At 68.4% G+C, this 57,671-nt stretch carries 16 protein-coding genes (1 of these 16 running past the window's edge); 11 read left to right on the top strand and 5 right to left on the bottom strand.

The genetic code is table 11. The annotated features are described in order from the left end of the window. The 10 genes from ACFWX1_RS13595 to ACFWX1_RS13550 form a co-directional block, all read left to right on the top strand. A protein-coding gene (locus ACFWX1_RS13595) for a toxin glutamine deamidase domain-containing protein (RefSeq protein ID WP_378387024.1) crosses the window boundary here: on the top strand, window positions 1–45,231 show its 3' portion. It extends 28,410 nt beyond the left edge of the window; only the last 45,231 of its 73,641 coding nucleotides appear in the window; its start codon lies off the left edge, out of view; it ends in the stop codon at window positions 45,229–45,231. 8 nt (window positions 45,232–45,239) lie between these two features. Then, window positions 45,240–45,878 (top strand): type VII secretion system-associated protein, encoded by a 639-nt coding sequence (locus ACFWX1_RS13590; RefSeq protein ID WP_378387022.1) that lies wholly within the window; start codon window positions 45,240–45,242, stop codon window positions 45,876–45,878. After that, window positions 45,878–46,360 (top strand): hypothetical protein, encoded by a 483-nt coding sequence (locus tag ACFWX1_RS13585; protein ID WP_378387020.1) that lies wholly within the window; start codon window positions 45,878–45,880, stop codon window positions 46,358–46,360. The genes ACFWX1_RS13590 and ACFWX1_RS13585 overlap by 1 nt, the downstream gene beginning before the upstream one ends. Window positions 46,361–46,434: 74 nt before the next feature. Then, entirely contained in the window at window positions 46,435–47,076 is a 642-nt protein-coding gene (locus ACFWX1_RS13580) for a type VII secretion system-associated protein (protein ID WP_378387018.1), read from the top strand. Beyond that, window positions 47,073–48,458, top strand: coding sequence for a YrhB domain-containing protein (locus ACFWX1_RS13575; protein ID WP_378387016.1), 1,386 nt, complete (start codon window positions 47,073–47,075; stop codon window positions 48,456–48,458). Before ACFWX1_RS13580 ends, ACFWX1_RS13575 begins: the two co-directional genes overlap by 4 nt. Before the next feature lie 132 nt (window positions 48,459–48,590). Further along, the gene (locus tag ACFWX1_RS13570) at window positions 48,591–50,378 is read left to right on the top strand and encodes a hypothetical protein (RefSeq protein ID WP_378387014.1); all 1,788 of its coding nucleotides are present in this window, start codon (window positions 48,591–48,593) and stop codon (window positions 50,376–50,378) included. Further along, window positions 50,362–50,883 (top strand): type VII secretion system-associated protein, encoded by a 522-nt coding sequence (locus ACFWX1_RS13565; protein WP_378387013.1) that lies wholly within the window; start codon window positions 50,362–50,364, stop codon window positions 50,881–50,883. The genes ACFWX1_RS13570 and ACFWX1_RS13565 overlap by 17 nt, the downstream gene beginning before the upstream one ends. A gap of 91 nt (window positions 50,884–50,974) precedes the next feature. Continuing rightward, window positions 50,975–51,430: a hypothetical protein gene (locus tag ACFWX1_RS13560; protein ID WP_378387011.1), complete on the top strand. Its 456-nt coding sequence runs from the start codon at window positions 50,975–50,977 to the stop codon at window positions 51,428–51,430. Window positions 51,431–51,455: 25 nt separating this feature from the next. After that, window positions 51,456–52,538: a hypothetical protein gene (locus tag ACFWX1_RS13555; protein WP_378387009.1), complete on the top strand. Its 1,083-nt coding sequence runs from the start codon at window positions 51,456–51,458 to the stop codon at window positions 52,536–52,538. A gap of 9 nt (window positions 52,539–52,547) precedes the next feature. Next, complete coding sequence (locus ACFWX1_RS13550) at window positions 52,548–53,432, top strand: NAD-dependent protein deacetylase (protein WP_378387007.1); 885 nt, start codon at window positions 52,548–52,550, stop codon at window positions 53,430–53,432. Between the two features lie 31 nt (window positions 53,433–53,463). Here ACFWX1_RS13550 and ACFWX1_RS13545 read toward each other — a convergent pair whose 3' ends face one another. The 5 genes from ACFWX1_RS13545 to ACFWX1_RS13525 form a co-directional block, all read right to left on the bottom strand. Then, the gene (locus ACFWX1_RS13545; protein WP_378387005.1) at window positions 53,464–53,883 is read right to left on the bottom strand and encodes a cold-shock protein; all 420 of its coding nucleotides are present in this window, start codon (window positions 53,881–53,883) and stop codon (window positions 53,464–53,466) included. A gap of 147 nt (window positions 53,884–54,030) precedes the next feature. Next, the gene (locus tag ACFWX1_RS13540) at window positions 54,031–54,177 is read right to left on the bottom strand and encodes a hypothetical protein (RefSeq protein ID WP_378387003.1); all 147 of its coding nucleotides are present in this window, start codon (window positions 54,175–54,177) and stop codon (window positions 54,031–54,033) included. 222 nt (window positions 54,178–54,399) lie between these two features. Then, window positions 54,400–55,518 carry a sensor histidine kinase gene (locus ACFWX1_RS13535; RefSeq protein ID WP_378387001.1) on the bottom strand — a complete coding sequence of 373 codons (1,119 nt, stop codon included), beginning with the start codon at window positions 55,516–55,518 and terminating at the stop codon, window positions 54,400–54,402. Next, window positions 55,515–56,171 carry a response regulator transcription factor gene (locus ACFWX1_RS13530; RefSeq protein WP_378386999.1) on the bottom strand — a complete coding sequence of 219 codons (657 nt, stop codon included), beginning with the start codon at window positions 56,169–56,171 and terminating at the stop codon, window positions 55,515–55,517. Before ACFWX1_RS13530 ends, ACFWX1_RS13535 begins: the two co-directional genes overlap by 4 nt. A 122-nt stretch (window positions 56,172–56,293) precedes the next feature. Further along, the gene (locus tag ACFWX1_RS13525; protein ID WP_378386997.1) at window positions 56,294–56,704 is read right to left on the bottom strand and encodes a hypothetical protein; all 411 of its coding nucleotides are present in this window, start codon (window positions 56,702–56,704) and stop codon (window positions 56,294–56,296) included. Window positions 56,705–56,979: 275 nt separating this feature from the next. On the opposite strand from ACFWX1_RS13525, the gene ACFWX1_RS13520 reads away from it, so the two are divergent. Continuing rightward, the gene (locus ACFWX1_RS13520; RefSeq protein WP_378386995.1) at window positions 56,980–57,342 is read left to right on the top strand and encodes a hypothetical protein; all 363 of its coding nucleotides are present in this window, start codon (window positions 56,980–56,982) and stop codon (window positions 57,340–57,342) included. Window positions 57,343–57,671 lie beyond the last annotated feature (329 nt).

The raw sequence follows: 57,671 nt of genomic DNA, 5'->3' as shown, positions 1-57,671 counted from the left end.
CTGAGCCGCTGGAAGCTGTCCGGGGAGGGCGAACTGTCGCTGCGCCTCAAGAACGCGAAGATCGTCGGGGTCGTGGAGGAGCGTGAGGTCACGCGGGAGCAGTCCGCGGCGGTCGACATCAAGAACGCCGACGACAAGGGCTACGGCGCCGACGTGGAGATCCTCGGCGCGCCCCTCATGGCCATCCCGCCGGTGACCAACGTCGGCCCCGGCGGGGTGGTCTCCGGCGACGTCCGGCGGACGAACGGGAGTGGCACCGGGGACAAGGTCAAGGAATCGAACCGGCGCAGCCACCGCGAACGTCAGTACCAGGTCAGGTACGACGGGGTCTACCGGGTGCGGACCACGAAACGCCGATCGCTGCTGGACATCTGGAACATGTGGCACGACCGGCCCGCCTACGAGGCGTCCCGCTGGGTCGACGTGCCGGACGTGGTGACGGTCTGGGTGCCCGCCAGTGAGATCCACCAGGTGGGCAGGCTGACGGGCGACGACGTGGACCGGCTCGCCCCCGAGGACCGGAAACGGTACACCGCGGTGCATCCGGAGCGGACACCGAAACAGCCGGAGCGCACGACCGGCGCGCAGGGCTCGCACGATGTGCCTCAGGACTGGACGGCTCGCGTCGAGCGTGCCCGCTCCCACCTGGCGGGCCTCGGCCCGGACGCCAGGGACGGGCTGCGAAGCACGGCCGACGGCCTGCTGGCCGACAACGGCGTGCCCGCCGGTCTACCCAGGGCACAGGTGCGCGAGGTCGTGGCGCACGCGTTCGCCACCGGCGGGATCGACGAGGCGAGCCGGGTGCTGACGGATCCGCTCGGCCCCGGCGGCTCGCGGGAATCCGAAGTGGAGGACGAACCGCGGACCGAGGACCGCGGTGACGACTTCGCCGGCTTGACCGAATCGCCGGAACCGGTTCGGCTCGCGCCCAAGGAAGTGGGCCGCGGCGTCGGGACGATGGAGCTCTACGACCCGGCGAGGACGATCCCCCTGCTGCTCGCCGGTCTCCGGGAGGCCCTGGACGCCTCGGCCGGCGAATGGTCCGCGTACGTCCGGCGGGAATGGGCGGAGCGGAACCCGATCTCCCAGCTGGCGGCGCAGCTGTTCTCCCGTGCGTCCGCGGACGCCGAGCCGAAGCCGGACTGGCTCGGCAAGACGCTCGGCGAGTTCACCCAGCGGATGATCGACCGGGTGAGTTCGCAGCTCGGCCTGGCCGGCACCGAGGCGATGGTCTCGGCGGCGATGCACGGGGGATACCCGCTGCTGACCTACGGCGTTACCCGAGGGCACCGGTTCGAGCAGCTTGTCCTGTTGCGCTTGATCGCGGGCCAGGGCGAGCACCACGACACGATCACCGCGGTGTCCGAGGTCAGGACCAGTGAGACGGTGCGGGGACGGTCGAACACCGTGGCCACCACCTCCGGGCTCGCCGGCAGCGGCGGCGCGCTCTTCTACAACGCCAACGGGCCGTCCGGGCCGGGCAACCTGACCAACATCCTGGTGACCGCGAAGGTCAAGAGGAACTCCGAAAACGGTGAGTCGGTCGAAGAAACCGTCACCGTCGAACTGAGCACCCACGACGACGAGGCCGAGCGGTTCCTGCACGACCTGCGGGCGATCGTGGAGGTCTATCCGAAGGCGGAGCCCGGTATCTACCTGAAGGCGCTCAAGGCTGTCGGGCTGCCGGTGTCCGTTGCCGAGTTCGGTGCGCCGAGGACGCACCGGTTCCCGTTGCCGGGTGCGGGCCGCTCGACCGTTTCGAAGAACGAACTGGCGCTCAGGACCCTGGAACCGCTGAGCGTGCGGCGCGGTTCATGGCGGCTGTGGCGGCGGAGTCAGGGCCTCCCGCCGGGATTCGGCGAGGACACGGGCGTCTACGTCTACCGTGAGTTCAGGAAGCCCAAACTCGACGACCGCGTCATGGAACTGCTCACCGGCCAGGTCACGGGAATGGTCAACCGGCCCCGGCTGGATCCGGAAGCAGCCAAGGCCCTGATCATCGGCACGATGGTCGCGCAGCTGAGCGCGAACCTCGCCGCGCTCGCCGGCGCGCGGGGATACCGGATCCGGACGCCGGGCGACGTGCTGCGGCACGTCGACATCCAGGCCGACTTCTACCGCGTCGAAGTCCTCGGGATCGTCGACGACCCGGTCACGGCCGGCGGGTCGGAGCGGGAGAAGATCGAGCGCAGGTCCGGAGTCACGATCGACACGGTCCAGTCGTTCGGCGCCGACGTGCGGGCGATGTCCATCGACGGGAGCAACGTCCGGACCGCGGCCGGCGGGCCGCTCGAGTTCGCCAACCCGCTGGGCAGCGTGCCCGTGTACGAGGCCAACGGCGAGCACACGAGCAAGCGCGATCGTCCGGCCGGTGACGGCCGGTGGTACCTGGTCAAGCTCGCCGCCCCGCACTACCGGCTCATCCCGGAGTACTGGATCGAGGGACCGGCGGCCTGGAACGAGCCGATCAGGACCGGCGCGGACGAGTCGTTCTTCGTCGTCACCGATGCCCGTGGCCTGGCCGACTTCGGCCTGAAGCCGCCCACGGGACCCGTGACCGAGGGCACCGAGCCGAGCGGCGCCGGGACCCGGCTGGCGCCGATCACGGAGGAGGAGACCGCTCCCCACGACGAAGAGCGCGAGCCGCTGAAGGAGACCGAGCCGGAGCCCGCTCCGGTGGCACGTGACCTGGAGTCCGAACGCGACACGACCTCGCCCGATACGGTGGCGGACAAGGCTCCCGCGTCGCCGAAGACCGAGCCGAAGAAGGCGACGGGACCGCCCGCTGTCGATCTGAACGAGGCGCGGGACGGCCGCCTGCGTGAGCTGGGCCTGCGGTTGTCGCAGATCCCGCGGGATGGCGATTGCCTTCCCCACGCGCTGGAACAGTCCGTGTGGGCGCGCGGGTTGGACTGGACGGGGATGCTGGCCGCACGCGGGGTCACGCCGGACGTGGCGGGCGCGCGTGAGCTCTTCGCCAGGGAATTCGTCCGGCAGTATCTGCACAATCCGGATCTGTTCGGCGGCGACGTCGACGCCGATCACGAGATCGGGTACGCCCGGCTGGCCGAGGCCATCGAACGGGCGCAGGCCGCCAACCGCGGCGGGAAGCCCTATGCCGGGGCCGAGGAGCTGGCACAGTTCGGCTCGGACCACACGCCGGAGTCGGTCGCGTACCAGATCGCCCGCCTGGGCAGCTGGGACAACCCCGGCGGCTTCGTGACACCGGGCATCGCCGCCACCGCGCTGGGCGTGGACATCCACGGCATCGGCGCGGCCCCGGGCAGTGGCCAGACCTTCCGTAGCAATTTGTCCACGCAGATGCGGACGCTGGGGGAACAGGTCAGGGATGTGCCCGTCATCGACCTGGTCTGGGAGGGGATCCACTTCCAGGGCACGGCCCCGGACAGCAAGACGGCGGTGCTGTCGAGCCGCGCGGAGGCGCCCGGCCTGCGAAGCGAGCTGGAGGAGCTGCTCGTCGACGAGGTGCGCCGTGAGGTGCTGTCGTTGCTGCACAACGACATCGACGACATTCGCGAGGCCCGGCGGCGGGTCGGCGAACTAGTGGACCCCGCGGACGTTCTGGCTCGCTTCGGCGGAACCGGCGCGCCGATCGGACCGGACGCGCTGGACGTCGCCAGGCGCGTCGCGGGGGATCTGGTCGAGGGCGCGCGGATCGCGGACGAGGTCCGGCCCGGCACGCCGCTACGCGGGGACTACGCCGGGCTGCGTGGGCTCAACCGGGACGAACTGCCGGATCCGATCCGGCTCGACGCTCGCGACGAGTACGCGGCGCGGTCGAAGGAGTTCGAGCGCAGGCTGGGCGACTATCTCGTCGAACATCGGGACGTGACCGCGGAAATGGGCAAGTTCGCCGCCGCGGTGTGGGACATGGTGACACCCGAACAGGCGCTGGAGGCGCACTCGGAGGACAACCATCCGGACGGTCCCAGCAACATGGGTTATACCGGCGGAGGCGTGCACGACGAGGAAGTCGTCCGCTCGGGGAACCTGCGCGAGCGGCTGAACTTCATCGATACCCTGTCGTTCTTCGATTTTTTCAAGAAGAAGTTCCCCGGATTACCCAAGCGATTCCCGGAAATAGCGGATCAGAAGGGAAAGTTCCGCAAGGGCACGGATCTTTACAAGTGGGTCAGCGAACCCATGACGACGGATGATCCTCGGTGGGCTCACCTTTCCTACGATGAGAAGTGGGGTATCCGCGCCGAGCGTGCGAAGAAGCTGCGCACCGACCTCGACCCGGCGTCGCTGCGCCCTCCGCTCTCCGCCAGGGAAGCCGAATACGTGCTGGACGATGGTCAGCTGACATGGCGGACCGCGGCCAACACGGAAACCGTCCAGATGGCGGGGAACGAGCAGCGCAAGGCCGAGGCCACCGGCGGGCTGATCACCACGGGCCTGGCCGCGACCGCGTACAAGCTGATCCGCTTCGCCGGGTTCCTGAAGGGGAACGGCGCGGACCTCGATCTGCCGTTGGTGCGGCTGGGCATTCTCGGGTACATGCTCCAGGGCAGGCACCACACCTTCCACGAAGCCATGCAGGCGATGGAATACGCGTACCCGAGCCTGTCCTACACCAACGACTGGGGCCGCCACCGCCAGCTGGCGCCGCTGACCGAGGACGAACTCCGGGAGCACGTCGCCGTGGACGGGAAGTTCCCGGACGAGCACGCGGTCGAGCTGGAATTCCGTGATCTCGACGGGGCGGAGTCTTCGAGCGGAGCGGACCACAGCGGCGATGACGGCTACGACAGCGACGATTCGGGTTCCAGCGGTTCGAGTGGTCCGGAGGTCATCAGCGGATCGAATCCGGTGCGGCAGAAGTACTCCCTGGACCCGGCGAGGGCGGAGGCGCGTGATGAGATCGCTCGGCACCGCGAAGGAAGCGAGTTCCAGCGTCAGGCCTACGCGCTGGCTGTCGATTGGCGTTCCCAGGTCATGGGGGCCGACTCGTCCCTGGCGCGGCAGGACCGTACGGCGCAGTCGCCGAACTGGCTGGTGCGGCACGCTCCGGAGATCGCGCGCACCATGCTCGGACAGCGGCCGGACGTCGCGGAAACGCTCGACAGGCGGATTCTGGCCGAACTCCACCGGCAGCTCGCCGATGTGCTCACGGCTTCTCTGTTGCGGATGGCCGAAGCGGGAACGACCGGGCAGACCGAATGGTCGATGATCCGCTCGGCCTGGCAGCAGACGGAGGCCATGCGGGCCGGTTATGCCCGGCTCTACGAGACCCACTATGCCGGGCATCTTTCGGACGATCAGCTCACTCGGCTTCGCGGCCAGTACTGGGGAAAGTTCACCGGCTACCAGCGATCCCTGAAGACCGCGGCCGGAGTCGTGAAACAGGATGCGGACGAAGCCGCGGTACGGAAGGAACGGGAAACCCAGCGCGCGTCCGGAAGGTCCCTCCTGAACGAAGTCCGGGACGCGGATCTCGACGATCGGGAACGGGCGACGGTGGACGAGCTGGCCATGGCGCTCGGGCACTTGGCGGCGGCGAAAAGTCCCGACGAGCAGCGCGAGGCCGGCGACGTCGACGAACTGGCCAAGGCGATCGGCAAGTCCTTCCGCGAGCTCCGTGAGGAACGCTTCTTCGATGTCGAGTGGGACGAAGCCCGTGGCCGCATTCTCCGGGATTTCGGCGAGCCCGCTCTCCTGCTCGCCCGTATCGACCACCTGGACCCCGGGAACGACAGCGCGGTAGGGGAAAACGAGCACGACACCCGGGCGTGGAGCATGGCGGTACTGGGACCGTTGCGCGAGCCGTGGACCGGGGACGCGGACCAGAGGTTCGTGCACGGCCGTCTGGTGGAACTGCTCGCGCGACTGCGGCTGAACTGGGTGAAGGCCGCCGATGACGAGGCGCGGCAAGCCGCCGAGGAGGAGATCGACCGGCTGCTCGACGGCTCGCTGTTGCCCGACCTGCAGAAGTGGTTCAACCGGGACGGTGTGTCCCGAGTCGATTTCGCTCCGGAGAACCGGGACGAACTCCGGTACCGGGCCGGGGAGAACGGGATCCGGTTCGCTGCGGCGAAGTTCGAGGCGGATCTTCACGAGGAGATCCGCGAAGGCCAGCGAGCGCTGGCGATGGACAGTGACCCCGGGCGGCGGTGGGATTCCGCCGTGGCCGCGCTGGGGAAGTCTCTGGAGATCAGGCGGGGAATCGAGCTGGGCTCTGCGGACCAGCAACGACTGTGGCTGGCCATGGCGGCGGCGGTCGCGGGGAAGCCGCGGGAGGAGCAGACCGGATACGGGGCCACGCTGCGTGCCGAGTACGACCGGCTGCTGGAGGACGATCCCGGGACGCGGCTGCTCACCGAGCTCGACGCGGCCCTGGCCGGCAGGCCGGTGGAAAGCGCGCAGCGGCGGCGGAGCCGCACCATGCTGGGCTCGCTGCGTCAGCCGGGCAGCGGCCAGGTGGGGACGAGCCGCGTCCGGGTGTACCGGCGGCTGGCCGACCTCCTGGCCGCGGACCTCGCCGAAGCCGATCCGGAGGAGACCTGGGAGCGTCGCGCTCCGGTGGCGTGGCGCGTCGAGCACTGGCTCAACTCCGACGGTCTGGCCAGGGTGTGGTTCGGTCATTCGTTCGAGGACTTGGCCGAGAGCCGGCTCGAGTCGGATCCCTTCGCGGCGGAACTGGCCGCGCTGGAAGCGGAACTGGACGAGCGGATACCGCCGGAAACCGAAACCGCCGAGCTCACCGAGGAGGAGTCGCGGCGCGCGGCCGAGCTGTTCGGCGACCAGCCGTTCCCGCGTCAGGGACGCGGCCCGAGCCTCAGCGAACAACAGCGTCTCTGGCAGCGGATCGGCCAGGCCGGGGTACGCGGGAACCTCGACGCCGAGACCGCCCGCGCGCTGCGGCGGAGGTTCGAACACCTGGTCCGGTACGACGTGCGCACGGGGCTGCTCCGGAGGTTCCGGCAGCGACGGAACGACGAATTCGCACAGGCCAGGGAGACACTGGAGGACCAGCCCGCGCGGCGCGAACAGCTGTTCCGGGACTACGCGCGCGCCATGCTGGGCCCGGTGCGGGAACCCGGCTTCGCAGACGAAAGCCAGGACCTGACGGAGCTGCACGAGGACCTGACCACGCTGCTGGCCGCGCGGCTGGCCGAGCTCTACCTCGGCGTCCGGGGCTTCGGTGAATGGACGGCGGAGGCGTGGGAGCAGACCCGGTTCGTCCGCCAGGAGGCGGAGCGGGTGCGCTCCTGGCAGCGGGACGAAATCCCGTTCGCCGGCGCGCGAACCGGCTACGCGGTGGACGAGTCGGCCGCCGACCAGCGGTTGCTGCAGGCCGGCACCCACGAGCTGGCCTACCTGGTGGCCGACTTCGAGGACATGCTGGACGAACTCGAGCGGGAGGCGCGCGACCTTTCGGCCGGGGCCGGTTCGCTCAACGTGGACCCGGCGGACCGGCGGCGCAGGGCCGCGTCGCTGGTCGGCTCCCTGATCGGCGGGGACCGGGCGGCGGGGCTCGGCGCGGAAGAGGTGGCACGGCTTCGCGAGCGGATGGTGGATCTCGTCGGGCGGTACCTGGATCTCGGTCCCGACCCGATGGCACGCGTGGCGGGTGTCCTCACCCGGCTGCGGGAAGGCGCCGGCTACACCGGGCTGCGGGAACTGTTCACCACGAGGAATCCGACGCCGCGGTACGAGGACGACGGCGTACGACTGCCGGGCTACGAGGAAAACGAGATCATCGGCCCTGGCCTCGACCAGCTCGCCGAGCGGTTCGAGCGGCACTGGGCAGGCAAGGCGGCCGCGGGACGGGCTCACCTGGACGGCCTCGACCCGGGGCACCTGCGCTGGGGCGCGCTGAGCCGGGCCGAGAAGGTGCTCGGCCCGCTGGACGAGCGGCGGTTCACCCGGGGCGGCCTGTCCCTCGACCGCGCCAGGCAGCTGTACCAGCACATGCTGCACGCGGTGGCCGGCGAACTCGCGCGGGGAGATTCCGGCACCGGGCTCGCCAGGGAACTGTGGGCGGGGACGCCGGAGGCACCGGGATTCGACCACCTGCGGGAACTGAGCGAACGTGGTGTCACCTCCGGCGCGGACGGGAACGACTGGCAGGCGGAGGCCGAACAGCTGATCGGCCCGCGCACGGAGGTCTCACGTCCGGAGACGGCGGACGAGGCGTCGTGGACCACGCTCCACAGAGGACTGGTGGACGCGGTCGCGGACGCGGGACGGCGTGGTGGCCACCGCGCGGCCGAGTACCGGGCGCGGCGATTGCTGGCGGAGGTCATGCCGATCGGGACCTCGACGGGACCGATGCGGGTGGACCAGCTGGTGGCGACCGCCCGGTGGGGGCTGGACCGGCTGCCCCACGCGGAGACGTTGCGGCTGGCGGCGCTGGAATGGCTGCCGCGCCCGGCGGGTTCCGAGGCGGCGCGGTACCAGACAGTGCTGAATGTGCTTGCCTTCCTGACTCATCTGCACGGCGCCGACGCGATGAACCCGGCGGCGGTGGCGGGCACGGTCGCGCGGCTGCTGGCCGACCCGGACGCGCTCCGCGCGGCCCAGCCGGAGAACGACCGGTTCGCCGATGACACCGCCGCTCGCGCGTTGCGTCGGCGCCTCGGCGCCTCGGAGAAGCGGGAAGTCGTCTACAGCTATGACGACGGGTCGGTGAAGATGGTCGTCTTCCCCAGCAAGCAGGGGGATGTGGCCGCCGCGGGCACGATGGCCGAGCGGTTCGGCGAGGCGGGGCCGCGGAAGTACGCGCGGGTCGATCCGGAGACCGGTGAACCGGAGCTGCTGCCCGGGGAGTGGCCGGAAAGGACGGTGCTGGTGGACTTCCACGCCGGTGGTGATCGGGCTCGCCCCGGGAGCGATCCGGTGCGGATGGCGAAGCGGGTGTGGACGAGCCTGCGGGCCGGCGGCTGGAACCCGTCGGGCGACCTGATCTCGTTCGCCTGCGCGCCGCTCGGCTCCGACTACGAGCGCGCGTTCACCGGAACGCTGAAGTCGTTGGGGCACAAGGGTTTGGTCTTCGTGCCCACGAAACTGCCCGCCACCACCGAGCGCGGCGATCTCGTCGTCACCGACGGCGGTACCTTCGTCCGCTCCGACACTGTTCTCCGTGCTGGGGCCCCGGTGTTCGACACCAGCCACGACCAGTTCGTCCACGACCCGGTCCTCGGCCGCCTCCGCCTCCGCGGCCCGCCTCGGGGCGATGGTGACACCGGACGGGATTCGGTGGAACCGGAGCGTGGCCGCAGGAGGAGGTCGCGCGATGCCGACGCGCGGCTGCTCGGGGTGAACCCGGGCTATTCCGGGCATGTCGAACAGCCGGTTCCCGGTGGCCTGGCGGTGCCGTTCTTGCAGGTGGACACCAGTGAGTTCGGTGGGTTCGTGCCCGACCTGTTGGACAGTATCGACCGCTCTGTTCGTCCGGTCTCCCGTTCGCCTTCGCCGCGCCCGGCGTCCCGGGCGTCGTTCCGTGCCACCGACGGCCGGCCGTTGACGTCGGAGCGGCTGACGAACGAGTTCGGTATCCCACTTCGTTTCCAGGAGCGGATCCGCGATTTCGTGGACCGCTTCGGGGTTGTGCTGGACGTCCGGCCCTCCAACCCGGCCTCGGTGCGGTGGCTGGAGCGGGGCGCGCTGCCCAAACCGCTGGAGATGAAGGCGAAGACGATCAACCCGCTCGACGTGTACCTGGGCGCGCGGGAGGAGCACATCGGCCTGGTCGGCTATTTCCGGCCGGAAATGCCGCCGGCGTCGATCCTCGACGGTCTCGAGCCGGATCGCCGTGCGGCCGTCGTACGCCGATACGATATGCGGAGGGTCGAATTCACCGCGCTGGCCAGGAGTATGGCTTCCTACGAGCGATCCGGACAGTTCCGGGTGGTCGACGGCGTTGTGGAGCAGGATGGCGGCTACCAGAACTTCAAGTTCGTCGCGGGCGATCTGGACATCTTCGACGCCTGGTATCCGGATGACGGGACGCGCCTGTCGGAACAGGCCTATGACGACGTCATCTGGCTGCTGACCCATCGCGACGTCGGTGTGCAGCACGGCGCACACATGTACTGGCAGCCGAAAGACGCGTTCCAGCGGAAGATCTACCAGGATATCGTCGAAAAGCACCAGTTGGACGCGGTCGGCTCCGAGCCGTTGATCCGTTTCGTGCCTTGGGAGTCCGCTGAACTGGTGTATGTGGGCAGGGCGGTCAGGATCCCGGGTTCCGGCGAATTGCGGAATGTGGACGATGCTGCGGCTGTTCGGGAGCCGGGGAAGGACACTGATTCGTTGGGCGTTGATCCGATGCGGGCCGACCAGGTTGTCGGTGAGAACGGCCTGGGTGAGTCGAGCGCCGAGGATCGGCTGGACCCGGCTCCGTCGGGTGAGAACGGGCAGGACGCGGATTTGCGTGGGTTCGGGGCGCCGGGTCGGTTTGGTCGGCCGTTGCTGGAGTTGGATGATTTGTTGCGGGCGGATGTGGCGAGTGAGTTGCGGGGGCAGGATGGTTCGTGGGCTTCAGGTGATGAGGTCAAGCGGGCGTACGACCAGTGGGTGTTGTGGCGTAGCGATCAGGAGACTGCGGATCCGGAGTTTCGGGCGAGGCCGGAGAATCTTCGGAAGACGGCGCAGGAGATTGCTGCGGTTGCGAGGGCGAAAGCCAGGGGTATCGATCCGCTTGTTCTTCTGGGGCGTCAGCCAGGTGGGATGCCCCGTCGTGCGCGGCCGCGCACCGGGGAATCGGCGGCGGGACCGGCGCCCCAGGAGACCACTGCAGACAGTCCGGCGCCCGACTCCGCTCTCGCCCGCGGTATCCGGCCCGCTGCCGGGCAGACCCCGGTCATCACCGTCCCAGACCAGAGCCAGCGGGTGGCGGTCAAGGAGGAGTACAGCTGGGAGTCGAGGCTCGCGGTTAATACCGTGTCGGGGATGGTGCAGGTGTTCGAGCGTGCGGGGCAGGGGGATGTGCTGGGGCAGTTGTTGTCGGCTGAGGATCAGGGCATGCTGGCCAGTCTGCGGGACGCGATCCGGGTGCATGTGCTGGAGTTGCTGGAGCAGGGCCGGGAGTTGCCGGATATGCATCTGGAGTTCCGGGCCGATATGCGGGTGAAGGATCGGTTTGGTGTGCGGTTGCAGGGGATGGTGCGGGATCGGTTGCTGGATGGTTTGCTGGGGGAGGTGCAGGCGCGTATCGGTCTTGCCGAGGGTTCGCCGGGCAGGATCGTGAAGAATGATGAGTGGTATGACGGAGATCGGTTGGACGCGGGCAGGCTGGGCCTGGAAATCCACTTCGAAAAGCCCAAACATTCAAAATACGCTGGTTTGGTGTTCAGGGTGTATCGGTCCGCGTATGGGAGGGTGGCTGACTATCGCAGTGGTGGTAGGGCGGCGTGGATGTTTTTCACTGGTGATGGGGTGTTGACGTCGGGGTCGAGGCGGCGGTTGGGGTATCTGCTGGACGGGTGGGGTGAACGCAACGCCGAAGCCTGGAGGGCAAACGCGTCCTCGACGGAGCTCGGTTTTCAGATCAACACCGGGGCGGTCGCGGAGAAGCGGGATGTGGTGGTCGACGATGTCATCACGATCGCAGAAAGGATGCTGAAGCACCACGGGTTGTCCGATCGGGATGCGCGTGATGCCGCGATCACCACCGCACTCGGCATCCACACAAACACAGACCCCAACCTTCGCCCGCTGATCTACGGTCGGTCCGCCGGTGCGGTGGTGAGTGCTACGCAAGGACCCGCGCATCAAGACCGGAGTCTGGTCTGGCCTGGTCAGTCCGAGCGCAGGAGGGCTGTCCCACGCGTCAGCGAACACCCCTTGATGAAACTCGACACCCATCAACAACGTAGTCGGGTCAAGGAGGAGTACAGCTGGGAGTCGAGGCTCGCGGTTAATACCGTGTCGGGGATGGTGCAGGTGTTCGAGCGTGCGGGGCAGGGGGATGTGCTGGGGCAGTTGTTGTCGGCTGAGGATCAGGGCATGCTGGCCAGTCTGCGGGACGCGATCCGGGTGCATGTGCTGGAGTTGCTGGAGCAGGGCCGGGAGTTGCCGGATATGCATCTGGAGTTCCGGGCCGATATGCGGGTGAAGGATCGGTTTGGTGTGCGGTTGCAGGGGATGGTGCGGGATCGGTTGCTGGATGGTTTGCTGGGGGAGGTGCAGGCGCGTATCGGTCTTGCCGAGGGTTCGCCGGGCAGGATCGTGAAGAATGATGAGTGGTATGACGGGGATCGGTTGGACGCGGGCAGGCTGGGCCTGGAAATTCACCTGGACGATCCCAAGAAAACCGCAAAAGACGCTGGTTTGGTGTTCAGGGTGTATCGGTCCGCGTATGGGAAGGTGGCTGACTATCGTAATGGAGGGGTGGCGTGGATGTTTTTCACTGGTGATGGGGTGTTGACGTCAGGGTCGAGGCGGCGGTTGGGGTATCTGCTGGATGAGTGGGCACGCGGCAACGTGGAAGCGCGGAGGCGCGTCGAGGATTGGACTGAGCTGGGTTTCCACCTCAACACCGGGAAAGTCACCGCGAGGCGGGAGGTGGTGGTCGATGAGATCACCACGCTCGCCGAAGAGATGCTGAAGCAGCACGGGGTGTCCGATCAGGAGACGCGGGAAGCCGTGATCACGGCCTCGCTTACCCTCTACCTGAACATAGCCCGCCAGTCCGCTCCGTTGCTCTATGGCAAGTCGTCGAGCTCCGCGAATACTGTTGAGCGGGGTCCGGAGTACCGAGATCGGGCGCTGGCCTGGCCTGGCCAGGGCGAGCGGAAGCGGATCACTCCGCGTGTCAGCGACCGTCCGCTGCTCAACCTCACCAATCAGCAGCAGCGGCACTGGTTCGGGGCAGCGGAGCACGTGTGGGAGTCGAAGCTCACCGAGAATCGCTCGCAGAAGATCAAGGAAATGCTCGAGGAGGCAGATCGCGAGGGGCGGGATGTGCTGACGGACCTGCTCTCGCCTGCTGATCGGCGTGTGCTGCGAGGATTACGGCTGGAGATCCAGACTCATGTTCTGGATTTGTTGCGGCAGGGCCGGGAGTTGCCGGATATGCACTTGGAATTGCGGGCCAGAGAGTTTGTGACCGATCAGCTCGGTGTGCGGTTGCAGGGGATGGTGCGGGATCGGTTGCTGGATGGTTTGCTGGAAGAAGTACAGGGCAACATCGATCTCGCCGTAGGGACTCCGGGCAGGATCGTGAAGAATGATGAGTGGTATGACGGGGATCGGTTGGACGCGGGCAGGCTGGGCCTGGAAATTCACCTGGACGATCCCAAGAAAACCGCAAAAGACGCTGGTTTGGTGTTCAGGGTGTATCGGTCCGCGTATGGGAAGGTGGCTGACTATCGTAATGGAGGGGCGGCGTGGATGCTCGTCACTGGTGATGGAGCGTTGACGTCGGGGTCGAGGCGGCGGTTGGGGTATCTGCTGGATGAGTGGGCACGCGGCAACGTGGAAGCGCGGAGGCGCGTCGAGGATTGGACTGAGCTGGGTTTCCACCTCAACACCGGGAAAGTCACCGCGAGGCGGGAGGTGGTGGTCGATGAGATCACCACGCTCGCCGAAGAGATGCTGAAGCAGCACGGGGTGTCCGATCAGGAGACGCGGGAAGCCGCGATTACCACCACCCTCACGCTCTACACGGGCGCTTCCTACCAGGTCCCACCGTTGTTGTATGGCCGGCCGGCAGGTTCCGACGACGTGCGAGGTCCGGAGCATCGGGGCTGGATGATCGGTGACGATGCGGGTGCCGCCGGTGCGGGCCGGCGGCGTGGGAGGGGTGCTGCGCTGGGCGTGGTACCGGTCGCGGGTGGGATGCGGGTCGATGACGCGGTGGTGTCGGTGCTGGGCGAGGACGCGCTGGCTGGGTTCGGGGTGTCGCTGGGCGAGCGGATTGTGCAGTCTTTGCGGAGTCCTGGCAATGGTGGACGGGTGTGGCCGGATGTCCGTGCTCAGGTGACGTTGACGTCCGAGTTCTATCTGCAGCTGGATGACCGGTTCGTGGGGACCGGGAGCGGCGGGGGTGTGTATCAGACGCTGCGGGGGAATGCTCGCCGGGTTTTGGGTGATCTGGTGCTGGAGGCTGTGCGGTCGGTTCCGGTGCCCGGGGAGCATCGGAGGGCGTTTGACGAGCTGGTCGGGAATCTTGAGTTCGATTGGGCGTTCCGGCGGGGGAAGCCGGAGGGGCTCGACGATGGTAAGTTCCGGTTCGAGTTGCGTGAGATGTTCACCGCGGAGCCGCAGTCGGCTGTGCGTGATCTGGATTTCCTTCCTTCTGAAGTTGTCCTGCCTTCCGGCGTGATTGCTGAGCGGTTGTCGTGGGCGTCTCGGCAGTATCTGTCGTGGCGGATGAAGGATTTCCATCAGGAATTCCAGAGCAAGTCGCCCGGCGAACGATCACAGTTGTTCTTCGGGATGACGAACAAGTTCTTGGTGCCGGACTTCAAGTCGATTCCGCTGGGGCAGCGGCGGTGGAAGGATCGCGAGCTGAAGCTGGGCCGGGTGTGGCTGCTGGAGCAGCTCGCGCAGCGGGCGGTGGGCAAGACGCCGGTGCACGGCGCGGGTGAGTCGTGGATCCGTATCGGGTACGTCAACGGGGTGGCCCGTGGGGTGCGGGTCTCCTCCGCCGAGACGCCGTCGCCCACGCGGGTGACCGGTGTGCCGGTGTCGTCGCGTTCTCCCGGGCGGCCGGGCCAGTCGGGTGAGGCGGATGAGGTGCTCGACACTTATGAGGTGCCCCCTGTGGCGTCCGAGCCGGTGCGGGAGCAGGACTCGCGGGGGGTCAAACGTAAGCACGACGCCCCTGAGCAGGATCCTGAGCCACAGGCGGTGCCGGAGCCGGTTGTTGGTGATTCCGTTGGTGGGGAGCAATTGTCTGAGGTTGGTTCTGATGTGGGGCGGTTGTCGCCGGAGCCGGATGTTTTGGGGGGTTTGCTGGGGTTTGAGGGTGAGGGTGGTCTTCCGTCGTGGATCAGTTTTGATGGCGATTTCGCGCAGGATCTGACTGATCCGTTTGGTGTGGATCCGAGGCAGGTTGACCCGGTTATCGGCGAGCACACCGGTGAGCTGAGCGCCCTGGATCTGCTGGATCCGGCTCTGTTGGATGAGGAGATGCTGGATCCGGAGTTGTGGGGCGTGGAGTCGGGTGGTGTTGGTGGGTCGTTGCGGGTGTTGGACGATTTGTTGCGGGAGGGTGTGGCGAGTGCGTTGAAGAGGCCGGATGGTTCGCGGGCTTCGAGTGGTGAGGTTGAGCAGGCGTATGGGCGGTGGGTGTTGTGGCGTGAGGGGCGGGAGGCGGTGGATCCCGATTTTCGGGTGAGGCCGGATACGACTGAGCGGGTTGTGGAGGAGATTGTCGCGGTCGCGGTGACTGAGAACAGTGGTACTGATCCTCATGAGCTGCTGCGTCTGCGGGGTGGGGCGTCTCGTCGTGGGCCTCCGCACATCACGGAGTCCGAGGCAGGACCCGCGCCCCGGGAAACCTCCACCCCGGCTACCCAGCAGAACACAACGCGATCCACCGGCGAGAACGAGAATTCCGCACCGGTGACACCGGCCGTCGATACCGGCGAAACGGAACTGAAGACGGAAGACGTCCTCGCACGGTTGCCCGCGGAACTGCGCGAAAGCCGCTCGCTCGCCGGGGGCGAGATCATCGGCACGAACCACCGGCCGCACCACAGCGAGGACGGATCGGCGGTCGGGCAGGTCTCGGTCGGACGCGTGCTGGCACGGATCCTGCCCGGGGTGGAATGGAAGAAGCTGCCCGTGTTCGAGCAGCAGGTCATCACCAACCCCGGACCGCTGGTCGGCGAATGGAAGGAGCGGCTCCTCACGACCACGAGCGGCGTCCAGTACCTGTTGCGGGCCCGGATGTTCTTCGACTTCGAGCATCCGGACATGAAGCTGCTCGGGCCTGGCTCGCGAGAAGCCATGACAGCGGTCGCCAAGGGCAAGCGGAAGTTCGAGACGGACCACACCACCTGGCACGACAACACTTTCGCGCCGACGCTCACCTCCTCGTCCCTGCCCGGTGCCGTGTTCACGGTCCAGCCCAAGGCCGGGTTCGAGCCGGATCGGGAGCTGGTCACGAAGTCCGTCGACGAGCACGGCGACAGCCGCGTCGGCAAGGGGAACAAGGGACATCTCCTCCAGGTGCCGACCCGGTACGTGTTCTTCCTGACCGACGCCAAGGGCCGGGTGATCGTCTCGCCGGAGACCGACGACCGCGGCCGCGTCACCGAACTCGGCGAAGTGAACCTCAAGACCTCGCTGGACCCGATCGAGCCCGACCCGGCCCCGCTGGTGCTCGAACACGCGCCCGGCGGCCGGATCGAGGAGGTGGACGAGCGAGGCCGCGCCGCGCTGGCGGAGGCGGGTGTCCACCGGCTGGAGCCCGGGATGTCCCTGCCCGGCAAGCCGGTCGTCCGCGACGTGATCCTCCATCCCCTGGAACACGGCCCGGACTTCTTCGAGCAGATCGTCACGCTGATTTCCCAGGAGTTCGGCGGAAAGCTGGACAAGACGCTGGGGAGGCTGTCGCACGGCAGGCAGTTCCTCCGCCAGTTCCTCAGCCGGGACGACGTCCGCGCGCATTTCTCCGAGATGGCGGTGACGACCTCGGATCCTGCGCCGCAGCAGGGCGGCAGGCGCACTCCGGAGCTCTACCGGGGGACCAACCGCGGCGGGGTCGAGATCTTCACGCACGTGACCCAGCTGGAAATGCGTCTCGTGCCGGTGTACTACGTGGTCGCGCCCGAATCGTCGATGCAGGTCACCGAGGCGGCCAGGGCCCACGCCGAGACGGTCGACGAGTCGGGTGTCGAATACCGGAAGGGGCTCAAGATCGCCGCGGGCGCCGGTGGCGACGCCGGGGTGATCACGGTGGTCGGCGGAACCGTGGTCGGCCTGGAGCACGCGAGCCAGCACTCGGGCACGCTGTCCCGTTCGGTCGCGGTGAAGGACAAGCTGGAGGCCACCGGGCCTGCCCGCCCCTACTCGGTCGTCTACCAGCCGCAGGTGCGGCTGATGGGCCGGGGCTGGCGGACCCTGCGGGGCGCGGTCACCGGTCGCCTGCGGCAGCCGGCGCATCGGCGCGACGGCGCGGGCACCGAGCTCGCCCCACCGGTATTCGAGTTCAAGCGGGGAAACCAGCGGGAGTTCTTCGCGCACTCGGAGCGGTGGTCGGGTCCCGTCGCCGGCCGGGCGGATTACTTCCCCGAGGCGGGCGTCGGCGAATGGTTCTACGACACGGCGATGCCGTTGATGCGTCAGCTGCCGTTGCGGCGGCCGTGGTATCTGGGCCGGAAGCGATTCCTCCGCCCGTTCGACGATCCGTCGTTCAAGGGTGGTCTGTCCCCGCGCGCGAAGCTCCTGACCGGCAACAACGACGAGCTGGCGCAGCGGCTGGACCCGGACGAGCTGGTGCGTGAGCTCTTCACGTCCCGCGACGGCGAGTACCGGTTCCCGATGACGCACCGGGGCTTCCTGCACGTCTACCAGTACCAGGTGGTGGTCAACCGCGTATCCGGTGAAGTGCGCGACGGCCCGCTGGTCACCGCCGAGGAGCTCAACCGCGTGCTGCGGGTCAAGGACCGAGAAGGGTCGCTCCAGCGGAGAGGCACGGAGACCACCCTTTTGTTCGGTGTCCAGGCCAGGATCTATTCGAGCTGGGGAATCCCCGTGTACCTGCTCTTCGCTGCCACCCGGGAGAGCAAGATCGCCAGGGGGCTGGAGTTCTCCCGCGAGTCCGGCAGCCACGTCGATCGACGGCTGGCCGCGTTCCTGAAGAAGGACGGCAAGTTCGGCAAGCACGACATGCGCGTTTTCGAGCAGGACAACACCTTCTCGATCCGCGTGTACGCCTCGCGGAAGCAGAACGCCGGGCTCCGCAAGTTCGTCTTCGGCCTGCCGGGCCGGGGGCTGCCCGTGTGGCGGGAGATCACCGGGGACCTGGACCGGAGCCTGCTGACCAAGACGATCCCGGCGTGGTTCCTCGTGCCCGAGCACCTCACCGGCCGCGAGCGGCCGGAGCGCGAAGAACCCGTTGTGACAGGGCACGAGATACTCGACGTCGTCCCGGCCGCGCTGAAGCCGGGCGCCGGGCACGATCTCGACCAGGTGCGGATCACCGAGTTCCTCGGCGACGAGCAACTGCGGGACATGGTGCTGGACCTGTTCGAGCGGTTGAGCGAGAACGATCCGATCGTGCGTTTCCAGCTGGGACGGATCCGGCAGATCGTGACCGACCAGCTTTCCCTGAGCGGGCTGAAGAACGATCCGCACCTGTTCCCCAAGGTCAGGACGATCACCGGCGCGGCGCACAAGCGCCGTCAGGGCATCCAGGAGTTCTCGGCCGACCTGTCGTTCAAGCCGGCGAAGGTGCTGAGCTGGAGCGCCCTGCCGACGGAGGCGCAGCAGCTCACCGTGGAGCGGGAGCACGGCAGGGGCGTCAAGACGGAACGGAAGTGGGGCAACGTCTACCGTCCGCTGCAGACCGCGGTCGTGTTCGCACCGAGCGGGAAGGGCGCTTCCCTGCTCGGTGGCGCCGAGGGGGAGCCGGCGGGCACGCGGGCGGGGTTCTTCGGCTCGGTGGTAGCCACGATCTCCCCGTTCACGTTCGGCAGCGGCAGGTCGGTGGCCCACGGTTCGCGGGCCGGCGAGCTGGTGTCGGTCGCGCAGCAGTCCGAGCCGGTGTTCACCGCCCGCGTCGAGGTCGAGGTGCTCGGTACGGCGCAGCGTGAGCACACCAGGCCCTGGACCTTCGGCTTCACCCGGCCCAAGCTGACCAGGGCCGGGGGCCGCCTCGTCACCCAGGCGGAGGTGCAGCTGACCCGGCGGCAGCTGTACGCCTTGCTGACCGAGGAGCAGCGGGAAGGCTTCCGGGCGGGGCAGCGGAGGTGGAGCCTGGCCTTCGGTCCCGACTTCGAGGAACTGCTCGGAGCGGCCGGGCACCGGAAAGCCACGCCACCGCGGCTGATCCTGCCGCCGCCCGCTTCACTGGCGGACGGCGGCGCGACCCGGAAGTCGCTCGGGTACGGCTGGATCGCCGACCGCATCGACGCGAACGTCGTCACCCTGCTGCGCAGGCAGCTGGAGGCCACGCTCGGCAAGGAAAAGGCACACCGGCTGCTCCCGCCGCACTCCGTGGTGAAGGGCAACCAGAACCAGCGGAAGATCACCCGCCTGCTGTCCACCCTGAACCAGTCGAGCGCGAACATCCTCAACGGCGGTGACCACGAGCCGATCCGGCTCACGGACTGGTTGAGCGGGGAGACCTACGACGTCGTCGTGACCGGTGATCTGTCCGGGGTCGCCTTCGAGCGTATCGAGCACCACGGGCCAACCAAGATCGAGCGGCAGGCGCCGCTGGAACGCAAGGCCGCGCGGGTGGTGCACCGGACGTTGCTGAACCTGTTCCTGGCCACGCGGTGGGGTTCGCGGTTCAACCAGCAGGAGACACACGAACCGGGCCGGCCGCTGCCTACGACCGGCCAGGGCCCCGGTATCGGGGCGTTCGGTTTCGGGGGTGCCTGGTTGGCGCAGCTGGGCAACCGGGCCCGCAAGAAGGCCTATCCCCAGGCCGAGGAACACATCGAGACCGCGAAGGCGGCCGGCGCGATGGCGTCCTACACCGGGAAGTTCGACCAGCGGATCCGGATTCTCCGGCACGGCAAGGAATACGCCTCGGTCCGGGACGTGCGCCGGGTTTCGGTCAAGCAACATCCCGCGGAGTCCGACCCGGCGCCAAGACAGCACCGTCTCGGACAGGTCGACAAGCGTGGCAAGACCGTCGTGCATCGCGGCTGGAGCCGCGAGCAGCTGGACGAATGGCGCCGGGCGAGCGAGGACGGTGACCCGGTGCTGTCCCTGCCGGACAACGGCAGTTCGTGGACCGAGCGCCTGTTCGCCGACGTGAACGAGCTGAAGCGGTCGGCGATCGAGATGCTGACGTCCCTCTGGGGCGAGGCGGCGATCACCCCGGACGTGCGGCGGGCGATCGACTGGGGCTTCAGCCCGCTGCGGCTCGCGCCGTTGCTGAAGGCGAGTTCGGACGCCGGGATCCCGATCGAGATCCCCGGGATGCACCTTGAACTGCACGCGCGGGCGCTGCGCAGCAGGTTCGCGAACCTGGCGCAGATCGATGTCACCAGGACCACGAAGATCAAGGACAAGGCCGAATCCGAGGTAACGACCGGGAACAGCCATGAGCTGAACCGGCCCGGGATGAACGTCTACGGCGGTTCGCTGCACCCGGAGGGCGCCGACAGCCGCGCCGAAGGCCGGAACTACTTCGGCAGCAATATCGGCAACACCGTCAACGACAACAAGGCGATCCGCGCGCCGGAGGCGTCGACGCTGACCCAGTCCGGCGTGCGGCGGGACGACCGGTCGAAGGCGCCGATGTCGAAGGAAACGGTGGGCAAGAAGGACAAGCTTTCCCAGGGCAGGCTGGTGGACATCGGCTGGGCGCTGGCCGCGGCGAAAACGGACGGCGGCAGGAAGCCCCGGCCGGACAAGGTCGACGTGTGGCGGCTGCCGGCCGTCACGGACGCCGCGCGCGTCCGGATCCGCAACGACGTCGCCGAGGAGCTGACCGGGCAGAAACTGCCGGATTCCCTCAAAGACGCCGCGAAGGATCTGCACGAGAAGAACGAGAAGTGGGCCGACGCGATCGAAGCGCGCAACGGCGCCGAAGAGGCGCTTCGCGACGCGGGACGGGCGATGGACACCGCGCAGGAAACAGTGCGCGAGGCCAACGCGAAGGTGCTGGCGACGCGGAAATCCGGGCTGAACGCCGGCATGGCGCGAAAGGCGAAGGTCACCGGGACCCGGGAGGCCAAGTCGGCGGCGGCGAGGCGGGAGCGCGAGGCCAAGGTGCGGGCTCGCCGGGCCCGGAACGTCCGGGCGGAGGCCGAGGCGGACCACCAGCGCAAGGTCGAGGCCTTCGAGGAGGCGCTCGAAACCTGGTCGACGGCCCAGCGGACGGAAAACGAGGCGATCCAGGCCTACCACGATTCGCTGCGGAAGCACGCTTTGGAGACCGTCAAGCAGTACGAGCGGGACCGCGAAGACGGCGTCTACGCCGCGATTGATCGGACGACCGCCGAGATCGGGAAGCTGAACGAGGAAGCCGGACGGATCGAGCGGCGGATGGAGGCCGCTGGGCGTGCGGCGGAGCGGCTGTTCGAGCGTGGTGGCGTGACCAGGGTCGAAGCGCTCGAGCAGGTCGGCGAACCGCGGCTGCGCGCCGAGCGTCGCGCCGTCACCGCCCGGCTCCGTCGGGCCCAGCGGCAGCTGACCAAGCTCGGGGCCGAGCGGGATCTCGTCGAGCAGACGCCGCTGGAGGGACATGCTCCGGCGCGTCGTGCGCAACTGGACGAAGTGCGGCGGCTGCGTACCCAGTTCGACGTGAGCTCGCGACGGCTCGCGGCCAGGGAACGTGCCGAGTCCGAGGCGAGGAAGCGCCTGCTCGACGTCGTCTCCCGGCGGGTGCGGTCGGGCACGACCACCGAGGCACGCGAAGTCGAATGGCGCCGCGCCGAAGAACTCGCGAACGGCTATCGCGCCGAGCACGATCGCCTCCACACGCGACTCGCCGAGGCCGAGCGCCGGGTGGACGAGCTTCGCGGTCGGATGGCCGCCGAGCCGTCCCTCTCGGCGGAGGCCATCACGAGTGTCCGGGAGCGCGTGGGTACCGAGCGCTGGGACCGCGCTGTCCGTGCCGCCGAGGCGAAGGCCACCGACCCCGATCAATGGCGGGACCGGGCGCGGCAGTTGCTGAACCTGGCCGTCCTGCGCCCACGCGATGGGGTCCGGCCGGTTACCGGCAGGTCGGCCGTGCAGCGGGCCCGGCTGCTGACCGAAACGATGATCGACGTGCTCGCCCACCAGCTGGCGCGGGATGCGATGGCCGCGAAGTACACCGAGAACGAGAGTCCGGCCGCCCAGCTCGCGGCGATTCTGCGCGAGCGGTACCAGGATCGGCTCGACACCGGGGCTTTCCACGATGCCTGGTCGATGAAGATGTTCTACGAGCGTCACGACGGCCGCGATCACCTGTTCACCGAGGCACGGCCGCGGCTGGAACGACTGGGCGCGGACAGCTGGCACGAGTTCCGGAAAGCACGGACGGCGGCGCGGGGACTGCTCGGTGAGGAGTTCCTCGGCCAGGCACGTGGCGAGGCCGAAGAGCGCTTGCTGCAGGACATGGTGAACGTCGTGGCGCACCAGAACGCGGACGAGGCCGGTGACCTCGCCCGCCGGCTGAAGGAGGAGTTCGACCGGCTGCGCGGCGAGGCCGCTGCGGCGGTCGAAAGCCGCCGTGCTGCGCAGAACGACGAGTTGTCGGAGGCGATCAAGCACCAGGCGGAGCAGCGTCGGCGGGTCGAGCTGCGGCAGCCGAACCTGTTGCGTGCGGAGAAACGGGAAGCCGACGCGCGGGAGGCTGTTCTCGCCGGGGTGCGTGACGGTTCGCTCGTACCGGGTGTCGAGCTGCCCGGTGAGCTGCGCTGGATTCTTGCCGAGACCGGGCTGGCCGAGTTCCGCGCGCGGCACGAAGCGACCTACGGCGAACTGATTGCCGCCCAAGCGAAACTGCGCGGTCCGCCCGAGACGATCACGGAGGACGACGAAGGCCGGGGCGAGGAGCGGCCGTCGTCCCGTCGGGTGCGGATCGCGGACGAGGTCCAGCCCGGCATGAAGCTGCGCGGCAACTACGCCTCGCTGAGCGGGGTCAACCCGACCTACGCCGCGCGCGCCGCCAAGGGGGAAACCCCGCGAGGATTCCGGAAGCTGGTCGCGAAGCTGACCCGGTTCGGTCGGCGGATCTTCCCGCGCGCGGCTACAGCCGGGCGGCCGATGGACAACTGCGTGGCGGCGGTGATCTCGACGTACCGCAGTTTTGTGGATGGTGTGACCCGTCTCGCCGAGGTGAGTGGTGTTCAGGACGCGACGGTGCTGGAACGGTGGTTCGGGTCGCGGTTCGAGTCCGTGGAGGGCTACGAGCCGATTCGTACGGCGATGGAGGAGTCGGGCCCGAACGCGCATGGTGTGGTTCTTGTTCGAGAGGGTGACGGGGTCGCGCACGCGTTCAACGTGCATGTGGATCCGGAGAACGGTCGCGCGTACTTCATCGACGGCCAGGCCGGTCGGTACGCGGACTTGCCCACCGGCGAGGACGTGCGCGTCTGGTTCATGCGAACGGCCGACGCGGTCGTGGATGGCGGACTTCCCGAACGCGCTGAGGATGGACCTTCGCTGGTCGCGGGAATCGACGTGGGGACCGGGCGCGGTGCGGGGCAGCGCAAGCGGCGGGCTTCGTCCGGTGATACGGGTGGTGACGTGGCTCGGCGCACGCGGCCGACGACGGCCGACGGTTCGCGTGCGCCCCGGAGCCGCACCAGTGCAGCTGGTCCGGCCCCGGCCGAGACCGAGCAGGCCCAGCACCGCGTGGTTCATCCTCTTCCTGCGATCGACGTGGCGGTTGATGGGCCGATGATGCCGAAGTCGGCCAAGACTCCGGTTTCGGTGGCGGATGAGTGGTCGGCCGAGGTTTCGGTTTCGGGTGGCCGGGTGGTGTGGTCGGATGCGGACGAGGAGAAGCTGACCAAATTCGTGGCCGATGCGGTGGATGAGATCGAACCGTTGGTGAACGCTGGTCATGCGGCGAAGGACGATAACCCTCGCCTGCCGGAATTCCGGATCCATTCCCATGTGAGGAAGGGATTGGCCAAGTATCGGAGTGAGGCCGGCGGGCTTCTTGCCCAGAGGTTGTTGTCAGCTCTCGCGGTTCGCGTAGGTGCGGTGGAAAAGCTGGTCGACAACGGTTCCGAGCAGGTGTGGGGTGTCGGGGCGGGGAAGCTGAAGTTGTGGATCGACGCCACCGAAGGAGCGGACAAGAAGAGTGGCGGGAGCACTTTTGCCTTCTACCGCTATGATTCTCCGTATTCGTCGAATAAGGATGTGGCCAGGGTTCTCACTGGTACGGGTGTGTATCTGGGTTACCGTGACCGGGGTGGGCCGCTGCCGGCGGCGAAGAGGCGCGTGCGGGAAGCGGTTGATCTGCTGCTCGAGTTGCGGTCGGATGGCGCGGTCGAGGGTGGTCGGAAGCCTGTCCTCCGGCTTGAAGCCCATGTTGCGAGGACGTCGTACGCGCAGGTCGACGAGGTGACCAAGCTGGTCAACGACGTAGTTGCCGAGGCGTTGCCCGCGGACTCCGGTTTGACCGTGGAGCGGGTGATCCAGCAGCATGTCAAATTCGGGACAAAAATACAAAGGATGCACGGTAGGTTCCTTTGCCTCAAAATTGTCTCCACTGGCGTGGTGAGGCAAACTCGCGTTTCGCGCGGGATGCGGAGTACTTCCGCTTACCACGCGCTTCCGGAAATCGACCCTGCGGTTGATGGGCGATTGCTGTCAAGGTTGGCCGAGAAACCGGTTTCGGTGGCGGACGGGTGGCAGGCGAAGGTTTCGTTTTCGGGTGACAAGTTGGTGTGGTCGGATGTGCACGAGAACAAGTTGAAAAAATTTGTGGACGACGCGGTTGGTAAGATCGAATCATTGGTGAACGCCGGCGCGGAGGCGGATGCCGATGATCCTTATCTGCCTGAGTTCCGGATTCATTCTCATCTGAGAGATGGAATGGTCAGGTATCGAGGTGAAGCGACGGATCGTCTCCTGCGGGGGTTGTTGTCGGCTCTTGAGGGCCGGGTGGGAGCAGTGGAGGTCCTGGTTCGCGACGGTCTCAAGCAGGTGTGGAGCGTCGGCGCGGACAGGCTCAAATTGTGGATCGACCTCACCGAATCAAGGGAATCAAGGGATGCGCAGCGTGGTGAGGCCTATCTTGGTTTCTATCGTTATGATTCACCGTATTTGTCGGGTAAGGATGTAGCCAGGGTTCTTACTGGTGAGGGTGTGTACCTGGGTCTCTATCGTAGTCAGGATGGGCCCCTGCCTGCGGCGTGGAGGCGCGTGCGGGAAGCGGTCGATCTGCTTCTCGGGCTGCGGGCGGATGGCGTTGTCGAAGATGGGGCGAAGCCCGTTATCCGGCTTGAATTCCATGCTGCGTCGAAGTCGGCGGTGATTATCGATAAAGTGACGGAGTTGGTCAATGAGGTAGTCGCCGAGGCGCTGCCTGCGGACTCCGGTTTGACTGTGGAGCAGGCGATCCGGCAGCATGTCAAATTCGGAATCAGGAAACAATCGAAGCAGTCCAGGTTTCTTCACCTGAAGGTTGTTGTTCCTGGTATTGAGGAATCGGGTCGAGGATGGAACGAAATTATTCCTCAGGTTGCGGGTGGTGATTTCAGGCTTTTTGATGGTGATGTGACACAGTGGCACAACGGAGCTGATGAATCGGTAAGGAGTTTCGGTAAGGCGTTGGCGGTCGGGATTGCCGGTGCGGGTGTCGCTGTGGGTGGGCGTACGGGTGTGGAGTACCCGGACGTCGTGGTGCGGGTGGGGTTCGAGGAGGCGAGTTATTTCAAGGACAGGCAACTGCGGAAGCGGGTGCGTGCGTCGTTGACTGATCTCGTGTTCGAGTGGCTTCGGCAGCCGGCGATGGTGCTTGAAGCGGTGGCGGCGAGGTTCAGGGAGGAGAACAGGCCTGAGGAGGCGGCCGAGTTCGAGGATGCGGCGCGGAAGTTGAGGGAGGCGGAGAGGAGTTGGCGGGAGGCGGATCGACTTGAGGGTGAACGGAGGATCCGGGAGGCGGTGACACGTGCGCGGCAGGCACAGCAGCTCCAGCGGGAGGCGGAGAATCTCCAGGCGGTGCAAAATATCAAGCAGGCGGCGGATGATCTCAGGCTGACGTGGCTGTTCTCTCATGTCAAGAAGTGTGATTCGGACGGCAAGTTCTCGATAGAGATGCTCGCCTCGCCGAGGCGAGCCCCCGAGTATTACCGAAATTCTCGCGAGCCTTTGAACGGCGCTTTCCTTGCCGAATCAGATGTGCTTTCGGTGGCGCAGTGGAATCGTGCGGTCCTGAGGGCGGAGGGGGCCATCGGGCGGTGGCGTGCGGGCGAAAACGCGCGCCTGGTCATCTCCGTCCCGGGGCGTGGTGCTCGTGCCGAGGCGCGGGGGGAACGATTGAGGGACGTGACGCGGGAGGGCGCGAAGCGGGTGCTTGGTGCTGAGGGGCAGCACCTTTTGTCGGTGGAGTCGGAGGCGATCATCGGTCGCGTCATGGATGAGGTCGTCCATGTCGTCGAGGGCCCTCGACTGCTGAGGTCGGGTTTCGTCATGAAGGACCAAGGCCCCGATGCGCGTGCGTTGGCTGGTGTCGAGCACCCCGCCGACGAGCCCGGGGTGAGGTCGGTGGATGCCGGCACGCCGGTCGGCAGTGTGGCGGATCCACTGGATGTGTTCGACGACTGGGGCGATGAGACGAGCTTCGGCCCGGGGCAGGACTGGCGCGTACCGGAGCCCGCTGAACCCGCGGTGGCGCCGGGGGTCTCCGAGGTGCAGGGCACTGAGCAGGCTGATCCTGCTGTCGCGATGGACGATTTCCTGGCTCTCCCGCACGACGATGGGCACGGTGATGCCGGGGAGCTGTCGGCGCAGTTCGTCAGCTGGGATGAAGGTCTGTGGCCGGTCGAGGTGGACTTCGACGACTACCAGTTCCAGTCCTGGCAGTTCGGCGCCGGCGAGACTGCCACGTCGGCCGAGATGAACGTGGACGCGTCGGAGAGTGACCCGGCGCATCTCGGCGAGTTCGGCACCGAACCGGCCGATCCGCTGGGATTCGACGCGGCGCTTCTGGATTCCGCGTTGTCGCCTTTCGATCTGGGCGAAGTGATGGAGGACGGCGGTGTGCCGGACACCAGCTGGGAATCCCATTCCGCCGGGGTGTCGGAGATGGACGGAATGGAGGCCGGTTTGCCGCCGCGGGCGCTGAGGTCGGGGCGGCCGTTGGACGGAATTTACGCACCACTCGGCGGAGTCAACCGGGACAATTACGAGCGGAGCCGCGATGACGGGTTCCGGACGAACTGTCTTCCGGCCGCGGTGGCGACGTTCCTTACGCTGGCGAGTGGGCTGCTTCACCGGGCGGGGCCGAGCGCGCCCCGGAACGTGACCGAGCTGGAGACGGTCTTCGGGGCCCGGTTCAGGAAGTCTTCCGGTTTCGACGCGATCCGGGCACAGCTGGAGGCGGAGGGGACGCACGCGCACGGTTTCGTCCTCGTCCAGGAGGGCGGCGAGATCGCGGACGTCTTCGACGCCCACGTCAATCCGATCGACGGCCGGGCCCGTTTCCTCAGCGGCCAGCTCGGCCGCTACATCGATCCACCCGCCGGGCACGGGTTGCGTATCTGGTTCATGCCCACCGCCAAGGCGCTTCCCGGCAACATCTCACTGCGTAACCGCACGCCTGATGTGCCCTCGGAAGTCACCGGTATCAAGGCCGGTCAGCCCGGCTCCGGCACCGCCTCGTCCGAGCGTCGCTTGCCAGGAGCCCCCGCTCAGCTCCGGGTGCGGCCGTTGGGGTCGCGCCCCGACTGGGCGGACCAGGTGGTGGACAAGTTCTCGGCGAAGGTCAGCGCGGCAGGCCCGCCCGGGCTGGTGCGCCCGGATCAGGAGCAAGAGCGCAAGACCGTGCTGGGTATTGTTCGTGATGTCGAGCGCCGGGTGAGGCTTGGGCAGGAACTGCCGGATGTGCGGCTGCAGGTCATGGACATGGCGGAGCGACTGCCGAGTCGTGGCCCCGCGGTCATCGCCATCCTGGAGAAGGCTGTGCGTGACGGGCTCCGGGCCGGGGGAACGGACCCCGGCGCACTGGAACTGAATTTCGACCGCACCATGCATCCGATCAGTAGCGGGGCGGGATCTGCTGAGATCGTCGTGCATCGGACGCCGCCGCATTCGCGGCAGGCCTATGAGGCGATGACGTCACTCGATCTGACCTTTATGGACAACCTTGGCCGGCTGCCCGCGGCGGGGCGTCGTCGGCTGAAATGGATGATCGGCGGTTTCGTCCAGAGCTTGATCCCCGGTTTCGACCCGGAGAAACGGCCGCGGCTGCTTCTTGACATACGGATGCGGACAGGGCTGGTACGAGATGGCGAGCGCGAGGTCACGGCGTTGGTCGATGCCGCGGTGCGGGCCGCGTTGCCGCCGGGGGCCGCGCTGACACCGGAGCAGGTGATCAGTGAACATGTCGTGCTGCGGGAGGAACCGCGCATGGGCGACGCGGATGTGCTGTTCGTCGACGTCATCGGCCGTGAGGTCAAGGCCAGCCCGCTGGCGGCGGCGGATGCGGCACGGGTCGCCGCACGGAATGACGATGAGGTCGCGCACTGGACGGCCGAGATCGACCTGACGCGGCTGGAGGCGCTAGCGGAGGAGCTGCGGCGCGAGGCAGTGGAAATCGCGAAGAATGTGCACGACCGCGTGCGGCGTGGCGAGCAATTACCGGACATCCGGCTGCACGATTTCAACCACCGCGCGCCGACACACGGCATACGCACCGCTCTGCACGGGTGGATGGAAGATGCGATTCGGCGGGAGATCGCGGCGCGTGGCGCGCTAGCGGCCGGGGCACTGGACGAGCTGAGCTTCACCTATCTCACGCACCAGGTAGCTTCCGGTAAGCCGCTCAGTGTCCGGATCGGCAGGCATGCGACGCCGAATCGAACGCCGGACAGTTTCCGTGATGCCGACGACCTCACCGAGTGGTTCGTGCCACCGGAACCCGGTCTTGCCGTGCCGCTGAAGCCCGTGTTGTCCGAGGCGGCTCGGCAGCGGGTGATCTGGCTGGCGGAGGGATTCACCCACAGGGTACTGGCGAATCCGCACAGCGGCGAAGTCCTGGCGGCCGCCGTAGTGATCCCGCGCAGTAGCGACGGTCGCAAGTGGACCGAACGCTGGACGCAGGAGGTGCACACCCTGGTGCGTGACGGCGTCGCCCGGGCGTTCGCCGGCTCACCGAACCCGGCAGGGATCACGATCGAGAGTGTGCTGAACAATTCCGTCAAGGTCGGCAAACGTACAACGCGGTCTAAAGCGCCAGCCGCCGTGCTACTCGATGTGCAGGGGCGAACCAGGCCATCCGCGTCCGGCACGGATAGCGGCGTGAGTGAGCAGGCCCGGTCCCGGCGATCGGAGGCACCCGAGCCCGGGAACCCGTCCGGGCCATCGCGGCAGCCCTCACCTGTTGTCCCCGCGCCCGTGGCGGATTCCGGTTCGGCGATGGTTCCCGCGCCCGCAGCGGGGCCCTGGGCGCGAGTCGCGGGAAGTGAGCCGGTGGCTTGGGGTGAGTTCACTCCCCAGGGAGGGCCGGAGCTTTCGCCGGCTGAATTGGAGATGATGGGCTGGGCCGCCGTGCGGGTGGTCGATCAGGTTCGGCAGGGGCACACCGAGTTCGATTCCCTGGTGCGGTTGCATGGCCCGGCGAGCCGGATGGCCCATGCGCACGAGGAGATGTCCAGGACCATCGGCCGCCATTTGGGTGCCGCCGTGGATGCCCTGTTGCGCGGGGGTGGTTTCCCGGTGCGGTCCACCGCGGAACTGACGCTGCACGTTCTCGAGCCCGACGTGCGGCCTGATGCGCCGGAGAGTGACTACGGCAAGTGGGAGTTGCGGCTGCAGCCGACGATGTCACGGGTTGACACGCCGCGGCAGGCCGCCGATCTGGGCGATCTGTACGACGTCACACCGGAACCGGAGCTTCGGCCTGCGGCTGACGTGGAGCCGGATCTCACCGGCGCGCCTGTTGCGCGGCCCGAAGAGGGGCTTGAGCGATTCCCCGGGGATCAGTTCGCGATGGACTCGTCCGCCGAGCAGATGGCCGATCTGTCCTGGCAGGGGGATCCTGAGCTTGACTCCGTGCTGTGGTCGTTCGGTGATGAGCCGTCCGCTTTTGGCTTGGAAGACGAGCAGGCCGTTCTTGGCTTGGACCATGCGCAAGCCGGGATGGACGCCGGCTTCGGGTATGCCGATCTCGCCGGTATGGGTGGCGGCCAGGACTTCTCCCTGGCCGGTGTGGATCCTGTGACGCTCGCATCGGCATGGTCGGAGAGCATCGATCCGTATGGTGCCGTGCCGGGGCCGGAGCTTTGGCTCGAACCCGCCGGGCAACCCGAGGGTGTCGAGGCGACGCCCGAGTCCTTTGTGGATTCCGAGGAGACGCGTCGTGCGCGGTTGGCCGAGGGCCCGGTGGTGGCGAAGGGGCAGTTCGAGAACCCGGTTGATCCGGTGCTTACGCAGGATGACGTTGTCAAGGCCGGTGTTGTCGCCGAGCGGATTGGCGAGCTGGTCGGTGCGGGTCACACATCGGTTGATGTCCTGCTTGTGCAGTCCGGACCGCGTTCGATGCAGGAGAGCCATAACGCCGCGTCGATGGTGATCGGCGAAGCTGTGCGGGATGCTGTAGATCGGATTCTGCGTGCTGGTGGTTTGCCGCTGTCCGATGTCGACGCGTTGACTTGGCATGTGTGGCACCGGATTGTGGAGAACGCTCCGGTTTCGGATTTCGGCAAGTGGGAGTTGCGGCTGCAACCGACGAGGTCGGGGATTGATACACAGCGGCAGGCCAGCGTCGATCTGGATGACCTGCACGATGCCACGCCGGAACCGGGGTATCGGTCCGGATCCGACATGGACATGTCGGGTGTTGAGGAGACTCCTGCTACGAGTGTGGATGTCGAGTTGCCGTCGACGGAGGAGTCGCTGCGGTCGCGCACGTTCGATGTTCGCGCGTTTGATTTGGTTGTGGGTAAGTGGGAGTTCGAGGTGAAGGGGGAGGGGGGAGGTGAGTTGTCGGTGGATGGTCGTGGTGTGCTGGGGGAGTTCGCGGAGGTTTTCGCGGGTAATGTGGTGTTGTTGCGGGAGAATGGCCGGGAGATGCCGGATGTTCGGTTGGTGATTTCGGCTGGCTGGAAGTGGTTGGAGATTCATGGTTCTGCGTTGTTTGATGAGGTTGAGCGGGGTTTGCGGAGTGCGGTTGAGGGGCGTGGTGTCGATGGTAGTAATGCGTGGCTGAGTTTCGATCGTGTCGAGGAGGGGCAGGGGCGCAAGGATAGGGCTCGGGCTGAGAAGGTCGAGTTGCGGGTGTATGGGGCGGAGTATTTCACCGCGGAGGATTATCGGGCCAGGCGGCGGCTGAGTTTGCCGTTCCTTGGCCGGGGTGTGGGGTTGCCGTCGGCGGCGTCGCGTCGGTTGGAGTTGTTGGTGGAGGGTCTTGTCCGGCGGGTAGTGGACAATACCGATCGGGGTGATGTGCCGCGTTTGCTGCTGGATCTGCGTAGCTCTGTCCGGGTTGCGGAGGGGCGCGCGGCGGTGGTGACGAGGTTGGTGAATGCGGCGGTGCGGTCGGCTTTGCGGTCGGTGCCGTCTGAAGACTTGAGTCATCGGTACGCCGAGTTCATTCGCGAACATATTGTGCTGCGCCAGGCCAATACGACGAAGAGGCCGGTGCTTTTCGCTGATGTTACCGGTCCGGCGCACGCGCTGGATAATAAGGTGCAGTCGGAGTCGAAATCTGCCACGTGGACCGGCGGGAATGCTGACGTGGGACGGATTCAGCAGTTGCCGCCGTCGCTTGGGGACCGGGTTCGTCGGGGACGGGTTGAGGCCCAGGTGGTTGCTCAGTGGACGGGCGAGTGGGATCCCACCCGGCCTGGGGAGTTGTCTGAGGATAGTGGTGCGGAGTTGGCGAGGGAGGTCGACAAGCTGGCCAAGGGTGTGCGTGAGCGGGCCGGGCGTGGTGTGCAGATGCCGGATGTGCGGCTCTATTATCGGGCGGCTACTGTAATCCCCAGTCATGGGGTGTGGGCGGCGCCGCATGAGTGGTTGGCGCGGCGGTTACGGGAGGCGATCGAGGAGGATCGCGGTGAGGTCCCCTCCGGGCTGACTTTCACCCCGGTTACCCAGCAAGGAGAGGCGGGGGCGTCCGGTCCGGCTGTCGGGTTCACGGCGCGTTTCACGCCGCGCGTTACCGAGGCCAGCTTGCGGAATGCTCGGGTCCTTACGGAGTTCTTCATGCCGCGTCTGAAGGTGTTGTCGGAGTCGGTGCGGCAGCGGGTCGGCTGGATGGCTGCGGGTTTTGCGCGCCGGTTGTACACGGATCCGGATGCGGTCGGGGACACCTTGGTGGCTTCGGTGGTCGTGTCTAGGCTCAGCGCGTTGTCCATGAGCGCGCGGGTGGCGGCGGTGCGGACGGTTATCCGCGACGAGGTTGCCAAGGAACGCGCCGCGCACGTTCGCGGGTTGCCGGACGAAGCCGCCGCCAGGGTGTTGTCGGTTGATGAGGTGATGACCACCTTCGTGCGGTTCGTGCCCTACGGCGACCCGAATGCGGGCGGCGCGGTGCTGCTTGACGTGCTCGGGCCGGGGGAGGCTGAAGGGGTCGCGAGGAGGACGGGGCTGTTTCATACTCTTGATCAGAATACGTCGTGGTTGTTCGAGGATGATGCGGAGGCGGTCAGGGATTACGGTGCGTGGTTGGGTGGGGTGATCGGCGGGCTGGATCCGGATGCGGAGTTGCCGGATGTCCGGGTTGCTGTGCGGTCGTTGGTGGTACCTGATACCAGGCAGATGGAGCGGTTGGAGGCGTCGTGGCGGGCGATTCGGGAGCGTACGGAGGCTTATCTCGTCGGGTTGTTGCGTGAGCGGATGGCTGGTGTCGATGATGCGATGTTTGCCCGTCTTCCAATCACGTGGACGTGGGATCGGGCGAACACTGGTTATGACGGTGAGGTCGTGGTCAGTGCGCGCGGTCCGTTCGGCCGGACTCGGGACTATTACCGTGATGCTCCCCAATTGTGGTTCGGCTACGTGTCGCGCCGTAGCGCGCGGTTGCCGGTGGCGGTGGAGTGGCAGGTGGGTTGGGCGGTGGAGGGTTTTGTCCGGCTTTTCCGTGCGAGTTCTGTGGGTGCGCGTCCGGTGTTGGAGATCGGGGTTGCTGCCGGGGGTGGGGGGGTTACTGGGGAGCGGGTGCGGAAGTTGACGGTGTTGGTGGAGCGGGCACTGCGGCGGTATGGGGGGTCGTTGTTCGGGGCTTTGCGTGCGCAGGTGAAGATCGGCGCGGATTCCAGGCTCAGGATTGGTTTGCGGCTTGTCCGGACGTCGCCGGTGGAAGAGGACACGCCGGGGTCTGGGGCGAATCCGCCTGTGCGGGGTGCGGAGGAGGGTGCTGGTGAGTCGGTGCTTCGTGCCGAGCGGGAGCGGGAACAGGCGCGGGCGTTGGAGCGGTTGGGGCTGGCGCTGGCGAGGGAACACGAGCAGCAGCGGGCGCGGGAACAGGAACCGGACTCGGAGGACGACTCGTTGTTCGGTGGTGACGTTTCCTCGGATGAGGCGATGCCGGATGCGGACGACGGTTCGTCGTCGGATGCGTCTGGTTCGGTCTTGATGGCTGATGTGCTCGGCGACGTTTCCCTCCCTCGGCCCCAGGCGTCGCCCGGCGAGCCGCCGGGTTCGCCGACGCGACAGCTTACGGCGGATTTGCTGGGCGAAACGCAGAATACGGAACAGATCGCGCCTGCAGTGGATACGCCTGGTGCCCGATCCGAGAACGTACCCGAGTTGGACGAGGAGACCGCCGAAGCGCTCTTTGATGAGCTGATCGATTTCGACGACCAGAACGTTCCGCAGCCGGAAGCCGGGCGTGGTGTGCGGTTCGAGCGTCCCGCGGGGACGGTGGGGGATCCGGTTCCGTTGGCGGACCTTCTTCCGGCGGACAGCGTTGTTTTGTCCGATGTGGACTTTGAGCCACTGGCCGACAGGGCGGGCAAGGTCAATGGCGTGTTTTTCCCGGGGGAGCCGGGTGAGGCCGATATCGTGAAGACGGCGTTCCGGCGGGGCGCCGGTGCGCGGGGCGCGTTCACCGTCGCGATGCATCACGACAAGGACGGTTTCCTGGTCCGGCGGAAGTCGGATGGCAAGCGGCTCCCGCTCTCCGAAGCGGGTGTGGTGCGGCTGCTGCTGAGTGCCGGGCTGCCAGGGGAACAGGGCTGGCGGCAGGCGGCCGAACTGATGTGGTTGAGCTGCCGGATGGCCGATCCGGAATTGGGTGACCGGCTGGGGCGTGTGGCGGACCTGGTGCGGGGGCACGGTTTCGCGGGCAGGGTCGTTGGTCCGGACGCGCCGGTCGAGCTGCGTGAGGATGGCGAGGTGCGGCTGCCGGAAGGTGGTTCCTTCGTCGGTATCGGCCCTGACGGTGAACGCCACACCGACCCCGCCGGCGCTGACGGCCGTCCCGATGACGGCCGGCCGATCCGGGCGGTGCGCCTCGACCGGAACAACGACTCCGGCCAGGCCGCGGTCGCCGACACAGTGGACGGTGACCGCTCGGCCGTTGCCGGTCCGGAAGGTGAGCCCGCGAACCGGCTGCCCGAGCTCCAGCTGGACCTGGACCGCTTCGCGGACGACGTTCTCGCCGAACTCGCCGAGCTCCAGGGCGACCAGCCCGCCGTGCCGGCGAGCGACGTCGAGAATCAGGCGGCGACCGGCGGACCGCAGGTCACTCCCGAGGACTCGGACCGCGTCGATCTCGAAGGTCCTGGCCGGTCCGTGGAGCGGCAGGCGCTCGTGGCCTACGACCAGGTGACGCACGGATTGCCCGAACTGGCGCTGCCCGGGGCCGAAGTACAGGCGAAGGTGGCCGAGTACGCCGTGCTGGCCGCAGACGGAAAGCTCGAACGCCGGAGCCTTCCGGCGGAGACGCGGGACCAGCTGGTCGCATTGAACGACACGCTCACCACGACGGACGACCAGGCGACCAGGGACCGGGTGCGCGCGCTGGTCAACGAAGCCCTGCTGGCCGCCAGCCTGGTGCCGACGCGTGAACGGCCGGGACGCGCGAAGCGCTTCGAGCACGGTGCCGAGGTGGACCGCCGGGCGATCCAGCCGATCGCTCCCGCGCGGCTCACCCAGCTGCTCGACGAGGTGACCGACCTGCTCGCCCGTGGTCAGGACCCGTTCTCGGGGCCGTTCTCCCCGGTGTACGGCCTGGCTGTGCCGACCGGCGCCGAACTGCCCGTCCGGCTGGCCACGCTCGGGCTGGTGAATCTCAGCAACGAGGGCAGGGCGGCGGTCGCCGCCGATCCGTTGTTCTCCGCTCTGCTGGCGAATCCGGCGGCGCTGACCGAGTCGTTGTTCGCTGGTACTGGCCATGAGGAGCAGTACTTCATCACCACCTGCGTGGCGGCGGTGGTCGACGCGAGTGTTCGCAGCCGGGTGCCCACGGTCGCGGCCTTGCTGCACCTTGGCCGCGTTGTGGCGAACGCGACCGAGAACCGCCTCGGCCGGCTGCCCGCCGAGATCCGGACCAGGCCGGACCGGCCGTTCGGCCGTTCACACGCGGAGATGGTCGGTAAGCGGATCGCGGACGCGCGAGCCGAGTTCGCCGCCATCGAGCGGCGTGCGCGCGACCTCCTCGGCGCGGACCAGGCCGACCCGGCGGTGCGCCGTGCGTGGCGTGGTCTGACCGAGCGCTGGGGCCGGTCCATGCAGAAGCTGGCGGCCACCGAGCCCAACGGGGACCGCGTACCGGTGCTCACCCCCAAGGTGCTGCGGGATCATTGGTGGGCGAGCGCGGTGCTGATGTCGCCGTTGGTACTGGACCGCCCGAGCCGCCGGCTCTCCGGTGTCGATCAGGGGCTCTGCGTAGCCAAGTTCCAGTCGCAGCTCGCGCCGGAACCGGACGGCTCGCTGTTCGGGGCGAACGACCAGTTCTCCGACAGGGCTCGCGGCGTTCGCCTGGCGGCGAATCTCGCGACGCCGGAACAGCGGGAGGATTTCTGGCACCGGGTCGCCGCTCGTGGCGGGGCCACGCTCGAAAGCCCGGACCACGTGGTCTACCTGCAAGTGACCACTGTGGACGGTCGCGAGGCGTTCGTGGTGAACGACCCGATGCGCTCGAACCCGGCGACACTCACGCCGGATCAGCTCGTGGCGTGGGCAACTCGCTCGGACACGAAGGCGAGCGAGACCCTTTTCCCGCCGGGAACAGGGGATTACGGTGACGAGGAGTCCGTCGGCTCCTATGACGAGTTCGTGCGGGTGCCGGTCGTGACCGCGTCCGGCGCGCACGCCGGGACCTTCTTCCCCACCGAAGAAACACCGCTGGAGCTTTCCCGCGCACCGGCCGAGCCGGAGCACGGGGCCGCCGCGACGCGGAGTTTCCCGAACCCGTCGTGGCCGGACAGCGACAGTGAGAGCGACGCCTCGACGATCACACCCGACCCCGTGATCGCGATCGACGGTGAGAGCGGTAGCGATACCGCTTCGGTTCGTAGCGCCGTGACCCCTGCAGTGTCCGAAGTGGACAAAGCGGCGCGTGACCAGGCCAACGCACAGCTTGCTGTGCCACATACGTTCGACCTCCACGGCGATCCTTCGGCGGTCGCCGGGGTCCGGTCGCTGGCCGGCGCGCTGGACACCTCGATCCGCTTCCAGCGGGCCATCGGGCTGCCGGTGCCGCGGGTCGACATCAAGGGTCCGCCGCGGGACGCCGAGCACGTCGCCCACCTGGTGCGGACCGAACTGGACGGAGACCCGGCACGGGGGCTGCCGGACATCGTGGTGTCCTCGGTCATGTCGGGGCCGGTCACGGTCGAGGTATCGGTGCCGCGGGTGCCGCGTGGTGCGGACTACGCTTCCAGCCCCGTCGCGGCGGGTGGGCTCAGCTTCGACGCGGGTTCCCGGCCGGGCAAGGCGCATTGGGATCCGCTGTACGCCGCGTTGCCGCCGAGTGACGACGGGCGCAGGCCGTTCTATGTCTTCGTCGCCGGTCAGGGCGGCAGGTTCCTGGTCAACGGTTCCTTGATCGATGGGCCGACGCTCGCCGAGCACGTCCGGAACTCGCCGGAGTTCCGGTGGCACGCCGCCGGCCCGGAGGTGCCGGTGCGGCTGGTCGGAGCGGATCCGGCGCACCCGGCCGAGTCGGCTCGGGCCGCGAGGGAGTTCGCCGCGGCGTTGCGGGGCGACGGGCCGTTCCGCACGGTCGAAGCGGCGACCGACGTGCTGGTGCGCAACGCGGCGGACGAGGCCGTTCCGGCGAACAACGGGTCTTTCCCGCTGGTCGCCCAGATCCGGCCGGGCGACGTCGTTTGGACCGCGCTGTCCGATGTGGACAAGAAGCAGTACGGCATGGGATTCGCCTCGCCGGCGCGCCTCACGGGCGAGACGAAGGTGCCCGATTCGGCGACCGACCAGAGCCGCCGTGTCGTGTACGAGGAGCACGTCGACTCGCATGGCGGCGTGGTGCGGACGCTGAAGACCCAGCCGTGGGCGTCGGCGACGGACGGCTCCCGGACGCGTCCCATCGAGCTTCACCTGGACAGCGCCGGCGCCATCTACGACGTCCCGTTGTCCGACGGGTCGACCCGGCCCCTGCCCGCGAGCGTCACGGCGGAGCTGACCTTCAAGTCCTCGATGTTCCAGCGGCTCACCGCCGGACCCGTGCGCCCGCCGCTGGTGATCTTCACCAACGACGACCTCGCGAAGCCGGGCACGGCGAGCCGGGGCAACGCCGAGCTGCTGGCGAAGCTGCGCGAACTCGGCGGCCCGGTGCAGAGCTACGACTACGCGGGACCGGTCCGGTACCGGTTCAGAACCCCCATTCCGATCGTGGTGCGGGGCTCGAACTTCACCGAGAGCGCTCCACTGCGTGTGCGGGACGTGGTGCGCGTGTTCTCGGACGACGTGTACGGCTTCCCCGTGCCGGATGGTGCCCGGGACCCGGCGGCCGAGACCGGCGCGTTGCGGGATCTCGTCGCCGCGATCCAGAACGGCTCCGCCGACCTGGAGGGGGTGTGGAGCCCGGAGGTGCCGCTGATCGTCTCGGTGGACGCCGTCGACGGCAGCTACGCACGCGTCGCGGCCGAGGCCGGCGGCGTGCGAGAGCTGGACGGCGGGCAGCTCGGGCGGACGCTGCTGACCGATCCGGCGTTCCGTGCGCGGCTGAAGAACGAGCCGGACCGGCCGGTGCTGCTGGTCGCGCGGAACGGCGGTAGCCGGGCGAACTTCGGCGGGCTGGGCTTCGATTTCGCCGGGGCGCTTCGGGCCGAGAAGTTCTACAACGACGTCTACGCGCCGACCGGCGAGGCACGGATCGAGCCGGACAGGATCGGTCTGGCCGACGACTCGGAGTTCGTGCTCGTGTCGGATCTCCGTGCCGGGGACCTGCGCACCAGCGTGCTGAAGAACCGCGACGGCGAGCCGGTCGCACTGTACGTGCGGGCCGCCGGCGACGAAGCATTGTACGAATGGGCCGAGGCATGGGCCTGGAACGCGACCACCGACCGGCTGCGCAGCTACCGGATCACCACCGACGCCGGTGGGTGGACGATGACGCGGTCGGAGGCCTCTCCGTGGCCGGTGCTGCCGATGTTCGTCTTCGCCGGTTCAGGTACCCGCGGCTACCGCGGCACGTTGCTCGACGGCACCGTCAAGGACCTCACCCACGCGAAACTCGCCCAGGTCCTCCGCGCCGATCTGGACCTGCGGGACATGCTCAGGGGTGGCAAGAACTCCGGCGCCGCCCGACCGCTCGTGCTGGCTTCCCTGGACGGGAAGGCCGCCGGAGGCCGCGAATTCACCCAGGTCTTCAGCGCGGGCGGGTACTCGCGGAACGTACACGTACCCCCCAGCGGCCTCACGCTGTCCGATGACGGCAGGATCACCTTGCGGGACGCGGGGTTCGTCACTCATCAGCCGCCGAGCCGCGGGCCGGACGACTTCGTCGTCCACGCCATGGCCAATGAGCGGTTGGGCGTGTACGGGGAGTACTACCCGCTCGACGAACTCGACGCGTTTCATATGGCCTTGCCGGCGCAGGTCGACACGGCGGTACGGCAGCGGTACTACTTCCGGGAAGTCACCACGACAGACGCCCAGGGCAGGATCACCCGGCGATACGTGGCTTATCTCGCCGACTGGGCGGGGGCCACGGCACAGCCCTGGCACACGGATGGGCACGGTACTCGTCAGGGCTTCCTCTTCGGCTTGCTGACCGACCGGCCGTTGCGGTTCGGCGACCGTGAAGTCTTCGACGGGGGCGACGCGGCCCGCGTCGTCATGGCCGGCGACATCTACCGGCAGGCCGGTCACGATCCCGAGGCTCCGGTCGTACTGGGCCAATGCCTGTTGAACGCGCCGCCGGGTGGGACGGGAACCAGCCACGCCGATCGATTCGCGCTGCGGCGGTGGAAGATGACCGGTCACGCGGTGGAGGTCTTCGGCGCCACCGAGCCGGTCACGGTGGTGCCCACCAATGCGAGCCGCTACTTCCAGGGCGAGGGTCTCTTCACCCCGGCGCTGGGAGCCAAGGATTCCGCATCGGAGATCCGGCTCGACGAACTCGCGGTGAGCCGGATCGGGCAGGCGGAGGTCACGTTCGCCTGGGGGAGCACGAGGATCCCGAACGCTCAGGTCGAGCGGGTACGCGAGCAGGCCCGGCGGGTCCTTCGCGCCGCGGCGTGGCGCGACAAGGTGTGGCGTACGAGCACCAGCTCCGCGCACAACGACGCGGGCCTGCCCGAGATCACCATCACCGGTTACGGCAGCCCGGTCGACGGACGCGACGCCAAGGCCATCGGGCAGCAGCGCGCGAACACCATCAGGGCGGTGTTCCAGGACGAACTGCTCCATGAGTCGGTGCGCCTGGCCCTGCGCGGCCTGGACATCGAGATGCGTGACCTCGTGATCCGGGTCGTGGGCGCCCGAGCACCTGGTCACGCCGGGCAGGCCTCGACGATCGACGTCCGGCTTCCCGTACGAGAGCTCGGCGCGAAGGCGCTGGCCAACGCGTCGAACGAGCTCACCAACGAGGCTGTCGCCGAGGTCAACGCGGCGTTCGCCCCGCTCGTGCCCGGCTGGTCCGATCCCGGGTCCGTGGTGCCGGGTGAGAGTGGCGGTGAGAGCAGGGATGCTCTTGCCGCCTTGAACGCGGCGTTCACTTCGTTCGCCTTCGGCCCGCTCGCGGTCTCTCGTGCTGTCAGAGGCGATTTCGAGCCACCCACGCTTCCGGCGGCGGCGGTCTACTCGCCCACCGCGGACTCGGCCGGCGGCATGGCTCTGGTGCCGGATTCGTCCCAGCGCGACGGATGGCCTCGGCGGATGTACGCCACGCACGCCAATCCGGTGCGCTCGACGGAAGTGGCGAGCGTCGACTTCGAGGCACCGCTGTACATCTACGTCGAAGCCGGCGAACACGGTTTCCGGGCGGGTGACCGTGGCGGCTTGAATGCGCGCGAAGCGGCAGAGACACTCCTGCGTGACGGACCCGAGGTCCTGGCCGACCCGGCGACCGACGTCCGGCTCGTGGTGCTGGCCCGCGATGATGCCGGGCACGCGTGGCGGCTGGCGGGGGAACTGGCCGACGCATTGCGTGGCAGCGGCCCGTACCGCGCCGTCCGGGCGGCCGTACCGGCTGTCGATCCGGCCGCCCCGGCAGAGCCCGTCCCACCGCGGGACGCCGACTTCCGGCTGGTGTCCTCGCCCCGGGCGGGCGACGCGCGCGTGGCGGCCCTGACCAACCTCGAAGGCCGCACGCACGGGTTCAGCCTCGCGGGCAGCGGGTGGGCCGATCGGGGTGTCGCGAAGTCGACCACCCACGCCGAGCGTGTGGTGGCGGCTGTTCATGTGGATGCGCAGCACGCCTGGGCGACTCTCGAGGAGCGCTTCATCCCGGCATACTGGCGGTTGGAAGACGGCCAGAAACCTCCACTGTGGATTTATCTGGAGGCCGCGGAGTCAGGCGACCTTCGGGTCGGCTTGAGCGGCGGCCGCCACACGGTCGAGATGACCCCGGAACAGACGGCCGCGGAGTTGTACGCGGACCCGCTGTTCCGTGCGGCATTCGACGGACCGGTGCGCCCCGCGCTGAACGTGGTGACTCGCGACGTCGCGCCGGATGCGCCGCAACGTTCGCACAACGACCGGTTCGTGGACGAGCTGGCCCGGCTCAGCGGTGGCAGGTCGGAGAGCAACGGCTACGCGGGGAAGGTGGGCTTCAGCGACACCGGCATTCTGTCCACGGACTGGATGATCGGATTCGCGCACCGGCCGACACCGTACGAGGACGCCAGGATTTTCCATACTGGTTCGGTGTTCGGTTTCCCGTCGCCGGCAGGCACGTGGTCGCGGATCGCGATGGCGGAGTTCGCCGAGCAGGTACGTGCCGGCCGGGTCCACAGTGCTGTGTGGGGCAAGGCGAATCCAGTGTTCGTGCTGGCTCCCGGCTCTGGCGTGAGCACAGTGGTGTCGCACGCGGGTGGCTTCGTCACCGAGGAGAACGGCTTCTGGGCAGCGTCCGCTTTGATCGCGAACCGTGAATTCGCCGATCTGATGATGGCCGATCCACGACGACCTGTCGTGGTGATCACCCCGCATGGCGCGGACCGCTGGCAGCGTGGTGCCGTCGGCTTCGACTTCACGTCCGCGCTGCACATGATCGGCGACTTCCGCGAGGTGTATTCGACCGTCGGGGAGATCGGTCCGCACTGGGATGCCGATCGGCTGCCGTCGCTGGCTCTCGTGTCGATGCCCCGGGACGGCGATCTCGACCTGATGCCGATCCATGCCCCGGACGGTTCCCCGAGGGCGTTGCTGATCCGGTCGCAGGGCGACGAGGGTCTGCTCGCGCAGTTGCGGGAGTGGGCGAACGCGAGCACGAACCAGGTGCTGAACACGATTACCCTGCCGGACGGGTTCGTCACACCCGCACCGTGGCATGGCACGGAAAAGCCCCCGGTTTTCATCGTCGCCAAGCGGTCGGACGCCGGATACGAGGGTCAGTTCCGCGGCGGGCGGGCAACCCTGACTCCCGAGCACCTGGTCGGCGTACTCCGTGACTCCGGTGTGCTGCGGTCCCTGCTCGGTCGCGGTGTACCGGGGGCCGATCTCGCGCGAGGACAGGAGCCGTCGATCGCGTGGGCGTCCGTCGGCGGGCCGTTGCTGGACAGGCAGGCTCTCGTCAGCGGCATCAACGCTGGTGGGTATTCGCGCGCGAACCACTCCTCCGGTGGAGAGTTCAGGTTCGAGCCCGATGGCACCGTGGCGTCCACCGAGGCGCGGTTCTTTTCGACGCCGCCGCCGGAGCCGGAGCCTGACCGGGTGCTCACCTATTCCGCCATCGACAAGGACGGCAAGCGCGTCGGACAGTCCTTCCCGTCGGAGGACTTGGACGCGGCCCAGGATGCTTTCGCATCGCTCGTTTCCGGCTCCGCTGACCGTAAGACCTACTTCAGGCAGAACGAGATCGACGACAAGGGCAACGATGTAAGCCACGCCGAGAATGGGAGAGAGAACAGCAACACGGATCTCGTCGAATATGTCGCACTGCCCGAAGACGACACCTGGCGAGTGATCGCACACGGCCTGAGGCAAGGAATGATCGTCGCTCTGAAGCGGACGGATCCGCATACCAGGGGTGACTACGTCACGCTGTACGGCGTGCCGGCGGCCAGCGTGATTTCCGGCAGCGCGCTCTTCCAAGCCGCGTATCCGGACCGGACGCCGTCGCTGGCTTTCGATGTCTGTTCGCTGAACAAGGGGACAGCCGCGCTTTCGATTGTGCGGGGGTGGAAATTCCTGCGGCCGCACCGTCCGGTGCCCGGTGCGATCGCTGCGAGTGCCGCGATGTCCACACATTCCGGCGGCACGCGCACGGCACGGGGCGGGATGCGGATGGTGATCGACGGGGGCACCATCGGCGAGGCCGGTGTGCCGGACGACGAACAGGTCCTGGTCAAGGCGGCCGATCTCACCGTCGGCCACATCGCCGACGTGCGGGTGGGGCCCGGCTTCGCCGATCAGCGAGAGGCGCTGGTGGACGCGGCGCGGAAGACCGCACGGGCCGTCGCGGGCAGAGCCAGCCGAAGGAGAGGTCATCGGGCCAATTCGGTGTCGATCGTCGCCGGTCCGCGGGAGAGGGACCGGGCCGAGTCCGTCAAGACGATCTTCGAAGAGGCGTTCAAGGACGAGGCCGCCAAGCTGGCGAAGACCTTCGCGTTGTGGTTCGACCCGGCTTCGGTGCCGATCCGGGTGCTCGAGTCGGATGACACCGAGACAGGGCACGAGGTACTGGTCCAGGTGCACCTGGAGAACACCGCGAAGCCGGCTCGCCGCTCCACGACCCCGGTAGCAGGAGATGGCCGTCCGGACGAGTCCTTGCCGAACGGTGGCCCCGGCGATGTCATCACGTTCGATCCCCGGACGGGAATTGCGGAGGTGAGTGGTGGTCGTGTCGACGGGGTCGATGGTGAGTTCGTGATTTCGTTCGATCCGGAGTCCGGGGTCGCGGAGGTGGGCGGTGGTCGTGATCTCGGTACGGAATTCGCGGGCGATGTCATCACGTTCGATCCTCGGACCGGGGTTGCGGAGGTGGGTGGCGGTCGTGATGCGGGGGTCGATGGTGAGTTCGTGATTTCGTTCGATCCGGAGTCCGGAGTCGCGGAGGTGGACAGCGCTCGCGGCGCCGTCGATGCCGCACAGCGGAGTTTTCCCACCCTGGACTACGAGTTCCACAGTGACGGCAGCGAACCGCAGTTCTTCTGGCAGGCTCGGCAACCGGTTCTGGACACCCGGACCGAGCGGTTCCCGGCGGTGCTGCCCGTGGTCCTGACGGGAACCGATGAAAAACCGGATATGATATTTTCCGCGGACAGCACGATCGGTCGCGTGGTGGACACTGTCGAATACTGCTATCGGAGCTTCTACGCGACTCAGGAAGTGATCGCCGACGCGAGGGCGCGGCTCACCGAAGTCGGCAGCTCGATGCGGTTGCGGGTGAATCCTGGCAACACTGTCACACGTCACGGGGTCACGCTGGTGATGGTGACACCACACTTCGGGCGCACACCGCCGGCGGTCTGCAGTGAGTTTTCGCAGAAGATCGTGGGTGGTTCGCACCGCCAGGCAGTGCTGCGGCCGGCGGAGGGAATTCCGGCGACGGGCAAGATCGCTGACGGCGGCCCGTTGCATTTCCGCGGGTCGCACGAGGTGGCCGACGCGATCTCCCGGTTCGTGCGGACTCCGGACGCGATCGAACACGTCACGCCGCAGTTGGCAGGCGACTACATGTCCGCCCATTCGGTGCGCCCGCCGCTGCCGGGAAAGGAGTACGGCAGTGCCCTCCGCCGGGGTACCGACGAGCGAGCCAGGACCGACCGGGTCGCCCAGCGCCTCGGCGTGAACCAGTTCGCGTGGGCCAAGCCGGGTGAGGCATACCTGATGCAAGGCATCGCTTCGGAGGGGGAGACGGGCCCCCGCTGGGACATGGACTACAGCCACACCACGGATGGTGAGCAATTGTCGTCAGGATGGGGCTATCACCTCGGTTCGGTGGTGGTGAGCAGCGCCGCGGACGACATGCAGTTCACGGTCGAAACGGTCAGGGCGGGGGGACGCCGCAGGCACCTGCTGAACGAGGCGATCGAGGAAAATCTGGCGATCCACGGAGCGGAACTGCCGGGCCTGCGGCGACGGCTGGAGGCGGAGCCGGACACCAGTCCGGCGCAGCTCGCCCTGGCCGACGCGCTCATCGACGTACAGCGCGCGAGAGAAGTGATCGCCGACCCGGCATCGACGGACGCCGGACGCCGGGTCGCCAGGTTCGAGCTGGGGCAAGCCGAGTTGGCGGCGCGCATGGCGCTGACGGCGACCGCGGGACCGGAGCGACTGCCGCCGCTGGGCACGATGTGGTACCTGTACGGCTACCGGAAGACTGCGGACGCCTCGTTCTTCGGAATCTGGAGTCACCTGGGCGCACCGCGGGAAAACCGCCAGATCGCCAACCCGTTGACGATGGTGGCCACGGCCGTCAGCGTCGTGCTGCGGTCGACGGTGCCCATGGCGGAAGTGAAGGGAATCGACCCCGCGCTGGTCGCCGACGGAGACCGGATACTGCCCGGAATCGCGGGCGTCGTGGTGGCCGGCTTGGCGAAGGAAGCCGCGAAGGCGGTACTGTGGCAGGATCGCAACGACATGCCGCTGTCGGAGATTTTCCTGCACGGCTACGGCGACGACCGGCTGACCGGCAAGCGGGTCGGCCGGCGGCGCGCCGAGCTGGTCGCGGCCGCGTTGCGGCGAGCGCTGGCGCGAGCGCTGGACCAGTTGCAGTCTCGCCGTCCTCCGGGCGCTCGCAGGGTGACGGCCGACCAGATCCGGATCGTGACGATCTCCCACGGCGTCCAGGACCCGCCGGAATCGGTGGATCCCCGGAACGATCGGCGCAAGGTGTACGTCGAGATGGCACCCCCGAAGCGGCCGGCCGACGGAACGAACGAAGGACCATGATGGACACGATGACGGACACGACCGAGAACTCCGGCCCCGCGGAGAACTGGTTCCTGCTGATGGACCCGGCGTGGGGTCCCCGGTCGGAGAACGACGCGCCACCGATCGAAGCCGTCGTCGGGCTGTGGCCCGTCGAGGAGGGGAAAGTCGGCAAGTTCCGGGCCAACCCGGAGTACGTGCCCGCGGACCGGAATTCGCCGTCGGACCCGCTGGACGCGGTGCTGCGCCTGGTACTCCAGGGACGTGCCGAGGCCGAGCACATCCAGTTGATGCTGCGCGACTCGTTGTTCGACATCGCGATGAACGGCGACAGTCGTCCGTTGGTCACGAGGTCACCCGACGACATCCCGTGCGTCGTCGTGGCCACCGGGGAACCACACCGGCAGCGGATCAGCTCCCCGGGCTGGCGGCGGATCGGCCTGGACGATCTGGTGGTGCTGCTGGCCGACGGGGTGGACGTGCTGTTCAATCCGGCCGGCCCGGCTGCGGTCCGGCTCACCGGCGACTTCATGCGGGAAACGCTGGGGATGAGCGACGAGCAGGCGGCCGGACTCTACGTCGGCCACCAGGACGCGACCGGTCTGCGCGTGGTGCCGTGGGACGCCGGGGCACCCGCTTCCGGCGAGCGGCCCGCGCCAGGGCGGTGATGTCCCATCCGCCGCGACGACCGACGCCGTCCCGCGAGCAGGCGGGGCGCGCCCGGGATCGGCTCCGCCGTGTCCGGCGCCGGGGCGCCCTCTGGCTGCGCCGCGCACTTCGTGGGCGGGAGCTGATCGGACATCCGCCCTACGCGGCGCACAACGATGACGGCGTGGTCTTCTTCGACGGGCGCGCGGATATCCGCTTTTCGCGGCGCGGCTCGTCGCGGTGGATTTTCGGGCACTCATCGTGGACGGATTCCCCTTGGGCGGCCAGTTCTTTCGCGCTCTGGCTGTGGCCGGACGCGGTCGCCTACTACCTCGAGCAGTACGGCCTGGTACTGCGGCTTTCGCCCGAGCAGCTGGCGGACGCGTGGAACCCCCTGCCACCGGAGGCGTGGCGGGAACTGCGCATGGTCGGCCGGCGGCTCGATTCGACGGGAAAGCAGGGGGACCGCTTGCCCGGGAGTTCCCTCGCCGAGTCCCCTTAGGGGCAATTCCGGCCTGGTGGACGTGTTCCCGGCCGATACTGGCAGTTGATCGCCCGCCGGATTCCAGGAGCATCATGACCGCGCAGACCGGGACCGAACCGGAGCAGGACAGCGGCCGCTGGTACCTGCTGATGGACCCGCACTGGACTCCGGAGGAAGCGGACGAGGCGCCGCCGATCGAGGCGGTCGCCGGGGCGTGGCCGGTCGAAGAGGACGACGAGGTCGGCCTCTTCCAGCCCAATCCCGACTACCAGCCGACCGACGAGACGTTGCCGACCGACCCGGTCGACGCGCTGCTGCGTGATCTGGCCGAGGGGAACGGCGAACCGGAACACGTGCGGGCGCTGCTGCGGCAGAGCCTGGTCTTCCAGGCGATGAACGGGGACGGGCGGCCGTTGGTGATGCCCGCTCCCGATGACACGCTCTGCGTGGTGCTGGCCACGGCGGCGCCGCACGCGGAGCGGGTCCCCGCGCCGGTGTGGCGTCGCGTCGATTACGCCGGGTTCGTCGAAGAGCTGGTAGACGGTGTCGACGTGCTGGTCAACCCGGAGGGGCCCGCGGCGGTGCGGCTGACCGGAACCTTCGTCCGCGAAGGTCAGGAAGCCGACGAAGCGTTCCTTGCCGAGTACGCGCCTTCCGACAAGGACAGCCAGCTTTACGTCATGCCCTGGAAGGCGGGCGAGGCCGGGCCGGACTCGGACGCGGAACGGCCGTGAGCGACGAAGAGCGGCGCGCCCGCGAATGGCTGCACCACACCTACGGCGACCGGGTCGTGCTGAGCGACGTCGAACCGGTCTTCTCCGGCGACCGGGCGGTGTTCTTCTCCTGTCGCTATCACGACAATCCCGAACCGATGCTCGCCGCCACGCTCTGCGTGCCGCGCGACGGCTCGGACCCGTTTCCCACAGCCAACGGTGACCCGCTCGACGAGGACTTCAACCTCAGCGGCGAGCAGGACGCCGCGCGATGGCGGTTGAACGCCCGCAACTGTGTCGTGGCGGCCGACGCGGTACTGAACGGTCACGCGGCCAGCGCGTTGCCGTGGCAGCCGGACGACGAAGAGCCGGGGTGGTGGGAGCGGATGCTCGCCGCGCACTTTCCCGGCGCCGAAACCACCACCTGCACCGAGTGGGAGCAGGCGGCGAAGACGATCGGTGAGGGCGGCCCTGGTACCCGCGGCATCGTGTGGCTGCGGCGTCAGCTCGATGGTCACGACCTGACCGGACATCTGCTCTTCGCGGAATACGGCGACGAGGGCGTGGTCTTCCTCGACGCGCAGCGCGGTGTCTACGCCGATATCGACGACCCCACAGCCGACGAACTCCTCGTCGCGCGATTCACCGGCGCAACCCGGGACGAGGCGCCGTCCGTCGCGATGCCCTGGGACATGGCCGCCGAGGATTTTCCCGCCGCGGTGCGGAAAGCCGAGCACTGGCTCGCGGGCACTTACGCCGACGCGGTCCAGCTGGCCGGCCCGGCCCCGGAGGACGAGCTCAGCCGCGGCTGGCTGTTCGCGATCACCACCGAGCGGTTCACCGAAACCGGCGACTGGCGTGATCAGATGCTGGACGCGGCCCTGGTGGTGCCGAAGGCCCCCGGCCAGGCTCCGTTCGGGCTGCCGAACCGGGATCCCTGGGGCTGGCTGGACGACTGGGAGGCCGGGGTACCCGGCCTGTCCGGCCCGCCCCCGCCCGGCGAAGCCGCGTGGTTCGCGCCCGCCATGGCACAGCTGGGCGAGGCCGAAGAGATCCAGGCCCACGCGAACTGGGTGGACGCGCTGGAGTGGATGTCCGGCTTCCCCTCCGGGACGCGGGTCCTGATCTGGGTACGCCGCAAGGACGATCGGGGCCGCGAGACCGTCGGTCATCTGCTGTGGGCCGTTCCTGACGACGAGGGAGTCCGGCTCGTCGACCCGATGGCCGACGACGGCGAACCGCTCATCGACCCCGACCCGTTCGAGCTGCGGATGATCCGGATCGCCGCGTCGACGCCGCCGACAGCCGAATCCGAGCCGTCCCCGGGCACTGCCAGGGCTGGTGCGCCGGCCACTTCGCCGTCCGCGCCCGAGGGCGGGTTCTGGCAGGACGACGCCTTCTAGGCCCCTTCATCGCCTCGGAGCATCTTCGGGCACTCATCGTGGACAGAAGGTCCTCCGCGGTCGGTTCTCCCGCTTCGGGGATCTAGCGTCGTCGGCAGGACGGCCAGGTTGCGCGACCCGAAGGGAGATCCGATGCCCTTGCTGACCCGGCTCCGCCGGTCCGCGCGTGCCGGGAAGAACGGCGCCGTGAGCGAAATCGGCGACGTCGTCGTGGTGCACGCGGGTGACGGTGGCACAGACGAGGCGCGCACGCTGGCCGCGTCGTTGGCGGCCGACCCCGAACATCAGGTGGTGGTCGCGGATCTGCCGCCCGAGTCCCCGGTCGAGCTGTGGGAGTCGTTCGCGGCGGCGCTGCCCCGGGACAAGCGACCTCTCCGCCTGATACCCGGGCGGCAGCCCCTCGAGATCGGCGCGGCGGTCGCGCCCTGGCTCACGGCACGGCTCGGCCGTCCGGTACTGGCCCCGTACGGCCGGGTGCACCAGGGAGCCGCGGGCGCGTTGTTCGTGCATTCCGGGCCGCGGACGGGATGGGGCTGGTTCCGGCCCCGGCAGTCCCCGGCCTGGGCGGCGAAGCGCTTTCCCAGCCCTGCTTGGGAATCACCCGTGCTGGCGGAGGTGGCGAAGGCGGGCGCGAAGGCGGTGGCCGAGCCGCTGCCCGCCGGGATGTGGATTCATCCGGCCGGCGCGGACGAGAAGTTCGCCCGCGAGCGCCTCCGGTTGGCCGCCACCCTGCCCTGCCAGCCGGGTACGCCGGTGATCGTGCTGGGCAGCAACGACGTCCCCGGCCTGGAACTGGGGGACGTCGCGGCGTTCTGGCGGACCCTGCCGCCCGAGGTGCGCGGGAGCGTCTGGTTCGTGCTCCTCGGGGGGATCGCGGTGCCCGAGGGCAGCGCGGCCGGCCTGGCGCTGGCGAACGCGATCGGCGCGGAAGCGTTGTGCTACAACGGGTTTCCGGTCGGATCGCCGGACACGCCGGAGGTGGTCACGACGCGGCCGGACGGCGGGCAGGGGTGGTCCCCCTTCGGCCGGGGTTTCGCGTACCGGCCGGGCGACGCCCGGCCTCGGTTGCGTGCTCATCGCGCACCGGCGGAAGATCTGCACGAGATCGTGCCGGGTGTCTACCGGTCCACGCCGGACGTGGTGGTCGAGATCGTCCAGGCCGGGCTGTGGGTCCGGTCGCTGGAAGGCACCGGGGAGGACACCGGCGGCGCTGCGCGGTCGGTCCCGGTGGACCCGGCATGCGCGCTGGTGCTGTACGAAGCGACCGACCCGGCGAAGTCCGGACGGTTGCGGGCGGCCGCCGAAGAGCTGGTCAAGGGGCTCGATCCGGCGGTGCGGCCGACGACGCGGGTGCTTCCCATCGGGACACCGGTGGGTGGCCAGGGAGAACCGACGGCCCGGTTGCCCACGGCGTCGCCGCTGGAGGACGAGCTGGGCGAGCGGACGACCCGGTTGACCACGACACCGCCGAAGGGGGAGCAGACCGCGCGGCTGGCGGCCCCACCGGTGGACGGACAGAGCGAGTCGACGGCCCGGGTGGCGCCAGTCGCGGCGCGGCCGGGGAACGGGCAGGAAGAACTCACGACGCGGATGGCGGTGCGGGCGGTGCCCTCGGCGCGGCCGGAGGACAAGCCGGACGCGCTGACGACCCGGCTGCCGACGCAGACGGTGCAGCCGAAAGACACCCAGCCGGAGAACGCGGCACCGCCGGAAGAAAAGCCGGAACAGCCGGTGGCATCGGCGGAACCGGAGGACGGCGAACTCGCGGACACCGCGTTGCCGTTCCTGTCCCGGATGATGGAGACCGTGGTCATGCCCGTACCGGCGTCGCTGCGGGCCGCCGAGCCGGGTGCGCCAAGCCCGGCCCCGTCCCGTCTGTCGGCCCGGCTGGAAGGACACACCGATGAGCGAGGCCACTGAACAGAACCAGGTTGTGGCTCTGGTCGATCCCGAGTGGACGGTTACCGAAGAGGTTCCCGAACCGCCGATCGAGTCGGTTGTCGGGGTCTGGCCGTTGCTGCCGGACGGAGATCGTGGCCTGTTCCTGCCGAATCCGGCCTACCGTCCGTCCACACCGGACTCGCCACTCGACCCGGTGGACGCGGTGCTCGGCCTGATCTCCCGTGGCGAAGCCGATGCCGAGCTGTTGCCCGACCTGTTGCGGGGCGCCGTACTCGCTGTCGCGGTGGACGAAGAGGGCGTCGCCATCGTGCGTCCGGCGCCCGACGGCGTTCCCTCGGCGCTGGTGACGACCTCTTTCGGTCACCGCGACCGCGTAACGGCCACGGACTGGCTGCCGATGACGCTGCCGGACCTGGCCGAAGCGCTCCCGCCGCACGGGGTCGACGTCCTGCTCAACCCGGGGGCGCCGACCTCCATGCGCCTGCTCGCCGACGCCGTCCGCGCCGCCGCGGCCGAGGAGTAGCTGAAGGCCACCGTTAAGGGATCGGTATCGGCGCGTTGGGAACGCGTGAAGACAGTGGCCCTCGCCGCCCGGTTTTCGTTGACTGGTAAGCGTGGCTCCTGTTTCCGCACTCGACGGACCGACCGGTGGTTATCGCAACGCGCCTACCTCCGCTCCCGGCATCGACCCCTTCCCGGCAACCACCAATCCACAGTGGACAGCGCCGCCGGGCGGAGTCATTTCGCTGGACCAAAGGGAGCTGGCGGGCGCGGTGGCCAAGTTCCACGAGGCCGCGGCGGCGGCATCCCGGGCCGCGAGCGGCGCACCACGCACCGGTGACGGAACGGCGTACGGCGTCGCCCCCTGGGGATCGGATCCGTTGGGAGCGGCCTTCGGCGGACGCTATGCCGACCCCGCCCAGCACCTGCCCACCGCGTTGGAAGCGCTTTCGAAGCTGCTCGACGGGGTGGCCGATCAACTGGCCCGCACGGGGCGCGTCTTCGACGATACCGACAAGCACGCCGCGGGAGACGTCCGGAAGATCGTGAGGACCGATGCCCGCGACTGAGGTTCCAGCAGACGTTCAGCACCTGTTGGAGGTCCTGATCGGAAACGATTGGCCGGAAGGCGATCCGGACGATCTCCGGAAGATCGCCGCCCAATGGCGCGTCACCGCGAAACAGGTCGAGACCGTCCAGGACCTGGTCCGCGAGGCCGCGCACCGCGTCGATCGTGCGCTGGAAGGCCAGACACAGCAAGCCTTTCAGGCCTTCATCGCGCCGTTCATCGCCCCGGACGGTCACCTCGACATGCTCCGGAAGGGATGTCTGGGGCTGGCGGACGCCGCGGACGAGATGGCCGTGCAGATCGAACTGCTGCGTATCATCATCATTCAGCTCCTGGTCCTGCTCGTCATCCAGATCGCCGCGGAGATCGCCGCCGCGCCGTTCACCTTTGGCGCGTCACTAGCGAGCATTCCCGGCGAGATGGCCGCGACCAGGGCAATCGCCGTCGTCGTGATCCGCCGGGCCGTCATCGGGCTCGTCAGTCACCTGGCCGCGTCCCTGCTCGAACAGGTCGGTGTGGTCTTCCTCGCCCAGTTCATCCTCATCTGCCAGCACAAACTCTCCGGATTCCGCGGCGACATGTTCAAGACCGCCGCAGTCAACGCCGTCGTCGGTGGCGCTGTCGGCCTCGGCGCGGGCGCGGCGGGCAACTTCGCCAAGAACGCGGCCGCGAAATCGCTGCGTGAGCGTGTACCGGCGGCACGTCACCTCGACGGCACGCCACCGACGAACTGGAAGGACGCGGGAAAGCACTTCGCGCTCAACGCGCCCGTCGACGTCGGCTTGGGCGCGGCGACCGGTGTCGCCGAGGCAGTCGCACAGGACGCGGCCACCGGCTCCTCGGGCGACGAGATCTACGGGGCCGAGAACGGCGCCTTCACCGGCGCGCGCGACGCCGCGCACAATGCCTTCAACCCGCACAGCAAGTTCTCCACGAATCCCGCGTACTACCTGGACAAGTCGCTCAACGAGCGCTGGGACAAGCCCAAGACCCCGCCACCGGCCGACCAGGGGCCGCCGCGGCTCCCGGAGGTCCGTCGTGAGGATTGGGACGCCTGGACCAAGAGCACGATCGACGCGCTGGACGGAAATTCTCAGCACCGGCGTTAAACTGCCCGGGTGCGGACCCGACCCACGCTGAGCTGGACGCCCACCGGCGAGCCGTTGCCACGCACGGCCGAGCTGGGCGCCGTCGCCGACCTGCTCCGGTGCGGCGACGTGCTGGTGCTCAGCGGCGCCGGGCTGAGCACGGAATCGGGCATCCCCGACTACCGGGGCGTGGCGGGCAGCCTGCGCAAGCACACCCCGATGACCTACGCCGAGTTCGCCGGCAGCGTCGAGGGTCGCCGTCGCTATTGGGCACGCAGCCATCTCGGCTGGCGCACGATCGCCCGCGCCCGGCCCAACAGCGGCCACCACGCGGTGGCCCGGCTGCGCGCGCTGGGGCACGTGTCCGGGGTGATCACCCAGAACGTGGACGGCCTGCATCAGGCCGCGGGGACCCCCGGCGTGGTGGACCTGCACGGCAGCCTGGACCGGGTGATCTGCCTGTCCTGCGGGCGGCTCGGCCCCCGGGAGGAACTGGACCGGCGGCTGCGCGCGGTGAACCCGGGGTTCCGGGCCGCGGCGGCCGCGATCAACCCGGACGGCGACGTGGACCTGCCCGAGCACGAGGTCGCCGGGTTCACCGTGGTGGACTGCGCCGACTGCGGTGGCGTGCTCAAACCCGACGTCGTGTTCTTCGGCGAGAACGTGCCGAAGCCGCGGGTCGAGCGGTGTTACCGGATGGTGCGGGACTGCTCGGCGCTCCTGGTGCTGGGCTCGTCCCTGACCGTCATGTCCGGCCTGCGCTTCGTCCGCCGGGCAGCCGCGGCGGGCGTCCCGGTCGCGATCGTCAACCAGGGCGTGACGCGGGGCGACGAGTACGCGGCCGTGCGTGTCGACCGGCCGCTGGGCGGCGCGCTGACCGAGCTGCTGGACACGGTCGAAGGAATCGCGTCTTAGGCCGAGTGCTCGTCGCCTCGCGGGTGGTGGGTCAGTCTTCGACCCAGCCGTGTTTGCGGGCGACAGCCACTACGCGCTGCCGTACCGCGACGAGCTGTGCGCCGGTCAGTGCCGGCGCCGCTTCGAGCAGTGCTTCGATCAGCTCCGACTCCAGCTCGGCCAAGGACAACACGTCACACAGTTCGTCCTCGTTCTCGGCCCGCGCGGGCACGGGCTGGTGCGCCGGTGCTGTCTGCGTCCGCTGAGGCTGGTCGAGCAACCGCACCTGTGATGCCTTGAGACCCCGCTCGCCCACTTCGGGAACGAACTCGACCTGCACGCCCATGCTGAGCAACTGCTTGTCGAAATGGAGGTCGTTCACATGGAGAAACACATCTTCGCCACCGTTGTCGGGTGAAACGAACCCATAACCGCGAACATCGTCGAACTTGATAACCGTACCCGTAGCCACGTGAATCCCACATCCCACATCGTCAGTACCCGCGGTGCCAACCAGTCACCACGACACCGCGGTCCGCGCCGAGGATACACCGCTGTCGTACGCGGCCGGGCCCGAGCCGTGCGTAGTCCGCAATGGACAGAGGCAGGGCGGGAACGCTCAGCCCGCCTTCCTGGCCCACTCGGACAGGGGCGGGGCCGGCTCGCGCGCGGCTCGTGCCTCCGCGGCCAGCATCGCGTCCTGTTCCTGGGTGATCCGCGCCATGACATCCTCGATGTCGACGAAGTCGTCGGAAATATCGTTCATCGGGTGCACCTCCTTTGGGCTGGACCTGACTGGAACCAGTCAACCGCTCGCGTGGCACCGATCACCATGGTTGTGCCCGTTCGGCTACGGCCCCTGCACCTTCCGCTGGCGGGAAAGGACTGAGGGGCAAGCCTGTTGCCCGGTGTGCCCCTGGTCGGCAGCGTCGTGAATGGCACGTTGGAGACGTTCAATGTCGTCAATGTCCCCTTCACGACACCGCGTTCACGCTGCCGGCAGGCTGACGCGGACCACCAGACCGCCTTCGGTGCGAGGCTGGGCGGCGACGCAGCCGCCGTGCGCCTCGGCGATCGCTCGTACGACCGAGAGGCCGAGGCCGCTGCCCGGTGGCGGATCCGCCCGGTCGAAGCACGATCGCCGGAAGGGCTCGAACAGTTCGTCGCCGTCGGTGACACGGATGTGCGGGCCGGTGTTGGCGATTTCGAGGACGCAGGTCGTCGCCGACCCGGCGGTGTGCACGGACACCCAGCCACCGGGTCCATTGTGGATGAATGCGTTGTCGACGAGGTTGCGGACCAGCTGCTCCAGCAGGACGGCGTCGCCGCGGACCTTGGTCTCGGCGAGTTCCGGCCGGAGCGTCAGGTGTTCACCACCGCGGGCGAGCCGTTCCCCCAGGATGTCGTCGGCGAGCCCGGCCAGATCGACGATGTCGTTCTTCCGCACGGTTTCCGCGTTCTGGGCCAGCGCGAGCAGACCCGCGAGCACGCGCTCCTGACGGTCCAGTCCCGCGAGCACCTTGCGGCCCAGCGCGACGGTCTCGGCGGCGGTGTCCGGCCGAGCGATCGCCACCTCGGTGACCGCGCGCTGGGCCGCGACGGGTGTCTTCAGCTCGTGCGCGGCGTTCGCGATGAACCTGCGCTGGCCCGCGAACGAGCGTTCCAGCCGTGCCAGCATATGGTCGAAGGCGTCGGCGAGTTCCTTGATCTCGTCGTGCGGGCCGGGCAGCCGGATGCGCGTCCCCAGTTCCTGGTCGGCCGCGCGCTGGGCGGCGGCGGTGATGGACCGGACGGGGCGCAGCGCGCGCCGCGCCGTGAACCACCCGAGGACGGCCGCCAGCGCCATGACGGCTCCCAACGCGATGGCGCCGTTCTGGAACAGCGAGGAATAGGTGACGGTGCCCAGATCCGGAATCGGCTCCGGGGGCGTCACCGGAACCGGTCTCACCTCCCCGGTGAGCGGGTCACTGGGCAGCAAGCCCGCGGTTCCCGCCGGCCGCGCCGGGTGCGACAGCAGCATGATCAGGCCGAGCAGCACGGCCCCGGTGATCGCGGACAGCGCCGTGTACGCGACCGTGAGCCTGATCCGCAGCGGCCAGCGTTTCACGGGATCCGGTACCCGACACCGGAAACGGTTTCGATGACCGAGGGCTCGCCCAGTTTGCGCCGGAGCGAGGTCATCGTCACGCGGACGACGTTGGTGAACGGATTGATGTGCTCGTCCCACGCCGTTTCCAGCAGATCCTCGGCCGAGACGACCGCGCCGTCCGCGCGGAGCAGTTCCTCGAGCACGATGAACTCCTTCTTGGTCAAGGAGATCAGGCGATCACCGCGGACCACCCGATGCCGGGCCGGGTCAAGGCCGACGCCCGCTCGCTCCAGCACCGGGGGCACCGCGGGCCTGCTGCGCCGTCCCAGCGAACGCACCCTTGCGACGAGTTCGGTGAAGGCGAACGGCTTCGGCAGATAGTCGTCCGCGCCGAGTTCGAGCCCGGAAACCCGGTCCGCGACCACGGACGCGGCGGTGAGCAGCAGGATCCGGGTCGCCGGGCGATCGGCGGCGAGCGTGCGGCAGACCTCGTCGCCGTGCACCACTGGCAGCCCTCGGTCGAGGACCACGACGTCGTAGGCGGTACCGCAGCACCGTTCGAGCGCGGCGGCACCGTCGTAGACGACGTCGACGGCGAGGGCGTTGTCCCGCAATCCCTCGCCGATCGCGTCCGCCATCATTTTCTCGTCCTCGGCGACCAATACGCGCATGATTCCTCGGTACCGGGTGCGCACGCACCGGGCAAGCGGCAGGGACTTACGCACAAGGAACCGGGGACTTTCGACACGGAAAAGGCCCCGCGGACATCCACGGGGCCTTTTCCGTCAATCGATCAGAGCACCGGAAAGAGTGCCGTGCGGTGCTCGACAGTGCCGAGGGCCAGGACCGTCCCGCCCTTGCTCGGCCGGACCTTCCCCGTCGCGACATGGAAGTCCGTGGGCGCGCCGGCGGGCGTCTGCGGCGCGACGAAGCCGCGAACCTCGATGTCCTCGATGGCGGTGCTGTCGCCGAGGTCGAGGGAGGTGCAGGTGCCGGGCTTCACGAGAACGGTCGCGGCATGCCGGGCAGGGAGCACCGCGTAGGCGTCGTAGCTTCCCTTCGCGCACACGGTGAGCGGCTTGTGGGTGTCCTGCGGCGCGGCGGACGCCGTCCCGGCGAAAGCGAGTGCGGCGCCCGAGGCGAGGGCGGCGGTGGCGGCCATCGTCGCGGCGACGTGCTTGAAGGTGAATCGGTTCTTCGTCATCGGAGATCTCCCGTGTTCGCGGTTTCCGGGCGTTTCCCGGTCCCGGCCGAGTCTGCCGAAGAGGATGATCGCTGACCGCTAGGCGGCGGCTTATCTTTTCCTTATGAGCACGGCTGCTCTGCGAGCCTTCGTCCACAGAGGACTCATGGTGACAGCGTCGTCCGGTTACAGCCTCTCACGTCGACTATTGACTCTCCGCCGGTGGTGTTATAGCTTATAACCATAGCAACGACCGCTAACTGCGGTCGGATCGTTCCGGACCCGAGGAGAAGACGATGACCATCACCGCCCCGCGAGCCGACCGTGCCGCCGCCTCCGTCTCACTGCCCGTCCTCGTCGCCGCCTGGACCGCCCCGGTCATGGTGGCCGGGCAGTTCGCCTTCCTTTCCGGTGTTCCCATCGCCGTGGTGCTGATCGCCGCGCTGCGCAACCGCCGCGCGCCCGCGACACGCTGGTGGGCCGGAGGCCTCGCCGCGGTCTACGCCGTCCTGATGACGCTGTGGCTGACCGGGCCGAGCGATGCCCCGAGCCTGTCGAAGTACCTGAGCCCCGTCGTCACCGCGTCCTTCGCCGCGGCGGGCGCCGTGGTCGCCGTCGCGCACCATGTGCTGCGCAGGCGTTCGTCCGCGCGCGGCTGACCGGCGAGGGGCTTTCGGGTGCCGTTCGTTGCCCCTTCCGCCATTTCGACTGGCTCCCTGTGACCGCACGTGTTACTGATGATCAAGGTGTCGGCGAGGCCACAGTCGGCCGGACCGTCCGAAGCGGACTGTCCACTGGGGAAGGGAAAGCGGCTGATGACCGTCCGAGGAGCGTCCCTGGTCTTCGTGGCCGGTGCGGCCGCCGCTGCCCTGGTCACCGCGCCGGGGGGGGCGGGCCCCCCCCCCCCCCCCCCCCCCGGGGGGGGGGGGGGGCCCCCCCCGCCACCCCCCCCCGCGGCCCCGGGGGGCCCCCGCGCGCGGCGCCCCCC

Source organism: Amycolatopsis sp. NPDC059021 (genome assembly GCF_042739895.1).
GTDB lineage: Bacteria > Actinomycetota > Actinomycetes > Mycobacteriales > Pseudonocardiaceae > Amycolatopsis.
Note: the sequence above shows the minus strand (reverse complement) of the source record. Positions and strands in the feature narration are given on the sequence as shown.

What these genes read in the sequence shown, in the direction of transcription:
- ACFWX1_RS13540 (WP_378387003.1), bottom strand. Translation starts at nt 54,177, where the DNA reads ATGAACGATATTTCCGACGACTTCGTCGACATCGAGGATGTCATGGCG.
- ACFWX1_RS13580 (WP_378387018.1), top strand. Translation starts at nt 46,435, where the DNA reads ATGACCGCGCAGACCGGGACCGAACCGGAGCAGGACAGCGGCCGCTGG.
- ACFWX1_RS13525 (WP_378386997.1), bottom strand. Translation starts at nt 56,704, where the DNA reads ATGACGAAGAACCGATTCACCTTCAAGCACGTCGCCGCGACGATGGCC.
- ACFWX1_RS13590 (WP_378387022.1), top strand. Translation starts at nt 45,240, where the DNA reads ATGACGGACACGACCGAGAACTCCGGCCCCGCGGAGAACTGGTTCCTG.
- ACFWX1_RS13530 (WP_378386999.1), bottom strand. Translation starts at nt 56,171, where the DNA reads ATGCGCGTATTGGTCGCCGAGGACGAGAAAATGATGGCGGACGCGATC.
- ACFWX1_RS13570 (WP_378387014.1), top strand. Translation starts at nt 48,591, where the DNA reads ATGCCCTTGCTGACCCGGCTCCGCCGGTCCGCGCGTGCCGGGAAGAAC.
- ACFWX1_RS13520 (WP_378386995.1), top strand. Translation starts at nt 56,980, where the DNA reads ATGACCATCACCGCCCCGCGAGCCGACCGTGCCGCCGCCTCCGTCTCA.
- ACFWX1_RS13565 (WP_378387013.1), top strand. Translation starts at nt 50,362, where the DNA reads ATGAGCGAGGCCACTGAACAGAACCAGGTTGTGGCTCTGGTCGATCCC.
- ACFWX1_RS13585 (WP_378387020.1), top strand. Translation starts at nt 45,878, where the DNA reads ATGTCCCATCCGCCGCGACGACCGACGCCGTCCCGCGAGCAGGCGGGG.